We start from the raw sequence: 57671 nt of genomic DNA, 5'->3' as shown, positions 1-57671 counted from the left end.
GGCACGCCGGAGATGATGGACGGCCGCGTCAAGACGCTGAATCCAAAGATTCATGGCGGAATCCTTGCGGTGCGCAGCAATCCCAAACACATGGAAGATATGAAAAAGAACGGCATTAAACCGATTGATTTGGTGGTCTGCAACCTGTATCCTTTTGAAGCGACGATTGCTAAACCGAACGTGACAGAAGCGGAAGCCATCGAAAATATCGACATTGGCGGTCCCTGCATGGTTCGGGCTTCGGCAAAGAATTTCCACGATGTGGTGGTCATCACGAATCCGGATCGCTATGCCAGTCTCATGAAGATGCTTGACGAAAAAGGTGACGTGGACCTTAAGACGCGCCGGATGCTGGCCCATGAGGCTTTTGCCCATACGGCGCATTATGATACGGCCATCAGCGCCTATTTCGAGAAACTGCTGTCATAAAGGAGGCCTATTGGTATGAATGTACTCGTCATCGGCGGTGGCGGCCGCGAACATACAATTGTTTGGAAACTCGCCCAAAGTCCTAAGGTGAAGAAGCTCTATGCGATTCCTGGCGGCCCGGGGATGATGGGATTGGCAGAATGCGTTCCCATGGATGTGACCAATCTTGAAGGTCTGGCCCAGTGGGCCGAAACGCATGCCATCGACCTGACCGTAGTGGGGCCTGAAGCACCCCTTGTAGCGGGTCTCGTCGATGTCTTTGAAGCTCATGGGCTCAAGGCCTTTGGGCCTAAGGCCAAGGCGGCAGAGATTGAAGGATCCAAGATCTTTTCCAAGGAACTGATGGAAAAGTACCACGTGCCTACGGCATTTTTCAAGGTATGCGATTCCTTGGATGAAGCGAAGGCTTACGTTCGCGAAAAAGGGGCCCCGATCGTCATCAAGGCCGATGGACTTGCTGCCGGTAAAGGTGTCGTTGTCGCGATGACGGAAAAAGAAGCGCTGGAAGCGCTGGAAGAAATGATGGGGCAAGAGCATCGTTTTGGAAGTGCCGGGAGCCGCGTTGTCATCGAGGAATTTATGGAAGGGGAGGAATGTTCCCTTTTGTGCTTTACCGATGGCAAGACCATTGTTCCTATGATTCCAGCCCAAGACCATAAGAGGGTCTTTGATGGGGATAAGGGGCCCAATACGGGTGGCATGGGCGCTTATGCCCCAGCACCCGTGATGACAGAGGCCCTTAAGCAAAAGACTCTGGATACGATTATTCGTCCTGTCATTGATGCTTTGGAAAAGGAAGGACGGCCTTATTCTGGCTGTCTGTATGCAGGTCTCATGATCAGTGGGGATTCCATCAAGGTCGTTGAATTCAACTGCCGCTTTGGCGATCCGGAAACCCAGGCCGTCCTGCCTTTATTCGACGGGGACCTCGCAGAAGTGATGTATGCCTGCGCAACAGGAGCCCTTCGTCCTGATATGGTGAAATGGAAATCTGGTGCTGCTGTCTGTGTTGTCAAGGCAAGCGGCGGTTATCCTGGTTCCTATCCCAAGGGCATCGCCATTACGGGTCTTGAGGAAGCGTCCAAGCTCGAAGATGTCGTGGTCTTCCATGCAGGAACCAAGGAAGTGGACGGGCAGATTGTCACAAATGGCGGCCGGGTTCTCGGAGTGACGGCTGTCGATGAAACAATCGCAAAAGCAAAGGAACGCGCTTACGGTGCTGTAGAACGCATTCATTTCGAAGGGGCCCAATATCGTAAAGATATTGCCTGGAGAGCGCTGAACCGCTGATTGATCATAGGAACGGCCTTCGGGCCGTTCCTTCCCATATCTCGCCTTTTAAGACGGGAAACGGGGAATTTGTAAAATAACTGTTGCATTTGTGACAGTGTAGTGATAAAATAGGGAAAATATCTTCAAGGAGGAATGAGAATGGCATTCATTTATGATGAACCTGCGCATACTTTTAGTGAATATCTGTTGGTCCCTGGGTACTCTTCCAGCGAATGTATTCCTGCGAACGTAAGTCTCAAGACCCCTCTGGTAAAGTTTAAAAAGGGTGAAAAGCCGGCCCTTAGCCTGAACATTCCCCTTGTTTCTGCTATTATGCAGTCCGTATCCGATGATGGGATGGCGGTGGCCCTTTCCCGTGAAGGGGGCCTGTCCTTCATCTATGGATCTCAATCTGTGGAAAGCGAAGCCGCGATGGTTGCTCGCGTAAAAAGCTATAAAGCGGGATTTGTCGTAAGTGATTCCAATCTTCGCCCAGACAGCACCCTGGCCGATGTTCTTGCCTTAAAGGAAAAAACGGGACACTCTACCGTCGCAGTTACAAGCGATGGTTCCGGCCATGGTCACCTCGAAGGTATCGTAACAAGTCGTGACTATCGTGTCAGCCGCATGCATATGACGGATCTTGTCAAGGACTTTATGACGCCAGTTTCTGAAATGGTGGTTGGCGATGCGGACATAACGCTTAAAGAAGCCAATGATGTCATTTGGGATAACAAACTCAACACCCTTCCCATTATTGATAAAGACGGAAATCTGCTTTATATGGTCTTCCGGAAAGATTACCAGACTCACAAACAGTATCCGTTGGAGCTTCTTGATGGTCAGAAGCGCCATATGGTTGGTGCCGGGATCAACACCCGGGATTATGAACAGCGTGTTCCAGCCCTTGTCGAAGCTGGTGCTGATGTCCTTTGCATCGATTCTTCCGAAGGATTCAGTGAATGGCAGGCACGGACCCTCAAGTGGATTCGTGACAAGTATGGCGACAAGGTGAAGGTTGGTGCCGGCAACGTTGTTGATAAGGAAGGGTTCCGCTTCCTGGCTGAAGCGGGTGCCGATTTCATCAAGATTGGTATTGGCGGCGGCTCCATCTGCATTACCCGTGAACAAAAGGGGATTGGCCGCGGTCAGGCAACGGCTGTCATCGAAGTAGCCAAAGCCCGTGATGAATACTTTGAAGAAACAGGAATCTATGTGCCAATCTGCTCGGACGGCGGGATTGTCTATGACTATCACATGACCCTCGCCCTTGCCATGGGGGCTGATTTCATTATGCTGGGACGCTATTTTGCCCGCTTTGATGAATCCCCTACCAAGCGTGTCAATATCAACGGCACGTATATGAAGGAATATTGGGGTGAGGGTTCTGCCCGTGCCCGCAATTGGCAGCGGTATGACCTGGGCGGAGATAAGAAACTCTCCTTTGTTGAAGGCGTAGACTCTTATGTTCCTTATGCAGGGCCGCTAAAAGAAAACGTCGGTGTCACTCTTGCCAAGATTTCCTCTACCATGTGCAACTGTGGGGCGCTTACGATTCCTGAGCTGCAGAAAAAAGCAAAATTGACCCTTGTTTCTGCAACCAGCCTTGTCGAAGGTGGAGCCCATGACGTCGTTCTTAAGGACAGTACGTCCAATAATTATCCTAAATAAGTGTACAACTGGCTGTGAAGAATGCGTGTCGTCTTTCTTCACAGTTTTTTTATGGGTAGAATAACTCTCCCTTATCCTCTTTTTTTAGGGCATATTTCTGTTATAATAAGAGAAAGGAGGGAAGGCCGATGAAAAAACGCATACTGTCTGCTTTTTGCCTGTTACTGTTCGTCTTTGCCCTGCCGCTTACCGGATGGACTTCTGGTGTATCCAGGGATGGGTATTTTGGAAAGATTCGTCTCAGTGGGAAGGTACGCATTGTTGAATATAATGCCGATATCAAGGTCAAGGTCGTCAATGCTTTCCCTGACCTTAAAGTGAAAGTGGTTGACTATTTCCCGGATGAAATTGGAGAGTGGCAGTTTGTTGAATATGGTGAGGACTTTACGGTCCAATTCGTCAATAGTTTCCCTGATATTACTATTCAGTATGTATCTGCCTTTCCGGGCGTAAATTAAAAAGGGGGAGGGCGCATCCATGGGTCGATTGCTGATTACCATTGGCATCCTATTTGTCGTGATAGGTCTTTTTGTGGAGTTTGGCCCCCATTTCCTCCCATTGGGGCATTTGCCGGGGGACATTTCGATTACGGGAAAGCATGGCAGTTTCTATTTTCCTGTTGTCAGCTGTATTGTTGTTAGTATTGTGCTCAACGTGATCCTGTGTCTTTTTCATTGATAGGGGATCAATCGGGGGAAAGGGGGTAAGGGAACAGGTTTCCCTTATCCCTTTTCTTCACTGTGCTCATTTTGTTTCAGATTATTTCCTTTTTGGGACTACCTGCTATGATACAATAAAGAAAGAACCGTAAAAGGAGGTCCATGCCACTATGACACAACAAAATCCATCCTATGCCGATTGGCAGCCGACCCTGCAGCGCGTCATGACCTATCTTGTTGGAAAAATTGAAGACTATAGCCGTGTCTGCAAGGAAAGAACAGGGGAGCCAGCCTATGAGCATTTGATTTACCGTGTCAAAAGCATTGACAGCATGAACGAAAAGTGTGTGAGAAAGGGGCTTCCCGTATCGGCTCGCTCCGCTCTGCGGGAACTAAATGATGCCATTGGTATTCGGATTGTCTGTCGTTTTATCGATGATATCTATACCAACCTTGAGGCCATCCGCAGCTTTCCTTTCTGCCGGATCATCAAGGAAAAAGACTATATCAGTCACGTAAAACCGAATGGATACCGCAGTTACCACATCATTATTGAAGTGACGGCCCCTTTTGAAGACATCGATGGAAAGAATCCAGGCCGTTTTTTTGCGGAGCTGCAGCTGCGGACCATTGCCATGGATTCCTGGGCAAGTTTGGAACATGAAGTGAAATACAAACAGGATATTGAAGATCCTGCCCTTATCATCGAAGAATTGAAACGCTGTGCTGATGAGCTTGCGGCCTGTGATCTTTCCATGCAGACCATTTCCCACCTCATCCGCAAAAATCATAAAAAGGAGTCTTAAGGGATGAATATCTTGCTTGCTGAAGATGAAAAAGCCATGAGCATGGCCATTTCTGCTGTCCTTACCCATTCAGGCTATACGGTGGATACTGTGCAAAATGGGGCGGAAGCTGTCGAAGCGGCTGCGCAAAAGCCCTATGACTGTCTCATCTTTGATATTATGATGCCCATTAAAGATGGCGTAACGGCTCTTTCCGAAATCCGGCAAAGCGGCAATGAAACGCCGGCAATCTTTCTTACGGCAAAATCAGAAGTCGATGACCGTATCATGGGACTAGATGCTGGCGCTGATGATTACTTGACGAAACCCTTTGCCATGGGGGAACTGCTTGCCCGCATCCGTTCCATGACGCGGCGCCGTCAGAAGGACAGGGAAGATCTCACAACGGGTACGCTTACCCTTAAGGTCGGTGAAGGGGAACTTTCATGTACCAGCAGTGTTCGCTTATCGGCTAAGGAAACGGCCCTGATGAAACTACTCATGCTCAATGAAGGAAAAACTCTTTCAACGGAGCTGCTCCTTTCCCATGTCTGGCAGGATGAGGAAGAAAAAGGTCCTGGCGTGGTCTGGATATATATTTCTTATCTACGGGAGAAACTTCGGGCCATCGGCAGCCATTGCACCATAGAAGGTGAGGAAAATGGCAGTTTCCGCCTTGTTTCCCAGGAGGCCGCAAATGGCTGAAATCCAGCGTCTGCGGCGCAAATTCATTCTCGTAGGCACTCTTGCCGTTATCATCATTGTGGTTGGCGCGTTGGGGCTCATCAATACCATTTCCTATATGCGTATGCAGCACTCCGTTTTTTCGCTCCTCACAAGTATCTCCGAAAATGGAGGGCAGCTGCCGCGGCGGGAAGGAGAACGGCCCTCTTCCTGGATTGAGGATCCGGACTGGTACAATGATTCCCCGGAATCGATCTATCAGATCCGTTATTTTAGTATTGTTCTCGACCGCCTCGGCAATGTAGAAGATGTCAACCTTTCCCGCATTGCTTCCTTTAGTGAAAGTGAGGCGGTCCAAGTTGTCCGGAGCGTCATCGAATCACAGAGGGATCGGGGAATCTTTCGCAAGAACCGGGCAAGTTACAGCTATATGGTGACGCCCCTTGACAATCATCAATACCGTATTGTCATTATGGATTCTACAAAGGACGTGGCAGCTGTGGAAAGCTTTGTCCGGTATTCCCTGCGCTTTGGTATTGGCTGCATTCTGGTTTATGTCCTTGTCCTGACCGGGCTTTGCAACCTTATCATCCGGCCCTTCGTCGATAATATGGAAAACCAGAAGCGTTTCATTACCAATGCTGGCCATGAACTCAAGACCCCGATTGCCATCATTTCTGCCAATACGGAAGCCTTGGAACTCATTCAGGGAAAGAGTGAGTGGACGGCCAATATCCTGACGCAGGTCAAGCGCCTTTCCCGCCTCATCTCGAGCCTCATCACCCTTTCGAAGATGGGCGAAAAACGTAAGGAAGACCTGCAGAAAGAGGAGCTGGATTTGACGCCTCTTTTCAAGGATACGGTGGAGCAGTTCAGGCCTCTTGTCAAAGCGGATGATAAGACCCTATCCCTAACCGCACCGGATACCCTTCCTGTTATGACGGACCAGCGTTCCCTTGTGGAGCTGATCAATATCCTCATGGATAATGCGGTCAAATACTGTGACGCCAAAGGAACCATTGCAGCGTCGCTGACCCGAAGGGGCAAACAAGGTTTTGTCATTGCTATTTCCAATGCTTATGCCAAAGGGGAAGGAGAGGACTATTCTCATTATTTTGAGCGGTTTTATCGCGGTGACAGTTCCCATGACAGCACCATTCCTGGCTACGGGATTGGCTTATCCATGGCAAAGGAGATGGTCGCCCTCCTGGATGGACAGATTTCTGTATCCTATAAGGATCATATCATTACCTATGCGCTGACCTTTGATCGATAAAGTAACGAAAGACCCGATGCGGCCGTGTCAAACGGTTTCATTGGGCCTTTTTTGCAGGACGTCAACTAAGTATAGGCATCATCTTTTCGGTTCGTGAAGTCCTCTTGATAACGCCATGCCTGCTTCTTATCCGTTTCGGGAATATCGATGCCTACGATCCTTGAGGATCTCGGGTTTTATCCCATCATTGGGAGTAGGCAATCCTCATATGTGCCTCCTTCGTCCAGCCATGCAGTGATGGAACCGCCCTAAAGGCCATGCAAATATAACGGCTGTTGACGTCCCAGGTTTCACGGCAAAACTGACCATTCAAGAGGTGAGAGAAGTCATCCTGCCTGAGGGCCCATTTCTGGAGATATGGATCATCTTTTTTTTAGAGGGGCACGGGTTAGAAGCGGTTCCGTCACATCGTTTTGATTTCGAGAAAAACATTCGCCTCAAGGACGATCATTCAGCATTCGTGCTGCATCGAGGGCACCTCTATTACATTGGTGCTGCCAGTAGATCGGGGTATTGCCTGCATTTTATTCCCAACTATCCTAAAAGAACAAGGGCTTCAGTAAAAAAGCGGCACCCTTCTTCAATTTTTCCTACTTCTTGTCATAAAATGAGAAAGTTTCTTGAATTCTGAAAAATAGAGGACTACAATGGTTTTAGTAAAGCGTTTCTAGAAGATAGGAGGAGTGACTATGAAACGAAACTGGATGGCTTTTTGTCTCGCTGCAGCGCTCATGACGGCTGGTACGGTTTATGCAAAACCAGCACCGTCCCAGCTGGTACCGGAAAAACATGGCCAGTGCTATGTGGAAGACAACCTTTTTGTGAAGGACGTCAATGGAGCTGGCGGCGGACAAGGCGTGCTCCATGGTGATTTTGCTTTCCGCAGGGAACAGGCCCTGAAAACGGACGCCATCAAGGAAATCGGCTAGATGACGCTGAAACCTGGATCCTATATTGGCAGTCACACGCACAAGGATAATGAAGACGCATATCTCATCATTTCAGGCAAAGGCATTTTTACGGATGGCAATGGCCATGCCTGGGTGGTCGGTGCCGGCGATATGACCATTGCCCGTCCTGGTCAGACTCATGGGCTAGCCAACCTTGGCAAGGAGGATTTGGTTTTCCTTGATATCATTGCTAAAAATGACAGTGCCGATCTTTCTAAGATGGCTAAAGAGGGAACCACCCAATACTTCCCTGTTTCCGCACAGTTTGAGAAGAATGTAGAAAAAGCGGGCGCGGGTAAAGGAACGGGCATTTTGTTTGGTCGTTTTGCTTTCCGTCGGGAAGCTGCGACACAGGATCAGGCCATCAAGGAGATTGGCCGGATGACGCTGAAAAAGGGCGCTTCCATTGGCATGCACAAACATGTGGATAATGATGATACCTACATTATCCTATCTGGTGAAGGCGTATTCACGGATGGAGCGGGAAAGGAAACGGTTGTCGGTCCTCGTTCCGTCACAATTGCTGGTCCCGGTGAAAGCCACGCCCTCAGAAACGATAAAGATGAAGACCTCATTTTTATTGATCTCATTGCTAAGAATACGCCCGTTAAGGGACAGACGAAATAAGAAAGCTCAGATTACGTGTGAGGAAACGCCCATGGCAGCCATGGGCGTTTTTCTGATTTTTTTTGGGGGGGGGAAAAAGACAGTTTGCTGGTTCAAAGGTATTTACCGGCCTTCAATCATTCGTTGTGACAATATACCCCTTTTTCAAAAATTCCTAGTTGCCTATACAGTGTAAATTATTTTCTCAATGATGAATTTAATATATGTATGATTATCTGATTATATATAAAATACTCTGAATTTTGCTTGTGCTCAAAAAGTCTAATTGTTATAATAGGTTCTGTAGGAAAGGAGATGGAATGCTGGAATCCGTTTCCACAATAATTTGAGGGGGTTTTATTCATGGGTGGTCTAGCAATTAAGCTTGACATGTTCCAATCGTTGGCCCTTGCCGTCATTGCCATTTGGCTCGGTAACTGGTGCCGTCAAAAATTTCCATTCTTAAGAAAGTACTGCCTGCCGGGTGCTGTCGTCGGCGGCACAATTATTTCCCTGATTTCCCTGGTGCTTTATGAAACCGGGGTGGCAGAGCTGAGTTTCGACTACAAAGTCGCAAACAGCCTCTTTTACTGTATTTTCTTTGCTGCAAGCGGCGCCGCAGCCAGTCTTTCCCTTTTGAAAAAGGGTGGGAAACTTGTCATCATCTTTACGATTTCTGCTGCCGTCCTTGCCATTTTGCAGAATGTCCTTTCCGTGGGGATTGGTGTCGCCATGGGTGTTGATCCCTTGATTGCCCTGATGACGGGTTCCACGCCGATGACGGGCGGTCATGGCAACGCAGCCGCATTTGCCCCTCTGGCCGTTGCTCAAGGTGCTTCTGCTGCAATGGAAGTTGCAATTGCTTCCGCAACTTTCGGTTTGATTGCAGGCTGCATGATTGGCGGTCCTTTTGGCCGTTGGATCATTAGACGTCATCATCTGGAAGATCCTGCTCTTGACGGACAGGCTGAAAAAGCACAGGAAACGGGGAAAGAAGTTGGGACCCCGATGTTCAAGGGTGATATCGTAAAAGCCATGTTCCTGATGTGTTTCTGCTTGGGCTTAGGCGCTGTCTTCATGGCAATCTTGAAATCCCTGAAGATCAGCTTCCCAATCCATGTCTGCACCATGCTGGCTGGTATCCTTGTTCGTCTGTATCTGGACAGCAAGAAAGATACACCGGAATCTTTGTATGAAGGCATCGATACGGTCGGTGAATTCTCCCTGGGACTATTCGTTTCCTTGTCCATCATCTCCATGAAGCTGTGGCAGCTTGCTGGTCTTGCTGGCCCGATGGTTGTCATGCTCCTTGCCCAGGTGGTCATGATCCTTATCTACTGCTATGTTGTCGACTTCTATGCTTGCGGTAAGAACTACGATGCCGCTATCATCGCTGTTGGCCATACGGGATTTGGTACAGGGGCTGTGCCTGTATCCATGACGACCATGAAGACTGTCTGCGACAAGTACAGATATTCCAAACTGGCCTTCTTTGTTGTACCAGTTATTGGTGGGTTCCTTAGCAACATTACGAATGCCATCATCATTACCTGGTTCATCAACTTCTGTGCCGGGATTCGCTAAATTTAACATAAAAAGTACGGATCAGCTCCAGGTGGTCCGTGCTTTTTTTTATGGGCAAAAGGGCTGATTTCAGCTTGAAAGGAGAAAGCAACGAACACTTTTTCATGGCGTAAAATCCCCCTCTAGGTCATTGGAAAGATAAGCCGCCTGTGTTATAATTATTTGATACCAACATGGTTTCACGTATATTCTTTCATCTGAGGTGAAATTGATGAGCGATAACAAGGAACTTGAAATGCTGCAGGATGGAACAAAAGTTTCCCCTGAGACGGATGACATGGGTTCCATCCATGTCGATGATGAGGTCCTGTCCATTGTCGCAGGACTTGCGGCTTCCGAAGTACCCGGTGTGTACGGCATGAGTGGCGGGATCCGCGGCGGAATCAATGAAATGCTGGGAAAACAGAACTTTTCCAAAGGCATCAAGGTGTTTACAGAAGGCCGAACGGTCCGTGTTGAGGTCCATGTCATCATCACTTATGGTTATAATATTCCCGATGTGGCCATCAAACTTCAGGAAAAAGTCAAGGACGCAGTGGAAAATATGGCAGGCTATGAAGTGACGGCCGTGGATATCCATGTGGAAGGCGTCAGAAAGGACAAAATGGAAGGCCTCTCAGGAAAAGGTGATATAGATACCCTGGAAGAACGCTATAAGGAAGCAGCAAGGGAAGAAGCCTCCTTGAAGCAGGAAATGAAGGACCCTGAGGGTAAGGGTGCGGATTCCTCTGCCAAGGAACAAAATGAAGAAACAGTAAGCCAAGAGGCTTCGGGAGTAAACGCATGAGTATCATTGACCGCATCATTTTGACGCTTTATACCTGCAGCTTAGGCGTAGCCGCTGTCCTCATTATGATTGTCAGTTTGAATCTGGTGCCGCTTGATGAGTTTGTTGCCTTTGCCAGCCGGATTCCAGGCCGTTGGGAATACACGGTGGGCGGGGCTGTCCTCTTTATGATGAGCCTCCGTCTTCTTGTTGCGGGCTGGAGTCGTGGATCCAGCAGCAGTTTGACTATTGATACGGAGCACGAAGGCCAGATCCACGTGAGTCAGCGCGCCATGGAAGATTATATTGCCAGTTTCACAAATGACGTTTATGGTGTCCATGGTGCCAAGGCCAAGGTCAAGATGAATGGCCAGCAGATTGAAGTCCGCATCAACGCTTCCATTGAACCGGGCATCAATATTCCGGATACGACGGAAGAAGTTCGCCGCACGGTGAAGAAAAATATCTTGACCGTCATCGGTGTGGAAGTCAGCGATGTGGAACTTTATTTCAAACACATCAAGGCAAAAGAGTAGGGGGCCTGAACCATGTGGCAAGAAATCTTTAGAAATATCATGGAAACCAGCCGGTGGCGTGTCATTGGTGCTGGGGTAGGTCTATTTGTGGGAATCCTCTTCATTTTGCTAGGGTTCTTTAGGGCCGTATTCCTGTTGATCTGCATAGGTCTTGGCTTTTATATCGGCAACCGGATGGACGAAGGAGAGGACTTTGTCGATCTTCTTGATAATTTGCTGCCGCCTTACCGTAGATGATTGAATGGTACCGCGCCCTTTGACGCGGAAATCTAACTAGATGGAAATGAGGATATTATGAGTAGAAGAGAAGCACGTACACTTGCAATGAAGAGCTTGTTTTCCCTTGATTTCACGACGGATGTATCTCCCCTTGATACCGTGAAAGCCCTGCTTGAAGATGAGGATACGCCAGCACTTCCCAAAGATGATGAAAACTATGCGGCAGCCTTGGTTACGGGGACTCGCGAGCATCTTGAGGCCATTGACAGTGTCCTTGATACCCTTTCAGATGAATGGAAAGTCAAGCGCATGGCCGGAGTTGACCGAAATTTGCTCCGCATGGCTGCTTTTGAAATGTATTTCAGTCCTCAAAAGATTGCTCCTGCCATTGCCATCAGTGAGGCGGTGGAGATTGCCAAAATCTATGGCGGAGATGACTCTCCCCATTTCATCAATGGCCTCTTGGGGACACTAGTGAGAAATCATGGAAAAGACTGACCTTGTCCTTGGCATTGATACGAGCTGCTATACGACAAGTGCAGCCCTTATGGATGGAACGGGTGCGCTGCTTTTTGATGAGCGGCGCCTTCTTCGTGTAAAAGAGGGCCGCCGTGGGCTGTCCCAATCAGAAATGGTTTTTCAGCATATGCGGGCCCTGCCAGATCTTTTGGAACGCATCGATCTCACACAGGGACGGCTTTCTGCCATTGTCGCTTCCGAGCGGCCAAGACCACTCAAGGAATCCTATATGCCTGCCTTTTTGGTGGGCTGGGGCATGGCACGCAGTTTAAGTCACTTCATGGACGTGCCTCTTATTGCGGCTACTCATCAACATAACCATATGTTTGCTGGTCTCTGGGGACTTCGCCGCCGGCCGCCGGCGCGCTGTCTTTTGGTTCATGTTTCCGGAGGAACGACGGACCTTCTCCTTGCTGAAAGGAGCGCAAACGGTGAGATCATCCTTACGCCTTGCGGGACCAGCATCGATCTTCATGCCGGACAAATGATTGATCGCGTGGGAGTCGCTTTGGGCCTTCCTTTCCCATGTGGTCCCCAACTGGAAAAATTGGCACAGGAAGCAGTCCGTCCTTATCCTCTCAAAGTCTGGTTCGAAGAAGGATGCATGAGCCTTTCGGGTCCTGCCACAGCTGCCCTGCGAGCGATTGAAAAAGGGGAAAAGGGCAGCGAAATTGCCTTGGGTACGCTTCATGCCATTGCCAAAGGTCTTTATCATACAATCAGTCATCTTTGTGCAGTGCACAAACTTACGGAAGTGCTTTTTGTTGGCGGCGTCAGCGCCAATCTCTATATTCGAAAAGAACTGAGGACTCATCTGTCGGGAAAGGGCATTGCTCTTCTTACGGCTGACCCTATCTGCAGCACTGATGGTGCAATCGGCAATGCATGGCTTGGAGTCCTCAAGGAAAGAGGGAACGCCCATGATCTTCGGTAAGGTGTTTACTGTTTCTGAAGTTAATCTCTCCTTAAAGGAACTGATACATAAGGATCCTACCTTCGCCAATCTCCAGATCCAAGGCGAAGTTTCCAATTTCAGGCGGTATGCGTCGGGTCACTGCTATTTTAATCTCAAGGATAGTAAAGGGCTCATCAAGTGCGTTATGTTCAAAGGGGCCGCTCAACGCCTTAAGAAGCTTCCCCGCGATGGGGACCAGGTTGTGGGTATCGGCCGTATTGATGTCTATGAGCGGGATGGGGTCTATCAATTTTATGTTGATATGCTTATGCCTGTAGGGACAGGAGACCTTATGGCGGCTTATGAAGCCCTGAAGCAGAAGCTGTCTGCAGAAGGCCTTTTCGACGAAACCAGGAAGCAACCCATCCCGGTTTCACCACGCATCGTCGGCGTTGTGACAAGTGCCGATGGTGCGGCCATCCGCGATATCATCAAAGTTGCCGGTCGGCGTGATTCTTCGGTTAAGATCCGACTCTATCCTGTCAAGGTCCAGGGCAAGGAAGCACCGCCCGAAATTGCAGCAGGCATCCATTTCATGAATCGGCACAATCTTTGTGACGTCCTGATTGTCGGCCGTGGCGGTGGGTCCATGGAAGACCTCTGGGCCTTTAATGATGAAAAGGTGGTCCGGGCCATTGCGGCTTCAAGGATTCCCATCATTTCTGCCGTTGGTCATGAAATCGATTTTACTCTCTCTGATTTTGCGGCCGATAAAAGGGCTGCAACGCCGTCCCAGGCGGCTGAATTTGCCGTGCCTGACCGCAGTAAGGACATTGCGTCCTACGAAAAATTGAACCTGCGTCTCAAAAAGGCAGTTGCGGACCGCTTGGCGATGGAACGCCAGTGCCTTGACGGCGTTTTGCAGCGACCAGTCTTTCGCTATCCCGAGCGGCTTACAGAAGGACAGTCCCAGCGGCTTGATCAGTTGGGGCAGTCCCTTTCCACAAGTTTCAGCCGCCGCTTGGAACGGGAGACCATGCGCCTTATGAAACTGCGGGACCACTGGTTCTTCCGCCATCCCGAGGTTTTTGTTGCAAGGCATCAAGACCATTTGACCCGTCTTACGAAGGATCTTGACCTTCACTTCCGTTATACCCTGTCTGAAACGCAGCAGCGCCTCAAGGAAGTGAGCGTTAAGTTCCAGCTCCTTGATCCACAAAAAGTTTTAGAACGAGGCTATACTATGACGGAAGGGCCAGGGGGCAAGATCCTGTCCTCTATGGGAACCCTTAAGGAAGGGGACACCATTAAGACCTATTTCAAGGATGGGGTCCTGAGGAGTATTGTGAGTAAAAAGGAGGAATCCTGATATGGCTGCCAAAAAGGCAACGTTTGAAGACAATATGAAACGGCTGGAGGAGATTGTAGAAGCGCTTGAAAGCGGCAATCTTCCCCTTGAAGATACGGTGAAGCTCTACAAGGAAGGCATGACCCTTTCTGCTCAATGCGGGGCAGCACTCAAGAAAGTCGAACAGGAAGTGCAGAAAGTGACGGAAACGACTTCAGGAGACGTAAAACTGGAACTCTTCCCAGAGGAGGATGCATGATGGATCTTTCAACCTATCTAAAGGAACGGTCCGAACTTGTTGATGGGTTCCTTAAAATCCGGATTGGCGTGGGCGCCATCAGCCGCGTCGATGAAGCCATGGCTTACAGTGCCCTTGCCGGCGGAAAGCGGCTCCGTCCGATTCTTCTCATGGCGGCTGCCGATGCTGTCGGTGGAAAAGGCACTGATTTTCTGCCCCTTGCGTCCGCCCTTGAAATGATTCACACCTATTCCCTGATTCATGACGACCTCCCGGAAATGGACAATGATGATTACCGGCGGGGGCGCCTTACAAACCACAAGGTTTTTGGTCAGGCCATGGCTGTTCTTGCTGGTGATGGTCTTTTGACCCAGGCTTTTGAGGTTATGACAGAGCAAAAGGGTGTCGATCCGGCCCTTATGGTGGAAATCATCCACCTCATCGCACGCTGTGCCGGTCCGGAAGGCATGGTCGGCGGGCAGGCTCTTGATATTAATGCTGAGGAAAAGCACCTCGAGCCTGCTGAGATGAAACAGCTCCATGAAGCCAAAACGGGAGCGCTCTTTATTGCGGCTATCCGCAGCGGGGCCCTTTTGGGCGGCGGCAGCAAGGATGAAGTCAATGCCCTTACGAAATTTGCCACCTTTTTCGGACTTGCCTTCCAAATTACGGATGATATCCTCGACGTGGAAGGGGACAGCAAAATCATGGGGAAAATGGCTGGAATGGATGAAAAGATGCACAAATCCACTTACGTCAGTCTTTTTACCTTGGAAGGAGCCAAAGCCATGGCCCTTGATACCCTAAAGAAAGCAGAACTTACCCTGGAACCTTTTGGCGAAAGGGCGGAACCGCTCCTTGCGATTGCACGGCATCTGTACAATCGCAAGAAATAGATCCTTATAGAACTTTCGTGCCTGCGAAAGGAGGCGTTTCATGTCACTCATTTCAGAAATCCATTCGCCGGAAGATTTAAAAAAAATCGATCCTTCCATGCTTCCTCAGCTATGTGCTGAAATCCGCAGCCTCATTATTGACGTTGTTTCAAAAAACGGTGGACATCTGGCGCCTAACCTGGGTGTTGTTGAACTGACCATTGCCCTGCACCGTGTCTTTTCTGTTCCCCGTGACAAAATTGTCTGGGATGTAGGCCATCAGTCCTATATACACAAGATCCTGACGGGGCGTCTCCGGGATTTCCCTTCCCTGCGCACCTATGGCGGCCTCTGCGGTTTTCCAAAACGCAGCGAAAATCCTTGTGATGCGTTTGGAACGGGGCATGCCAGCACCTCTATTTCAGCAGCCCTTGGCATGGCCTGTGCCCGTGATCTATCTGGTGATGATTACAATGTCATTGCTGTCATCGGGGATGGGGCCCTAACGGGCGGGGAAGCCATGGAAGGGCTTAATCATGCGGGGGACCTCAAGAAAAAACTCATTGTCATATTAAATGACAATGAAATGTCCATTTCTCGCAACGTGGGAGCCTTGTCCTCCTACTTGACGGAACTGCGCACAGACCCGGCCTACTCCCGAGTCAAGGCCGATGTAGAAGGCGTGCTTAAAGCCATTCCTTCCATTGGCACCCACGTAGCCAAGACCGTTGGTCGACTCAAGGATTCCCTGAAGTACTTCTTTGTGCCAGGGATGTTTTTTGAGGACCTGGGTTTTAAATATTTGGGACCTGTGGACGGACATGATATCCCTTCTCTTGTAGAGACTTTGCAAAAAGCCAAGAATCTGACGGAACCAGTGCTCATCCATGTCCTTACAAAAAAGGGAAAGGGCTATGCCCCTGCCGAAAAAAGCCCAAATAAATTCCATGGTACAGGACCTTTTGTTGTGGCAACAGGGGAAAAAATCACGAAAAAAGACGCCCCGCCAACTTATACCAGTATTTTTAGCAAGACGCTCATCCAGCTGGCCGATAAAAACCGAAACCTTGTCGCAATCACGGCGGCCATGCCGGAAGGGACGGGACTTGACGCTTTTCAAAGAGTTCATCCTGACCGCTACTTTGATGTAGGCATCGCTGAACAGCATGCTGTTACGATGGGGGCAGGCCTTGCGGCAAATGGATACCATCCCGTGGTTGCCATATATTCGACTTTTGCGCAGCGTGCTTTTGATCAGCTTCTTCATGATGTTGCCATCCAGGAGCTTCCTTTTACGCTCTGTCTGGATCGCGCCGGTATTGTAGGGGATGATGGGGCCACGCACCATGGGAATTTTGACTGCTCCTATCTCAGGCTCATGCCTCATTTTGTTATCATGGCACCGAAAGATGAAAATGAGCTCCGCCATATGCTCTATACCGCGACTGAGTATGAAGGTCCCTGTGCTATTCGTTATCCCCGCGGCAGCGGTGTCGGCGTGCCCGTGACTGAATCCCTTCATACGCTCCCCATTGGCCGGAGTGAACGCCTTCAGGAAGGGTCCCAGATCGATCTCTGGGCTGTGGGAACCATGGTCGAAGCTGCGAAGCTGACAGCCAAACGCCTGCGTGCCAAGGGGCTCTCTGTGGGGGTCGTCAATGGACGCTTTATCAAACCGCTGGATCAAGAGGCGCTCCTGGAAGCCTCCAGAAAGGTCAAGCTTATTGTGACGCTCGAAGAAAATGCGCTCTGCGGCGGTTATGGTGAAGGCATCATTTCCTATCTGAATCAAGAAAATCGCTTAGGGGATTGCCGCGTCCTTACTCTCGGGATTCCTGACGAATTTGTTTCCCATGGGAAACGAGAGTTTCTTCTGCGGGATGTCCGGCTAGATGAGGACAACCTTGTGGAACGAATCTTAACCGCCTATCAAGAAATCGAAAGGGAGGCTCTTGAACAATGAAAAAAGAACGGCTCGATCTTTTCCTTGTGGAACAGGGCTTATTTGAATCAAGAAGTAAAGCCCAAGCGGTTATTATGGCTGGGGAAGTCCTTGTCGATGATCAAAAAATCGACAAACCGGGAACCATGGTCAAGCCGGATGCCAAAATTACCCTTTTAGGAAAGAAGTTGCCTTTTGTCAGCCGTGGGGGATATAAGCTCAACAAGGCTCTTGAAGTCTTTCCTATTTCCTTGGAAGGAAAAACCATGGCCGATCTGGGAGCCTCGACAGGGGGCTTTACGGACTGTGCATTGCAGCACGGGGCCAAAAAGGTCTTCGCTATCGATGTCGGTTATGGACAGCTGGCCTGGAAACTTAGAAACGATTCGCGCGTTGTCAATATGGAGCGCACCAATGTCCGCTTCCTGGAAGCGGATTCCTTGGGAGAACAAGTCGATGCCGTCAGTATTGACGTGGCCTTCATCTCTTTAGATAAGGTGCTTCCGGCAGCCTATAAGATCATGAAAAACGACGCGTTTCTCATTGCCCTCATCAAACCTCAGTTTGAAGCTGGTCGAGAACATGTGGGGAAGAAAGGCGTTGTGAGGGATCAAAAAGTTCATTTGGAAGTGATTCAAAAGGTACTCGGTTTTGCCCGGGAAATCGGTTTTGTTCCCAAAGGCCTTTCCTATTCTCCCATCAAGGGACCGGAAGGCAATATTGAATATCTATTATATCTAGGAAAAGAGGGCAGCGATGCTGTCTCTGATTCAGATCCCCAAAAAGTGGTGACTGAATCCCATCTTTTTCTTCTATAAGAGGGGGGATTGACGTGAGAGAATGGATGGTTGGCATTTTCCCGAACCTCAATAAAGAAAACGTTCGAAATGCCCTGCCGGCTGTAGTCAAGGCGGCAGAACATGCCAAAATCAAGGTTGCTTTTCCTTTGGAAATTGCAGAGGAGTTCGGCGTGCCAGGGTACGACCAAGAAGATCCGGCAAGTCTCAGCCGCCTTGATTTTGCTATGACACTGGGCGGGGATGGAACCATTTTACGGGCCGCCCGTTATGTGACACCCCTGCAAGTGCCGCTCATTGGGGTCAATATGGGTAAGGTTGGATTCCTGACGGAAGCCTGTTTCCCTGATCTGGAAAAGGTGCTCAAAAAATTGGCTGATGGGGCGTACACCATCGAAAAACGCAGCATGCTCCAGCTTTCCATTTGGGAAGCTGGCAAGATTATCAAAAAAGGTCATGCCCTTAATGATATGGTCCTTGAAAGTGCCGATCGTTCCCGACTGACCCGTCTTCGTATGCGCATTGCCGGTCAGCCTTCAGCGAATTTTCCTTCTGATGGTATCATCATTGCTTCGGCGACAGGGTCGACGGCGTATTCCCTTTCTGCAGGAGGACCTGTCGTCCATCCCAGTCTATCCGTCATGCTCATTACCCCCATTTGTCCTCATGCCCTTCATGCGCGTCCGCTCGTCATTCCCATGAAGGATACGATTGAAATCGAACCTTATCCACCTTTTGAGGAAATCCTTGTATCTGCCGATGGAATGACGATTGCAAGCCTTGAAAAGACCCAGAAAGTGATTGTTGAGCGCTGCCCCTTTGATGCGAAGTTTGCCCGCTTAAGTCCTCTGCGCTATTACGAAACTTGGCAGGATCGGCTCCTTCGCAATGAAGGACAGACCATTGTATAGGAAGTGAAATCATGAAATTATCCAGACAGGAAGCAATCAAACAGATTATCAAGACCCAAGTCATCGAGACCCAGAGCGATCTAGCAGAAGCCTTGAAAAAAGCGGGATTCAATGTGACGCAGGCCACTGTGTCCAGGGATATCAAGGATATGGTCTTGATTAAGGTTCCCGATGAAGATGGACGGTATAAGTATAGTTTTCCTTCGGAACATAACCAAATCATTACGACGGACCGTTTGGAAGATATGCTTCGCAGTTATATCCTGACCGTTGTTTCTTCGGAAGTCATTATTGTGGTCCATACCCTTCCCGGTACGGCACAGGCAGTTGCCTATGCCATCGACCATCTCAATTGGAGCGAGGTCCTTGGTACCGTGGGCGGTGATGATACGGTCATGCTCATTATTGATTCGCGGGACCATGTGGAAACTGTCAAAACCCGCATCATGCAGAAAAAGAGCTAAGGAGGCTCAGCGATGCTGACATTCCTTGAAGTGCAGCAATTTGCCCTGATTGATAAGGTACGGATTGGGTTTGCCCCTGGATTCAACGTTTTTACGGGAGAAACCGGTGCCGGTAAATCCATCCTGATAGATGCATTAGGCATTGTCCTTGGAGGACGTGCGCCTTCGGATGCGGTTCGAACGGGCGCCGATGCCTATCAGATCCAAGCTGTTTTTGATGTGACAGGAAATCATTCCGTGGAAGCCCTCTTGTCTGAGTTGGGGCTCAGTGCAGAAGATGGTACCCTATTTTTACGCCGCCGCGTTTCCGCACAGGGAAAAAGCCAGGCCTTTGTCAATGATACGCAAGTTCCTGTAAAGACGCTCGCTCGTTTGGGGGCCCTTCTTGTGGACATTCATGGGCAGCACGAAAATCAGACCCTGCTTCGACCCGGTGCTGTCCTTGCTATCCTTCATCACTACGATCCAGAACTGGCACCAACCCTGAAGGCCTATCAAGAGGCCTTTGACGCCGCTCAAAAAGGGCGGGAAACCTTGTCTTATTGGGAAGGCAAGAATGAACATCGGGAAGAGGAGCTGGCACGCCTCGAAGACGAGCTCAAAGAGATTGATGCCGCACAGATTAAATTGGGCGAAGATGATGAGCTACGTGAAACTGTGCGTCGACTTTCCAACCAGGATAAAGTCAGGGGAGACCTTAGCCGTGCCCACGAACTCCTCTCCGGGGTTGAAGGGACTCAGGGCGTCCTTGACGCCTTGACAGATGCGAAGACCGCGCTTTCCAGTGCAGCGGTCTATGATCCTTCGGTGGAGGATCTTGCCCAAACACTTGATTCGTCCTGGGAGACGCTTGAAGATGTAAGACAGACCCTTTCGGACCGCCTTTCCGGGGATGAAGATTACCGGGAAACCTTAGAAGAGGCCCAGACCCGATTGGACCTGCTCTATCATTTGAAGAAAAAATATGGGGGATCTTTGGAAGAAATCCTGTCCTATGCAGATAGAGGAAGGAAAGACTATGAAAAGCTCCAATCACTGCAGGATGAGATTGACCGTCTCATAAAACTTCAAAAAAAATTGGATGGGGTTCTTCAGGAAAAAGCAGATGAACTGACAAAAAAGAGAACAACGGCGGCTGAACGGTTCTGTGCGGACATCCTGCCGCATCTCCATGATCTTGCGATGCCCCATGCCGCGCTGTCCATCTGCTTCACCAAATTGGATCACTGCGGAAAAAATGGCCAAGATGAAGCCACCTTCCTTTTTTCGGCCAATGCTGGCATGAAACCGGCTCCGCTGATTAAAATTGCGTCCGGTGGTGAGCTTTCACGGTTTGCTTTGGCCGCCAAAACAGTCCTGCTTCGCAAATTTGGTGTCCCAACCATGATCTTTGATGAGATTGATACGGGAGTTGGCGGTGTCACGGCCCAGAAGATGGCTGAAAAAATGGCTCTCATTGCCAAACAGCGGCAGGTCTTATGCATTACCCACTTGGCCCAGATTGCCTGCTTTGCCGATCAGCATCTGTATATTGCCAAAAACAGTGATCAAGGAATGACTGCCAGCGAAGTGACAATCCTTTCACGGGCGGGCCGTATTGAAGAAATCATGCGCATGACGAGTGGAACCCAACAGACAGAATCTGCACGGGAAAATGCCAAGGAATTGCTTGCTATGGCGGAAAAGGAAAAGCAGCATTTTGGAAATTGATACATGCGATGATAGTGGATAGGAGCTGAATAGAATTGTCTATGGACGATGAAAAATTAAGGGAAAGTACCCTTGAAAGCGAATTCATATTTAATGGGAGATTACTGAAAGTCTATCGGGATCGGGTCCAACTCCCTAATGGACATGAATCCCAGCGGGAATTCATCCGCCACCAAGGTGCCGTAGGCATTCTTCCGATTTTGGATGATGGCAGCATGATCTTTGTTCGCCAGTTCCGTTATCCTGTCAAAAAGGTGCTTTATGAAATTCCGGCGGGAAAGATTGAAGGGGACGAAGCTCCTTTATCCTGCGCCAAACGGGAGCTTTCCGAGGAATCAGGGTATACGGCGAAGGACTTCAAGAAATTAACAAGCATCCTCACGACACCGGGTTTTACGGATGAACAGATTCATCTGTATGCGGCAACGGGTCTCACGTCGGGAAAACAGCATCCTGACGAGGATGAGTTCCTCAATGTTGTCATTCTGACCCCTGAAGAGGTCAAGGAAAGAGTACTTTCGGGGGAGATCTGCGACGCAAAGAGTCTTTGCAGTCTCTATCTCTATGATCTTATGAAGCGGGCATGAAACACCGTTTCTATCCAGTCAAGGGATGATTTTACATAAATATTTTGTTTATTTCTTAATCATTTTATAAATTTGTACACGTTTTAGGGACTTCTAAGTAAAATTTTTGCTATCCATTCAAACATTTGCACAATCTTTACTAGCCAAATTCAAAATTTGTGTTATAATACACTTAAATTGTAGTGATCGAATGTTGTTCACACAGTAATATACTCAATGGGGGGTCTCAAAATGGATGTACTAAAGGTTTCTACAAAATCCAATCCAAACTCTGTAGCAGGAGCATTAGCAGGTGTATTGAGAGAAAATGGCAAGGCGGAAATCCAAGCCATTGGTGCAGGTGCCCTGAACCAAGCCGTGAAGGCGATAGCGATTGCCCGTGGTTTTGTTGCACCGCATGGGATGGACCTCATCTGTGTTCCTGCCTTCATCGATATTACTATCGATGGGGAAGAACGCACGGCAATCAAACTGCTCATTGAGCCGCGCTGATGTAGAAGGGACGGTGGGGCCATGGAAACCGTCCTTTTAACCTTGAAAACGCCTTTTCCTAAGGGAAGAGGCGTTTTCTTTTGTTGTTTTAACAACAGAGATAAGATAACAGTCATGATAAACTGCTAGTAAAGTAGAAAAATAGTGATTGTAGGAGGTTTATTATGGACTCTCAAAAAATAAAATCCCTTCAGTCTTATTTGGTCCGTCTTCACCAAGGTGAAGACCTTGCTTCGGTTCGTCGGGAATTTGAAAAGGATTTTGCCTCGGTTTCAACTGAAGACATCATGGAAGCTGAACAAGACTTGCTTCAAGCAGGGAAACTCAGTGAGAACATGGGACATCTTTGCGATCTGCATTCCTGCCTTCTTCATGGCAAGATGGAAACCATGGGGGAACAGTTTCCGGAAGGTCATCCCCTACAGCTCTTTTTGAAAGAAAATGAGGCCATTGAAAGTCATCTTGATCGGCTTTCAGCCGTGATGAATGGTCCATTTTTAGCAGCAGATGTTCTATCAGTCCTCGAAGGGCTGCTTCCGGTCAAAGCCCATTACGACAAAAAAGACGAAGTTCTTCTGCCCATCTTGAGTCGCAAAGGCATGCCGGGACCAAGCCGCGTCATGTGGAATGCGGATGGGGAGATTCGTAACAATCTCCAGGAGCTGATTAAGATGCTAAAAAAAGAGGATCCTCATGCCGAAAAAAGTGATGACGAAACACTGCATCAGGCACTTTCTGGACTCCTCAACAGGATGCGGGAGATGATTTTCAAGGAAACGGAAATCCTTGTTCCTATGGTACAGAAACTTGTTGATCAAAATGAGTGGCCTCTTATTGCAGGAGATTTTCCTCGATTTGGATGGGCTTATTTAACCGATGTGCCGACATGGAATTCTGAGTCCCTTACTAAAAGCACGCTGAATCAAGGTCTGAAAGATCGGTGTGGGACCATTTCCCTTCCCAGTGGGGAACTGACAGTAACCCAGCTTGAGGGTATCCTTAGGACCTTGCCTTTTGAACTGACTTTTGTTGATGCAGCCGATACGAATCGTTTTTTTTCGGAATCCACACCGCTTTTTCCTCGGCCCTTGACCGCCCTAGGGCATTCTGTCTATGACTGTCATCCGCCGAAAGTTGTCCCCATGGTGAAAGGGCTCATAGAGAAGCTGCGCAGCGGGGAAAAAGATTCGCTTGGATTTGAAACCGTCAAAAAAGGGAAAAAAGCCCGTGTCCGCTATCTTGCTGTACGGGACCGCGAAGGGGCCTATTTGGGAACACTTGAAGTCGTGGAAGAACTTTCCTGATGGCACAAAAAAGACGGGTGTCCTTATGGGCACCCGCCTTTATTACGTGCAGTTATTTGACAAAAAGGTCATCAACATCGACTTTCTTATCCATAAGCTTGGAGCTGACAAGAAAATCCTGCGTCTTTTTCAGGGACTCAATGGCTTCCGGCGTAATTTCCATGCTGAAATCATAGAGACCGTACATGGAGTCAACGGCTTTTTCATCAAGTCCGGTCGCTTTGACGGCAGCTGCCAAGGCTTCTTTTTGATGATCTTTCATGTAGGTCAAGGTCTCCTTTTGGACGGATAGGAAGAGATCCACCAACTCTTTGTGTTCTTTATAGAACTTCCCGCTCGTTGCCGTGACTGTAAGACCTGAAACAAGGCCGTCACCAGTTGTAACAACATGCATGCCTTTCTGTTCTTCCTGATAAGCCAGGGGGCCGGCCAGAAGGGCACAGTCGGCACTGCCGTTTTCAAGGGCCGCACGGGCTTGCGGAAGCCCCATGGAAACGAATTTTACGTCTTCTATGCTAAGGCCGCCCTGTTTGAGATAAGCTGCAAGGAGCTCATGGAGGATGGTCCCTTTGGGACCCGCGATGGTTTTCCCTTTCAGTGACTGAGGTGAGGTGATGGCAGCATCTTTGGAAAAGAGTTTGAAGGCTTTAGGGGCTTGGGAGTACAGGCTAATGATCTTGATATCAGCCCCATTGGCTGCAGAAAGAAGGACGGAAGAGCCTCCAACACAGTTGAGGAACTGGATATCGCCAGACGCAAGGGCAGCTGTTTGGTCAGCTCCGCTCGTAATCGTGGAATAGGTCACGGGGATGTCTTTTTCCTTGAATTTTTTTTCAAAGGATTGATTGGCCTTTTCAACGATAGATGGCACATTGAGGGGCGCCTGGACGTAGGTTATACTGACTTTTTCAGGTTTTTTCGGTGTGGCTTTTTTGGTATCCTTATTGGTAGAGCAAGCGGTCAGGGTAAGCCCGAGAGCCAGCATGCCTAAAAAAACTGCTATCTGTTTGATCTTTTTGTTCATTGGTCATTGACCTTCCTTTCTTGGAGCAGGAGCAGAAAAGTGCTCCCCAAATAATTATATTTCAAGGGCTTCAAGAATCTGCCTCTTGATTGCGATATAAGGTGCTGAAAGAAGGTCCCGCGAAGCGGCTTCTTGAAAAAGCACTTTTTCATAGATGAACCTGCCGCCTTGGAGAATAAGGATCCTGTCACCTAAGCGCAGGGCCTCATCCACATTATGGGTAACAAGGAGAACACCAAAGGGACGTTTTTTTCGCATGGCAAGAAGTTCTTTTTGAATGTGTCCCCGTGTGAAATAGTCCAAGGCGGCAAAGGGCTCATCCATGAGGATAAAATCATTGTCCTGGGCTAGTGTCCTTGCTAGGCTTGCTCGCTGCTGCATGCCGCCTGAAAGTTCATGAGGATAGCGGGAGGCTGCTTCCTGTAGGTGAACCAGTTTGATCAGCTGAGACAGTTTCTCTTCTGGTAGGTTCTTCTTTCCTAAGGCGATATTATCCCGGAGGGTCAAAAAGGGCATGAGCCTTGCTTCCTGAAACATCATGCCAAGACGAAGGGTGGGGGACTTCAAGATCTTTCCTTCGGCTTTTTCAAGGCCCATGATGAGACGCAGCAGGGTGGTTTTCCCGCAACCGCTCTTTCCTAGGATCACTGAGACTTCCTTAAGCGGAAAGGAGTAGGTTAGATTGTCAAGAATGGTGTTTGGACCATAGCATTTTCTGATATGGTCCAAGGTAAGGGAGTCCATCAAGAGTTTCTCCTTTCATAAGGGAAAAGAACGTAGGAAAAGAGACTGAAAAGGCCGTCCAAGAAAAAACCTATAAGTCCAATCGCCAGAATCCCTACAATCACTTTATCGCTTCGACTCATGGTTTGGGCATCCAGGATGAAATAGCCGAGGCCGCGATCGGCCGCAATCATTTCTGCTCCGATGATGGATCTCAGGCTGTAGCCCATACCAATCCGCATCCCTGTGACAATGGTCGGAAGGGCAAGGGGCAGACGAATCTTCCATAAGGTCTCTCTTTGTGAAAATCCAAGGGTCTTTCCTACTTCCAAAAGCTTAGGGTCCGCTCTTAGTAGGCCATCTTCCATATTCAGATAAATCGGGAAAAAGGTTGCTAAGATGATGATCAGAAATTTGGGTGTTTCGCCAATGCCAAACCAGAGAACCAAGAGAGGAATGAGGCTAAGCGGCGGAATATGCTGAATGAAGACGAGGAGACCATGGTTCATTTTACGGAAAAATGGAAGGAGAAGGCTGAGGGTCACAAGGAAGGCAGCAAGGAGGAAGGCACAGGAAAATCCTATGAACACGCGCATCAGGCTGAGTGCAGCGTGTTCCACGAGCTGTCCGTTCTGAATCATGATGAGGAAGGTCTCCCATACCCGTTCAGGCGGGGGCAGGATATAGGCCGTCCAAAGTTTGGCCGAAGTGACGAATTTCCATAAAAGCCCTAAGACAATAAAGGGAATCAGGGGCGGCACATAATTATGCTTCATGGTTAGGGAGCTTTGCGTAGGCAATCTTTGCGGTCACACCGGACAGTTTCCCGATGAGTCCGCTCATCCTGCTGATTTCGTCTTGGGGAGCATCGACGACGACACTGATGATGTTGATATTACGGGCGTGATAGGGAATGCCCATACGTCCGACAATCCAGCGGCTTGATTGATGAAGGATCTGATTGACTTTTTCCACGGCATCGGGATCATCGATGAGGATGCCAATGAGGGCTACACGGGTTTCCATATAAGATTGTTCCTTTCTGAACTTTGTCTAAAAGAGAAAAAGCCGCATCCATCCGATGCGGCTTAGAAAGTGACAGGCCTCTTTCATCGCAATTAAATTTTGATGTCAGATGGGCAAATTCATTTTGTTTTTTTACTGCCCTTGTAGAGCTTGACAAATAGTGGGGATAAAAGGGACAGCAGGCTTAGTGCAATGAGCACTTGGCAGATGGTCGTTGAGAAAAGGACACTGATGTCGCCGCCAGAAAGGGAGAGGCTCCGGCGCAGCCCGCGCTCCCCCAAGGGGCCTAAGATGAGAGCCAGGACAACAGCGGCCGTATTCATATTGACCTTACGCATAATATAGCCCACAATGCCAAACAAAAACATGACAACGACATCAAAGAAGTTGTTGTTGATGGCAAAGGAACCGACAACGCAAAGGACAAAGATGCTTGGGATCAAGATGGCATCGGAGATACGGGCAATCTTGGCAAAGAGTCGAGAGCCTACAAGGCCGATGGCCAGCATAAAGAACTGAATAAAGACAAATCCACCAAAGAAAGTATACGTCATGTCTGCATACTTTGTAAAGAGCTCAGGTCCGGGCTGAAGCCCTTGAATGATGAGCCCGCCCATGAGGACAGCTGTAACGCTCTCGCCAGGGATGCCCAAAGTGAGGGTAGGGATGAGGGAACCGCCCGTAACAGCATTATTGGCCGCCTCAGAACCGGCAATCCCTTCAATGGAGCCATGACCAAACTCTTCTGGATGCTTTGAAAAACGTTTGGCTTCATTATAGCCCATGAAGCAGGCAATGGAAGCCCCGGCGCCGGGAAGGATCCCGATGATGTTGCCGATGATCCAGCTGCGCAGAACCGTTGGTGTAATCTGTTTGAGTTCACTTTTTGTCAGGATGATGGAATCATCAAAGTGAGCGGCCCTAGCCCGTTTGACAATGGCTTTTTCCGCAAGGATGAAAGCCTGGGATAGGGAGAAAAGGCCAATCAAGGCACCTGTAATATTGACGCCATTATAAAGGGCATCCTGGCCGAACATGAACCGTTCCACTCCTTCCATAGGGTCCATGCCGATGGTGGAAAGAACAAGGCCAAAGGCTCCGCTCATAAGCCCCAAGATCATGGAGTCGGAGTTGATGCCTGCAATGATGGTAAGGCCGAATAAGCTTAACCAAAAATATTCAGGACTGCCAAATTTCATGGCAAGTTCTGCTAAGATGGGAGCAAAGAAATAGAGGGAAAGACAGGACAACAGGCCGCCAAAAAAGGAAGCCGTGCAGGCTGTTCCCAAGGCCTTGCCCGCTTTTCCCTTGAGGGTCATGGCGTAACCGTCAATGGCCGTTGCAGCAGAAGCTGGGGTTCCGGGGGTGTGAATCAAAATAGCAGAAATTGAGCCGCCAAAAATGGCGCCGCAGTAAATCCCGCCCAGCATGATAAGTCCCGATGATGGCTCCATACCGAAGGTCAGGGGCAGCAGAAGGGCTACGCCCATAGCAGCTGACAGTCCCGGCATGCAGCCAATGATGATGCCCATTGTAACCGATAGGAGCATGACAATAAGGTTGGTTGGTGTCAAGGCATTGAGGAAGCCCGCCATCATTAATGCATATTGATTTTCCATTCTGTCGCGGCCTCCTTAAAGAATATCATAGAACAGTTCGCCTACTGGCAGCGGTACATTCAAGGATTCACTGAAGACTCCGTAGATAAGGGCCAAAAGGACTGCTGTGGTCAAGACGATATACTTTTTTTCAATCTTGAAATAGTGCATCATAAAGCCCATATAAAGAATAGCCGTCAGATAGAATCCAATGAAATACATTCCCACGAAAAAGAGGATGGACGCAAGGAAGAAGGTCACAAATTGACGAGGCAAGAAATCCTTCCAAACGACATCAGCATCGCTGACGAGGGAAAAGTGCCCGTGGCAGCCAATCAGCATTTTGACCAGCTGCAGCACGGACAGAACCGCCAGGAGCGAGATGACAAAGAGCGGATAATGCTGTGCTTTTTCTGGAAGCAGCAACGTTTCATGATAGAAAAATCCGCAAAATGCCAGCATAAAAAACACTATGGCAAGTTCTGATTTTTTCATAGATGAATTGACTCCTTAGGATTATTTGGTGTAGAGCTTGGAAACAACCTCCCGGCAGAATTCGAGCTGCTGGCTGATCAGTTCCCCAAGCTGTTTGTTGTCAAGATAGTCCATGGTAAGACCGGCATTTTTATGGTCACGGATGGTTTGTTCATCAGTCATGACAATCTTGAAGATATTGACATAATAGTTGATGATATTATCCGGCGTCCCTTTTGGAGCCACAAGCGCGCGGGCCGTACCATACCACTTGTTGTAATAGCCCAATTCACCCAAGGTCGGGACATCCTTCAGATTGTCCAGCCGTTTTTCCGAGTAAACGCCGAGCACGCGAAGCACTGGGGAAGCCCCGCCAATCAGAGGTTCAACGTCGCCAACCTTGGCACAGGAAAAGTCCACTTCGCCTTGGCGCAGGGCAAGGAGCTGATCGGCCGTGCCGCCGTAAGGAACGGCATTGTATTCGAATTTAGCCGATTTTGCAAGGAGCTGGGCAGCCGTGTGATTGGATGCCTGTACCCCGTTGGTGGAAGCTTTGAGTTTTCCGGGGTTTTGTTGGGCGTCTGCCACAAGATCTTTCAGCGTCTTCCACTTGCTGTCCGCACGGACGACAACAACACTCGTTTCCTTCAGATGATTGGCAATGGGCACGATACTCTTCTCATTGAAGGCGGATCCTTTTTGCAGGGCCAGGGTCGTATAGGTCGGTAGGTTGATATAGCCAATGGTGTATCCATCCGGCTTGGCTTTGGAGAGTTCTGTCCAGCCAATTTTTCCGTCTGCTCCTGGTTTATTATCAACAATTAGGGTCTTTCCAATATGTTTTTCTGCATCCTTGCAAAGAATACGGGCACCAGTATCCGTACCGGACCCTGCTTTGTAAGCAACAATGACATGGATGTCCTTTTCTGGCTTCCAAGCTCCGCCTGATTTAGCCGCTTCCTTTTTACCGCCGCAAGCCGCAAGAGCAAGGGTCATGGCACAAAGAGCGGAAGCTGCGAGCAATCTTTTCATTTTCATCGTAAAACTCCTCCTTTATGGAAAATGTAAAATCTATGTAAACTAATTGTAACATATTGTGCAGGGAAAAAAGAGAATTGCCTGATTTTTTCAGTCAACTTAGAAAAGAGACGCTTTTTTCAGTATAGCTTTTGAAGATTCTGCAAAATGACGGGAACTATGGTAAAATAGGGGGAACCTTGGATGATTTCCAGATTCCATTATAAGAAAGCACCGGTAGAATCCCATGCAGAATAAACAAGATAAACGCACTGAAAAATTCCACGAGATGCTGGAAGCACCCGTGGATCGACTCATTTTAAAACTTGCCATTCCTTCCATTTTAAGTATGCTGACCACTAGCTTTTACAACATGGCCGATACGTTTTTTGTGAGCAAGCTGGACACTAGTTCCACCGCCGCGGTGGGTGTGACCTTTGCCAGCATGTCCATCATCCAGGCTCTTGGTTTTTTCTTTGGCCAGGGATCGGGAACCTACATGGCCCGAGAACTGGGAGCTCAGCGAATCCAAAATGCACGCACCATGGCAAGTACGAGCTTCTTTTATGCTTTTATTTGCGGTCTCTTTCTTTTGCTCATTGGGCATTTCAATGCGCGGGACATTGCCCAGTTGACAGGGTCCACGCCAACCATCCTGCCTCATGCTGCTTCTTATCTAGCCATCATCATGTGCGGAGCGCCTGTCATGATGTGTTCCCTTCTTATGAATAACCATCTGCGGTTTCAAGGAAACAGTGCCTTTGGGATGGTGGGCATCATGGCCGGAGGGGTCCTTAATATGCTCCTTGATCCTCTATTTATCTTTTTCTTTGGTCTTGGGGTATCAGGGGCTGCATACGCGACGGTCATCAGCCAATGCTTTAGTTTCTTTATCCTTCTTGTCATGACCCACAAAGGCGGCAATATTCCTATAAGGTTCCGCGATTTCCATCCGTCGGCCGCCCTTTTCAAGGAAATTACGGCCGGCGGTCTGCCCTCTTTATTTAGGCAGGGGACGGCAAGTCTTGCAACGATCAGTCTTAATGTGGCAGCTGGGGCCTTTGGGGACGCCGCTATCGCGGCCATGAGCATTGTCACGCGGCTTGCTTTTATTGGTGCGTCTGCCATCATTGGTATTGGGCAAGGGTTCCAGCCTGTCTGCGGTTTTAGTTATGGCGCAAGGTCCTACCAACGGCTGCGGGACGGATTTGCCTTTTCTCTTCGCTTGAATACAGCGGTTGGACTTACGGCAAGCCTTGCAGGCTTTTTCTTTGCCGATCCCATCCTCCGTTTGTTCCGAGACGATCCCCTCGTCATTTCCATAGGGACTCAGGCGCTCCGGGCCCAATGCGTTACATTTACCACACTGGCTCTCGTAATCATTGCCAATATGCTTTTGCAGGTCACAAGACGCACAACTGGGGCTGTCCTTATTTCCATCGGACGGACAGGGCTTTTCCTGATTCCTTTTGTTCTCATTGTGCCTCGCATCTTTGGCCTTACGGGGTTGATCTGGTGCCAATCCCTATCCGATTTATGTGCTTTTTGTCTATCCTTGTACCTGACACGGAAATTTTTCCGATTCCTTCCCCATAAGGATGGACAGGCGCCCCAATAAGCCCAAAAAAACAGCTGCTCGAAAGGGCAGCTGTTTTTTGATTAAAGACGATGGGAGGAATTAAGGACGTCCCGCATTTTGTGGGAGACCATATCCTTGATGGCCTGTCGTCCAGCCCCTAAGTAGGAGCGGGGATCGAAGTCTTCTGGATGTTCTGCCAGGTACTTGCGAATGGATGCGGTCATGGCAAGACGCAGGTCCGTATCGATATTAATCTTACAGACACCGTATTTGCCTGCTTTAAGGAGCATGTCTTCCGGTACCCCTTGAGCTCCGTCAAGCTTGCCGCCATAACGGTTGCATTCTTCTACGAAGGCGGGAATGACCGTGGAGGCTCCGTGAAGGACCAAGGGGAAGTTTGGCAGCAGGTTGGAGATTTTTTCAAGACGGGCGAAGTCAAGTTCCGGCTTTCCTTTGAATTTGTAGGCACCATGGCTTGTCCCGATGGCAATGGCCAGGGAATCGACACCCGTTCTTTCCACAAATTCAACAGCTTGATCAGGATCGGTGTAGGTTGCATCCTTCGTATTGACCTTAACGGCGTCCTCCACACCGGCTAGTTTTCCCAATTCGGCTTCCACGACAACCCCTTTGCTGTGGGCATAGTCGACAACACGTTTTGTCAATTCGATATTTTCCACGAAGGGATATTTGGAACCATCAATCATGACGGACGTAAAACCGCCATCAACACAGGCTTTGCAGATTTCGAAATCAGCACCATGGTCAAGATGGAGGGCAATGGGCAGATCCGTATCTTCAAGGGCCGCCTGGACGAGGTGAAGCAAATAAGCGTGCTTGGCATATTTACGGGCACCAGCGGAAACCTGAAGAATCAGCGGGGATTCTTCTTCTTTGGCGGCATCGACAATCCCTTGGACAATTTCCATATTATTGACGTTGAAAGCCCCAACCGCATAGTGACCTTCATAAGCTTTCTTGAACATGTCTTTCGTAGTTACAAGTGGCATAATACATCCTCCTATCAATAAAAGTCGTCCTCATTATATCATATTCCCTTCATCTTTCGTCCTTTTTTTTGGAAATACAGGGGGCAAAAGCCTTATTGGCAGGTAAGAAAAAAGGAAGGGACGGGTCCGTAATCTTCACGTCCTTTCCTGATAAGGGATGGCGGAACTGGAGCCGCATCGCGTGCAGGGCATGGGCTTTTTGGGACCCCTTTGCGCCATAGAGAGTATCGCCCAGGAGAGGATGCCCCATGAATGCCGCATGTACGCGAATCTGATGGGTGCGTCCGGTATAAAGATGGAAGGCAACCACGCTTTTCGCTGCATCCTGCCACAGCACGCGGTAGCGTGTACGAGCCGGCTTGCCCTGGGGCGCGACACAGCGCTCGATAAGGGAGCCATCCTTGCGGGCTATGGGCTGAGCGATGACCCCGGAGAATTTTTCCCAAGGGCCATGCGAGAGGGCAAGGTAGAGCTTTTTCATGGGGGCCTTAGTGAGCATATGATGGAGTGCGGCGTTTTTGGCAAATAGGACAATGCCGCTTGTTTCGCGGTCGAGCCGCGAAACCGGATGAAGGGCGGCTTTAATGCCATGTTCCCTGTAATAGAAGAGAACACGGCGGGATAGGGAAGACTCTTGGGTAAGGCCGCTGTTGTGGACAAGCAGTCCTTGCTCCTTATGAACGGCAAGGAGAACCTCATCTTCATATAAAATCGTGAGGGGGCCTTCTTCCGGGACAAGGTCCGTTTCTTCTGGTAAAAAAGGAAAACTGACTCGATCATTGGCTGAAAGCGGTATATCCCATACTGTGACGAGGCCATTGACAAAAAGAGCCCGTGCTTTTTTTAGGGCTTTCCAGTAGGAAGCCGACAGCCCCCACTGCATGAGAAATGTCTTTAAATGAATCCCTGATTGGTTCTTCGGGACAAGCAGCTGGTTCATGGGAACCCTCCTTGGTATTGACTGGCACGCCTTCCGCCCTGAAGCATCCCCTTCAAGCAGTTGACTATCTTACCCACATTGAGTAAGATGAAGGGTAGGAAAATTAAAAGAAAATAAGATCCATAAGTTGTTGCTTAGAAGATGAGAAATGAGGAAAAGGTCATGAAAAAGGAGCTCTTGGTTCTGCTCGCATCAGTTTTGACATTCTATACAGGAAAAACCGTCTCCGCAAAGGAAACCTACCAGCTCCTTGGAGTCAATCCTGCTGGTGAGTACTATGTGGAGCAAGAGTCTCTTGAAAAGGCGCTTCAAAAGGAAAAAGGGGGCCTTCTTGAACAGGTTAAAACAAAAGCCGTTTTGAAGGATCAGAACTTTATCCGTCTTTTAGGGGAAACCTACGAGAAAAAACTCGAAGATAACGATCGACCTGGTTCGTGCGAACTTATTGTATCATTAAACTTAGAAAATCACACCTATAAAGTCGATCAGGTCGCCCTCCTGTCTAAGAAGGGAAAAGTCATAGAAAAGAAACATTTGAAGGAAGCCTTCATTCCCATTCCCAAGATGACATTCATTGAAGCCCTATCACGCTCTGCCCAGGCAGGTGTGGAACTAAGACATGAGAATCCGGTACTTCCCTCTGGAATCAGTGTGAAGACCCTAGAAAGCACAAAAAGAGAGGTTATAACGAAAAATGAGAAAACGTGGTTTTGAAAAGATTGCCGCTTATGCAGATCGGTCATTTCCCATGCCGACAAGACAGACAAAATATTCCGCTGGCTATGACATTTATTTACCGGAATCTGTGACAATTCCTGCCCATTCCCAGAAAATGATTTCTACGGGGATCAAGGCCTATATGCAGGATGATGAATTCTTAGGTATCCATATCCGCTCCAGTATGGCCATTAAACGTCATTTACGTCTTGTCAACAATGAAGGAATTGTTGATGCTGATTATTACAACAATCCTGATAATGAGGGCCATCTAATGATTGCACTCGCCAATGATACCGATAAAGACATTGTCCTTCAAGCTCATGAGCGGATTGCCCAGGGAATCTTTTATCATTATCTTACGACGGATGATGATGCAAGCAAGGAAAAGTCGGTTCGCAGTGGAGGGTTTGGCAGCACCACCAGCAAGGAGGCAGACAAATGAAATCAATGAATGATCTTGTAAATGCTTGTGCCACGATAGGTGATTGGGGCGGCTATAAGATCTATGAGTGGTATAAACTCTTTCCAGAAGAACGGGAAAGGGCCCTGCGGGAGTATATGTATCTTAAGACCCATATGATCCAGGACTGTGCGCACCAGGTTGGCCTTCATCCGTCCCTAGAGGTATGGAATGATTTTTTTGATCAGGTTGGCACTGCCTTTGAATTGGATCCTGCCAATCTTTGCCATGCCACCTACGATGGACTTGTGGAGGCCCTGCATGCCTATGAAGGCGAAAAGTTCAACGCCATTTTAAAAACTTTTGAGACCCGTAGCGGGATAGGGAGCACGGCTTATTCGCAGCAATTTGTGCCGGAACTGACTGATCTTGTGACGCGGACAGCTTCCAGCCTGCGCAAGCTTCTCCAAGAGTAGGCTTTTGGGAATCAAAAAAACAAAATACCTTTTCTTCTAAAAAACGATTGACATAATATACTGAAATGCCTATACTATACCCATAAACTTAACAGTTGATAGAGGCGCGGGAACGATAAGTACTTTTCAGAGGGACACCGTTGAAGGAAAGGAAAGGCCAACCGCCGAAGTGGTCCGCTGGGTACAGGGGGCTGCTGGGATGCCGGCTAACAGCGGGTATACTGTCGCCATTATTTGGTGGAGCGCTATCGGTAATAAATAAACAAGGCCTGCTGATGTGGGCTTTATTGTTACGGTTATTGGGAGCGTTCTCAATGACCGTATTTTTGTAAATAGAGAAAGGATGGAGCCAATGATTAAAGTATTGGTCAATGGAGCCCTTGGCAAGATGGGTTCCACTGTCGTTCGAACGGTTCTTCAGCAAGAGGACATGGAACTGATTTCCGCTGTCGATGTCCATGGTGCTGGTAAGACCGTAGAAGGCGTTCCCGTGGACGCGAGTTTGGAGGAAGCCCTCATAAGAAGTAAACCGGATGTTGTGGTTGACTTTACGCGTCCCGATGTTGTCATGGACAGCCTGCGGATCATTACTAGCCATGGTGTCAATGCGGTTGTCGGCACGACGGGATTTTCTCCGGAAGATCTTGAGGAAGTCAAGGGGCTTGCTGAAAAAAATGGTGTCGGCGTCCTCATTTGTCCAAACTTTGCCATTGGTGCCGTTTTGATGATGAAAGCGGCGGAAGAAATTGCCAAATACTTGCCCCAAGTGGAGATCATCGAACTTCATCATGATCAAAAACTTGATGCACCATCAGGAACCGCCATGCTTACGGCCCAGAAGCTCGCCAAGGCCCGCGGCGGTTATGTGGCGCAGGGCAGGGAAGACGAAACAGAGAAGCTGGCGCATGTACGGGGTGGCAATTATGAAGGCATGCACATCCATAGCGTACGGCTGCCTGGTTTTGTCGCCAGTCAGGAAATCATTTTCGGAAGCATGGGTGAACGCCTCGTCATCCGCAATGATTCCATCAACCGTGACTGCTACATGCCTGGTGTTATGCTGGGATGCCGGACCATGGTTAAACGCAGGGGCCTTGTGTATGGGCTGGATGCAATTTTGTAAGGAAGCGTTTCTAATTTGAAAGAGGGGGAACAATCATGAAGGAGTATAATCTAGCAATCTTAGGTGCAACGGGTGCGGTGGGGCAGGAATTCATCAATCTGCTCAATGAACGAGATTTCCCTTTTAAGAACCTGAAACTCCTGGCTTCTGCACGCAGTGCAGGAAAAGAACTGACGGTTCGGGGCAAGACCTATAAGGTCGAAGAAGCAAAGGCTGATTCCTTTAACGGAGTTGATGTTGCCCTATTTGCCGGCGGCTCGATCAGCAAGACGTTTGCACCAATTGCTGTCAAGGCAGGAGCCGTCGTCATTGATAATTCAAGTACCTATCGCATGGATCCTGAGGTTCCTCTGATTGTTCCGGAAGTCAATCCTCAGGATATTAAAAAGCATAAGGGCATCATTGCCAACCCGAATTGCTCAACCATCATCATGGTCATGGCCCTGAAGCCGATTTATGATCTTGCACGCATCAAAAGAATCATCGTATCCACTTATCAGGCGGCCTCTGGTGCCGGTAAGGACGGTCTTGATGAACTGGAACGCCAGATTAAGGAAGCTGCTGCCGGCAAGGAAATGACTGCTCATATCTTCCCCAGCGCAAGTGCTACCAAACATTTCCCGTTGGCCCTGAATCTTGTGCCGCAGATTGATGTCTTCCTTGATAACCTTTATACAAAGGAAGAAATGAAGATGGTCAATGAAACCAAGAAGATTTTCTCTGATCCGGAAATGCGTATCACGGCGACAACGGTTCGTGTTCCTGTGTACCGCAGTCACAGTGAATCTGTCAATGTGGAACTTGAACATGATGTGGAACTTGCTGACATCCGCAAGGCACTCAGCCAGTTCCCCGGTGTTGTTCTTCAAGATGATCCTTCCCAGCAAATCTATCCGATGCCGCTTTACACATCGGGCCTCAATGATGTTTATGTCGGCCGCCTGAGACGGGATGAATCGGCCGACAGAAGCTTCAATTTTTGGTGTGTTGGGGATCAAATCCGCAAAGGGGCTGCACTCAACACGCTCCAGATTGCGGAAACCATGGTCAAGAATAACTGGCTCTAAGAGGAGGCCCTACGCAGATGAAAATCATCGTACAAAAATTCGGCGGAACGAGTGTGGCTACACCCCAGACCCGTCAACTCGTTGTCAAGAAAGTAAAGGAAGCCGTCGATGGAGGCTATGCGCCCATTGTCGTTGTTTCTGCCATGGGCCGCAGGGGAGACCCTTATGCAACAGACACGCTGATAGAAATGCTCCGTTCCGTCAATCCTGACCCGGATGTGCATGAATTGGACCTTATGATGGCCTGTGGGGAAATCATTTCATCAACGGTTATGGCTTCCACCCTGCAGAAGGAAGGCTTCAAGGCCAAAGCCTTGACAGGTGGACAGGCTGGTATGGTGACAGATGGAAATTTTGGCAATGCCAAGATCAAGACAGTCCGTCCCAAGACACTGAAAACCCTTGTCGAACAAGGGATCATTCCTGTCATCTGTGGATTCCAAGGTGTCACTGATATGGATGGCAGCATTACGACCTTGGGACGCGGCGGCAGTGACACGTCAGCCGCGGCTTTTGGGGTTGCCGTAGATGCTGAAAAAGTAGAAATTTATACCGATGTCGATGGCGTCATGACGGCCGACCCCCGCATTGTTTCCGATGCCAAGATCATCAAGCAGATTTCCTATGACGAAATCCGTGAAATGGCGCATCAAGGTGCCAAGGTCATCCATCCCCGCGCCGTTGAGATTGTCATGCGATATGGGGTACCCATGGTCGTTAAAAGCACCTTTTCTGATGCACCGGGTACCCTTATCACGACGGATGACAAGATTGATACCCTGGAAAGTCAGGATGATGTTGAAAGCAATCATGCCAGTGGAGTTGCCAGCCTCAAGGATCTTTCCTTCTTCCAAGTGGACCTGTCGCAGGATACGTCCAATAATGGCAGCAGGGTCTTTAAAGATTTGGCTTCTCACGGTGTCAGCATTGGGAGTTTGAGTTTCCAGCCTCAGTCCCTTATGTTTGCGGTCTATACGGTCAATGCCCCGAAAGCGGAGGAAGTCCTCAAAGCCGAGGGATACCATTATACCCTCACTAAGGAATGTGCCAAGGTGACGGTCGTGGGTTCCCATATGGGCGGTACGCCCGGGGTCATGGCTCGCTTTGTTGGGGCCCTCACGGCAGCTGGGGTAAAAATCCTGCAGACAACCGATTCTGACAACCTCGTTTCCGCTATTATCGAAGAACGCGACGTGAAGACCGCGGTTTGCGCCCTTCACAGCGCATTTGCAACCCAGGAAGGAGAATAGTCTCATGAAGCCCTATTTTGGACGCCTTATTACTGCAATGATTACGTTTTTCCACGAAGATGGATCCCTCAATGCTGAAGAAACTGCCGAATTTGCTTCCTGGCTTGTCGATCATGGTTCTGACGCCATTCTCGTCGCTGGTACAAGTGGTGAAGCGCCAACCCTGACCTATGATGAGAAAAAGGAACTGTTTACGGCTGTTATCAAGAAGCTTGACGGAAGAGCTCCTGTCATCGTTGGGACTGGATCCAATGATACGGCCCAGACCCTCAACATGAACAAACTTGCTGAAGAAGTCGGCGCCGACGGCGTTCTTGTTGTTGGTCCTTTTTATAACAAGCCTTCCCAGGAAGGATTCTATCAGCATTTCAAGACGGTTGCTGAACATACCAAATTACCTATCTTGGTCTACAATGTTCCTGGCCGCACAGGAACCAATATCAAACCGCTTACCATGGCCCGGCTTGTCAAAAATTGTCCCAATATCGTGGGTATCAAGGAAGCTTCCGGAAACGTATCCCAAGTAGCGGAGCTTTATCGCATCATGCCGGAAGATTTCTCCATCTATAGTGGAGATGACGGTCTGACCCTGCCCTTTTTTGCGGTCGGCGCCTGCGGCCTCATTTCTGTCCGCAGCAATGTAGGCGGTGAACTTCTTCAGGATTTGATGCAAAGCTTTGAAAAAGGGGATGTAGTCCGGGCACGTGAACTCAATAAGGTCATGGTTCCTCAAGCTGATTCTATGTTCCTTGTCAGCAATCCAATTCCCATCAAGGAAGCTGTCGGATTGATGACACCTTTTACTCCGGGACCTTACCGCCTGCCGCTTTGCCCTATGACGGCAGAAGAACGCCAAAAGGTCCATCAGGCTTGGAAAGAAACAGGATTACTAAAGTGAGGAACTGGCGCTGTCGTGATTGACAGCGTCATTTTTTGTTTTATAGGGAGTTTGTGAGTCCGTTCTCCGTTTTAGCGTCAATTATGGTATAATGACCATATATAAGAATGGAGGAACGGCACTTATGTTAGCGGACCTGCATATGCATACGACCTTTTCAGATGGGGTCAATACACCAGAGGAACTTGTACGGGAAGCAGAAAAAGCTCACCTATGCGCCATGGCCATTACCGACCATGATAATACCCTTGCCTATGATGAAGCAAAAAAGGTCATCGATGCGCGCCAGGATGGCATCCATCTGATCCGGGGTGTTGAGATGGATACGGATTATAAAGGAAAGGATGTCCATGTTCTAGGGTTCCACTTTGATCCTGCCGTCCCAATTTTCCAGCAGGCCCTTGCCTGGAACCGCAGCGGAAGGGTGGAACGGGTCATGAAGATCATTGAAAAAATCCAATCCCTGGGATATGAGCTTTCCTTTCAGGAAGTAAAGAGGGAAGCAGCAGGCGCCCATAGCCTTGGGCGTCCCCATATTGCCCGCGTTCTCGTCAAAAAGGGGTATTTTCCAACCGTAAAGGACGTTTTTGATACGCTCATCGCGGCAGGAAAACCAGCTTATCTCCGTCAGGTCAAGATGAGTCCCTTCGAGGCTGCCCGGATCATCCACAAAGCCGGTGGAATTGCCGTCCTTGCTCATCCGGCAGAGATTGAAAATCTTTCCTATGTAGAGGAAATCCTTCATAGCGGGGTCATGGATGGGATGGAAGTCTTCCACCCGTCCGTTCTGCAGGAAAAAAACAAACATGATTGGCTTGCCATCGCGAAAAAGTATCATCTCATGGTCAGCGGCGGAAGCGACCTACATGGCAATCCGGGGCGGTTTCCCATGCACTTAGGGGAATTTTCGATTCCGTATGATGCAGTATCGGAGATTGTCACATACCCTCAAAACAGGGGGAATGCAAAATGAAAGTGATTGCTTTTACAGGCCCAAGTGGAACCGGCAAAAGTTTTCGTGCCATCAGTGTGGCGCACCAGCATGGCTGTGATGGCATCATCGATGATGGATTGCTTATTGAAGGCACAAAGATTTTAGCAGGAAAATCGGCCAAGACCGAACAGAATAAAGTGCAGGCGGTCAAACGGGCTATTTTTATGGAAAAGGACCACTGCGATGAGGTCAAGGAAGCTATTCAGCATAGCCGGATTAGCTGTCTGCTTGTCATTGGAACCAGTGACAAAATGGCGGTAACCATTTGCAAACGGCTTGCATTGCCGGTGCCTTCGGAATTTGTCCATATCCAGGATATTGCCACGACTCGGGAAATGAAAAAAGCTCGTGATACGCGCATAAAGGAAGGAAAACATATCGTTCCTGTTCCGACTATCGAACTGAAGCCGCATCTATCGGGTGTTCTTGTGGATTTACCCCATCGTCTTTTTGGCCGCAATAAGAAACACAAGGATCTGCCTGAAAAATCCATTGTCAGACCTGCCTTTAGTTACTATGGAAAGATTTCTGTGACCGATTATGTCGTCAGTGATATCGTTCGTATTGTGGTCCAGAAAAACAAGGATGTGGACCGGATTTCCGCCATCAAGGTCCGGCGTCCGGCAGATACCAATAAAGGGATGACCATTTACCTGGATTTGGTCCTGTTCTTTGGTGCCCAGATCTTTGAGGTCGTAAGGCAGCTTCAGGCTAAAATCAAGGTTAAGGTCGAAGGCATGACCAGTATGCCCGTTCGGGATATCAATGTTTCAATCAAAAGCTTGACTGTGCGCAGTGAAAAGAAAGAAGAAACCATTGCCGCCATACCTCACGAATCATAAGAGGGGGAGGGGAAGCCCTCCTTTTCTCTTTTCTCTAAGGAGTCTCACGTAACCATGAAGTCCAAAAAACTTCCAGAATCCGTCTTTTTGGAGCGAATCCACGCTCTTCAAAGGGACCTTTGCACTTTGGCGTCCCAGCCTGTTGAACAAAAAAATGTGAACTTTGGCGTCCAGCTCATCGTGGTCAATGGTAGGGAGCGCGCTGTTGTCACGATTTATAATGGAAAAGATGGATGGCGTCCTGTGCTTTCACAGAAAGAGGGGCCCTTCTTTGACCGAGTGAGGAATGTTGTCTTTGGCATGGACGCAGCTTCTTCAACCCCATCTGGGGAAAAAGGTGTAGGGCCTCTTTTGACCCTTTTAGGAGCGGTCAAGAAGCCTGGTGAGTTATGGGCGGGCAGCGACGAATCGGGAAAAGGTGACTATCTTGGCCCTTTGTGCGTAGCCGCCGTCATTCTTGATGAAATTGGTGCCAAAAAACTTCTTGCCCTTGGGGTTAGAGATAGTAAGACTCTCTCAGACGCGAAGATTAGGAGGCTTGCGCCGCAAGTCTATGCCATAGCCAAAGCAAGTGCCGCGGCCGCCCTTATGCCCCAGCAGTACAACGAGGAATATGAGAAGGCGCAGAACCTGAATCCGCTTTTGAGTACTTATCACATTGGGGCCATTATGACTGTCCTTAAAAAAGTTCCGGAATGTCATTTTGCCCTGGTTGACCAATTTACCCGGTCTCCTTACATCAAAAATGAGCTGGAAAGAGCGGTTCCTGGTCTTTCTGTTTATTCTCATACGAAGGGAGAAGCGGATATGGCCGTGGCGGCAGCCTCAATTCTAGCTCGTTCCCTGTTTCTCAAGAAGATGGAGGAGTTATCCCAGGAGGCTGGTTTTGAACTTCCTTTTGGAGGCGGCGCCCAGGCAACACGAGCTGCAGAAAAAATCATCCAGCAGGAAGGGCGAGAACGCCTTGGCCATTACGCCAAACTGCATTTTGCCAATACAAAGAATATCAAGGGATAGCTCCTTGTCTGTTTTCTTGTTCTCTAACCTATGATATAATAAGAGGGTTATGTAGCACTCATCACTTTCGTGAAATTTTGATGGGAAGGTCTTTCCATGAATAAACAAATTTTTCGCATGCTTCTCGTCCTCTTTTTTGTCGTTGTCTGTGTCTCCGCCGGCGTCATCTATTTTACCTTTGATCGCAGGGCCTTGGATTATCTGACGACATTTCGTCCGCAGTACGCCCTGCTGGCCCTTTTCCTTCTCGGTGTAGGTCTTTTCTTTGACGGGACACGACTTATTACGCTGACTCATCTTTCTGATGAAAAGATGGACTATAAGCACGTGTTCAATGTTGTCTTCAGCAACTATTTTCTGGCCCTTTTGACCCCGGGCCAAGGAGGCGGCGGGATTGCCCAGCTGATGTTCATGAAAAAAGCGGGCGTTTCAGTTGCTAAATCAACCTTGATCATCATTGTCAGGACCGTTATGTCCATTTTGTTTCTTTTTCTCACTGTGCCAGTTGTCTTTTATTTTGATCCGAGTCTTGTGAGCTGGATGCCGCCCAGCGTCATTGCCCTCGTTTGTGCCTTCTTTATTTTTGCACCTGGCATGCTGATTTACTGTATCGTTACAGGACGCTTTGAAAAATGGCTGGTTCGGTTCTGCCGCCGCTTTTCCCCAAAGGTTCAGGAAGCGGTCTTTCTTTGGTACCGTGATTTCCAGCAGGCCCTGCTCCTGCTTTTCAAGAATCCCAAGCAAGTTCTTCGAGCATTTATTGAATCCGGTCTCAGCCTGCTTTTTATTTATTCGGTTGTGCCCGTTTTTATTTACGCCTTTGGCATTACCAATATTCCACTTCATATCATTATGGGACGGATGTGTCTCATCAACCTTGTTTTATACTTTACGCCGACTCCCGGCGGTACTGGGGTTGCGGAAGGGGGATTTCTGGTCCTTTTCAACTCCTTGCTTCCAGCGGGTGTGGCCGGTGTAGTGGCCGTTATGTGGCGCTTTTTCTGTGAATATATTCCCTTTACGATTGGGGCCATCGTCACAATCAAAAGTTTTGGCCTTGATGTGTTGACGCAGATTCGGAGGAGGAACATCGACTGATGAAAAAAATCCTAGTGACCGGTGGGGCAGGTTTCATTGGATCCCACATCTTGGAAAAATGCAGTGAAGTTCCTGGACTTTCCGTAACTGTCCTGGATAATCTCTCTTCAGGATTCAAGGAATATGTCCCTCTTTCGATGAATTTGGTGCAAATGGACGTGCGGGATAAAGCATTGATTGATTTCCTGCTACAGGAAAAGTTTGATACAGTCATCCACCTAGCTGCCCAAACCTTGGTGCCTTTTTCCATGGAATATCCTTTGGTTGATGCGGACATCAACATCAAAGGGCTAATTAATCTATTGGAAGGCTGCCGCAAGAGCGGTGTCAAGCGAATCATCTTTTCATCGAGTGCGGCCGTCTATGGGGATAATCAGCATCTTCCCCTTACGGAAAAGGAAATCCCAGCGCCGACTTCTTTCTACGGTCTATCCAAGGTGACGGCAGAATCCTACATTCGTCTCTACTGCTTACTTTACGGGATGCATGGAATCATCCTGCGATTTGCCAATGTCTATGGCGAGCGGCAGGGAGAAACGGGTGAGGGCGGTGTCATCAGTATTTTTGCCCGTCTACTTCACGAACATAAGCCCCTTACCGTTTTTGGCGACGGTCAGCAGACCCGGGACTTTATTTATGTAGGTGATATTGCGGAAACAATGGTTCGTTCCCTTAGTTATGAAGGACTTGCCACGCTGAACGTTTCGACAGGATGCAAGGTTTCCCTCAATGCGCTTTTATCCGTTATGGAAAAGCTCACGGGACAGATTCCTTCAGTACAATATGGACCGAGGAGGAAAGGGGATATCCGTGATTCGGTTTTATCCCATGAAGCCCTTCAAAAAGAACTCGGACCTATGACATTTACTTCACTTCAGGATGGCCTTTCCCGTACGCTTGCGTATTTTTCTACCCATCCGTAAGGAGGGATTTTCTTGAAAAAGATTATCATGGTCCTATTGGCGGTCAGTCTCTTTTTGGTCAGCGCCTGTTATAAAAAAGAGACGGCGCCTCAACCGGCTGCAGCACCGATGCCTCAGCTGCGCCTGGCAGCTGATGAAGGACCAAATACCAATGCCCGTGCAGCGGTTGCCATCAGCCGCTTGTTGAGTCTTCATTTTGATGGCCTTGATACAAGTACCCTTTCTACGGCGGGCTCGCTGGCTTCTTTGGATCTTATGAAGCAAGGAAAAGCTGATTTGGCCATTGTTCAGCAGGACGTTGCCGAAGCAGTTTTTTCAGGAAAGGCACTCTACGAAGGAAAACCTTACCAGGATTTTCGTGAACTGTGTTATCTGGGGTCCCGCACACTGTATTTTCTGGTGCCTCGACTTTCCACCCTCTCTGATATAAGGGAGCTCAAGGATTGTAAAGTCGCAGTGGGCGCTCCTGGATCGGGCATGGAAGTTACAGTTCGTGCCTTGTTGCGTGCTGCCCATATGAAACGTCAGGATATGGTCTTTCAGTATCTTTCCGATCAAGAAGCTTTATCTGCTGTAGCTTCCGGTCGAGTCGACGCAGCTTTGGTCATGGGGGGCTTACCGGATAAGGAAATCAATGAAGCTCTCGCGGGCGGAGCCCTTCGCTTGATTCCTCTTGAGGGAGCCGCTTTTGAGGAGCTAGCTGAACGGACGGGACTGTATTTGCCAACAACAATCAAATTAGGGACATATCCTTATATGGAGGGCCCTGTTTCCACCCTTTCTGTTCCAGTCCTACTTGTAGGAACAAGCTCGCTCCCGAAGGAGAGGACCCTGGCGCTGCGAAGCTTACTCCAAAATGGGGTGGGGGAGATCAAAAAAAGCGATGTTTCCCTCCTTTCTTTTCCAAATCAGACACTTTTTACGCCCTCAGGAATTCCGTTTCCTGAAAGTTGGGAGAGCTCGGAGAAGAAGAATCCGGGCGAATCTTCTCAATAAAGAGGAGAATGGCTGATTTTCTGCGCCAATCCGTTGCAAATCTAGACGCTACAAGTTATAATGAAATACTAGGGATTAGGGGAAGGATGGTCCATATCCTTCCCTTATTCTTAACGTGATTCTGTGTTAGCAGAGTAAAACAGGAATTTTCCACGGACTGTCATCGTCCCGTGGTTGATGGGTTTTAGGATCTAAAACCCCATAATTCATAGATTATCGTACTTTTGGAAGCCTTTCAGTCTCTTTTTTGTGTTAAAGGTGAGCTGCGAGCTTTCGCTAAAAAATTGAGGAGGTGTCCCTTTTGGCAAAAGGACAACAGAAAAAAATAAGCATCATCCCTTTGGGTGGTCTTGGTGAAATTGGTAAAAATATGACCGCATTCCGTTACGGAGAGGAAATCATCCTGGTTGATGCCGGTCTTGCTTTCCCGGATGATGAAATGCTCGGGATCGATCTTGTCATTCCAAATTTTTCCTACCTTGTTGAAAACAAGGATAAGGTCAAGGCAATCTTCCTGACCCACGGTCATGAAGATCATATCGGTGCCATGCCCTATGTGATGAAGGAACTGAACTGCCCCGTTTATGGCTGCCCACTGACGCTAGGAATCCTGTCGGGCCGTCTTCGTGAAAATGGCGTTTCAGATCAAAAGTGCAAAGCGGTCAAGGCTGGGGCCACTGTTCGTGCTGGATCTTTTCGGGTCGAATTCATCCATGTGAACCATAGCATCCCCGATGCGGTATCTCTTGCAATCCATACGCCTGTGGGTACAATTGTCCATACGGGTGACTATAAATTCGATCAGACCCCTGTTGACGGCCAGCCTACGGACTTTGCACGGCTTGCCGAAATTGGAGATAAAGGCGTCCTGCTTCTGCTGGCTGATTCAACAAATATTGAACGGCCTGGATTTACGCCCAGTGAAAAGAATGTAGGAAAAACGCTCGATGAACAGTTCAGGGCTGCCAAGAACCGGATCATCGTGGCCACCTTTTCCTCCAACGTCCATCGCCTGCAGCAGGTCATTGACGCAGCTGTCATGACGCGCCGCAAGGTTGCCGTCATTGGACGCAGCATGGTCAATGTCGTCAATATTGCCAGCGAGATGGGATATCTCAAGATTCCTAAAGGTGTACTCATTGATATTGATGAAACACGCAACTATTCACCGCGTCAAATTGCCATCATTACGACGGGCAGTCAGGGGGAACCCATGAGCGCCCTTACCCGTATGAGCAATAGTGAGCATAAAAAAGTGTCCATCATGCCCGGCGATACGGTCATCATTTCCGCTACTCCGATTCCAGGAAATGAGCGCGGCGTGGGGCACACCATAGACAACCTCTATAAGCTCGGAGCGGAGGTCGTCTATGGACGGGAGCGGGGCATTCACGTTTCCGGTCACGCCAGTCAGGAAGAAATCAAGATGATGCATCGACTGATCCGTCCAAAATTTTTTATGCCGGTCCACGGTGAATACCGTCACCTCGTGCTTCATAAGAAGCTCGCTATGCAGCTTGGCATGAATAAGGATAATGTCGTCATTGCTGAAAATGGATCTGTTGTGGATGTAACTCCGAACTCCATTGGAATCAGCGGCCACGTAACAGCCGGCAAGACCCTCATCGACGGACTTGGCGTAGGCGATGTCGGCAATGTCGTTCTTCGCGACCGCCGCCAGCTCTCACAAGATGGGATTCTCATCGTTGTGGTAACTATTGATCACAGTAATTATTCCATTGCTGCTGGTCCTGATATTGTCTCCCGCGGATTTGTCTATGTCCGTGAATCGGAAGAACTCATGGAAGGCGCACGTGACCGGGTTCTCTCCACTCTTGATAAATGCCGGGAAAGCCATGTGACGGAATGGTCCAGCTTGAAGTCCGCCGTACGGGATTCCTTGGGGCGTTATCTCTTTGAAAAAACGAGACGCCGTCCCATGATTTTACCGTTGATCATGGAAGTTTAACTGTCTGATAAAATAAGGAAGGATTGCCGTGAAGAAAAAAACGCAGCCAAAGAATACAAAGAAGAGGACAAAGGCCGGGGAAAATGGTTTTTCCTACAAGCTTGAGGCCCTTGGGATCGTATATGCTGCTCTTGGCCTCTTCATGGCTGTAAGCCTTTGGTATCCCGAAGTCGGTTTTTTGGGAGATTCTGCCCATTATTTCCTGACCATGGGTCTGGGAAGGGGCGCTTTGCTTCTTCCTATCTATTTGGTGATTTTGGGGTTAGGCTATGTTGTGAATCATAAGCGTCTCCAGTTCTCCAAAAGATTCTTTTCCATCCTGCTTTTTTTGGTGTCCCTTCTTTCCCTCTGGCATGCCAGTGTGATCCCGGAAGGGGCTGAAATCCTGCCAGAATCATTACCTATCGGTGGCGGCCTCCTTGGAGGCGCCATCGTGTTTGTTTTCACAAAGATTGCAGGCCGTATTGGGACCTTTATTCTGCTCATTGCCCTGACCTTGATTTCCTTGGTCCTGACAAATCGCTTCTCCCTCAGCAAACCCTTGAAGGCAGCTGGGGAAGAGATGAAGAACGGAGCCATGACAGCCGCTCAGAAATGGAATGATTACCAAGATGCTCGCAGAAAGCGGAAACGGGAAATTTATGATCAGGAGCGGCAGGAAGAAGCACAAATAGATCAAGAGGCCCAAACCGAGGACCCTAAGCATCAGAGCATCAGTGAGATCATCAAGGGAGCCCTATCGAGTACAAAACCACTTGTTAAATTTGATAAGGATGAAATTGAGGGCACTTTGGCAGCCCAGTCACCGGCTGTGGAAAAGGAACCAGAATATGTGCCCTATGAACCTGTCATCCCACCGAATATTCCCGATGAGCCGGCAGGAACGGAGAAAGAAAAAACACAGACAGCCGTATCCAAAGCTCAGGCAGAGGGTACTGCCCTTAGCACAGTTGAACAAGCCGATGCGTCCAGCTATGAATTTCCTCCCTTGACGCTTCTTAACCCACCGCGACCTGTCAATCGAAACCATTCTCGCCAGGAAATGGAAACCCAGGGGCACATCATTGAAAAGACGCTGACCGATTTTGGTGTTAAGGCGGCCCTTGTCAATGTCACCAAAGGGCCTTCTGTTACGCGGTATGAACTGGAACCGGCTCCCGGTGTCAAGGTGAACAAGATCCAGAATCTAGCTGAAGATATTGCCTTGAAGCTTGCCGTGACGAGCGTCCGTATTGAGCCAATCCCAGGCAAGGCAGCCATTGGGATTGAGGTACCGAGCCGCTACAGTGAGGCTGTGACATTCCGTTCCATCGTGGACTGTGATGAAATCCGTAACGCCAAAGGAAAACTTTGCGTCGGTCTCGGCAAGGATATCTCCGGCCGTGTTATTGTGGCCGATCTCAGCAAGATGCCTCATTTGCTGATTGCCGGTTCTACCGGGTCTGGTAAATCCGTTTGCATCAATACCATCATTGCCAGTCTTCTTTATCGGGCCAAACCGAACGAGGTCAAACTTATCCTTGTTGACCCAAAGGTCGTAGAACTGACAAATTACAATGGCATTCCCCATCTTTTGACCCCCGTTGTTACAGGGCCTAAACAGGCCGCCTCGGCCCTTCATTGGGCTGTTGTTGAGATGGAACGGCGCTACAGCCTTTTTGCAAAAACGCAAGTGAGAAAGATTGACGACTATAACGCCGTTGTTCCTGCTGATGAAGCCCTGCCCTTTATTGTTGTCATCATCGACGAATTAAGTGACCTCATGATGGTTGCCGCCGTCGATGTAGAAGACGCAATCCTGCGTCTTGCCCAAAAGGCCCGTGCTGCTGGAATCCATTTAATCCTTGCGACACAGCGTCCGAGTGTCGACGTCCTTACGGGGACCATCAAGGCCAATATCCCTTCGCGGATTGCCTTTGCTGTATCCTCCAATACGGATAGCCGGACCATCCTTGATATGAGCGGGGCTGAAAACCTTTTGGGCCGTGGGGATATGCTTTATTTCCCGACAGGTGCCAATAAGCCAACCCGTGTCCAAGGCGCCTTCATCACCGACGAGGAATTGGGACGGATTGTTGACTTCATCAAATCTGAATCCATTCCGACCGCGTATGAGGAAGAAGTAACGACCCAAGCCCTATCAGAAGATAAGAAAAAGCATGCTGCTGGGGAAGGGGAGGACGAGGCTGAGGACGACTTATTTGAAGATGCCTTGCGTCTTGTTGTTTCTACCCACCAGGCATCCAGTTCCATGCTCCAGCGAAAGTTCCGTATCGGCTATACCCGTGCCGCCCGGCTTGTAGATATGATGGAAGAAAAGGGAATTGTAGGTCCCAGTGAAGGGAGCAAGCCCCGCAGTCTCATAATGAGTGAGACTGCCATTGCGGAACGTTTCTTTACCAAGAACCCAAAGAAAGAGGCTGACTTTTCATGAAGCATATTGGAGAATACCTAAAGCAGCGGAGATGCGAAAAAAATATAACTCTGGAGGAAGTGGCATCCCAGACTGGCATCCGGGAGCAATATCTTACCGCTCTCGAATCCGGTGATTTTGAGAAGATTCCTGGAGATGTGTTTATCAAAGGGTTTATCCGGAATTACGGCAACTTCCTTGAAGAAAATGGCAATGATCTTGTCGAAGCTTACACAAAGGGCCTTGCCACACCAGAAGCCCTGCATGAACCCTTGAAGGCAGCTCCTTCGGATGTAAAAGAACAGCCCGAAGTCCTGCAGGAGCCCGCTTCTTCCCCTGCTTCCACAGCAGATGCCACGCCCGAAAACGACGAAGAGCGCACCATGGTTGTGACCCCTTCCATGATGGAAGAGGCGAGACGCTCGTGGGAAGAAGAGGAAGCATTCGAAGAAGAACAAGAAAAGACTACCCCGAAAGTGCAGGCCGTCATCAAGGAAATCGATGATGAACCGGAACCCGATGAAAATCAAAAAGAGGAATCTGGTATCGTTAAGAAACTGCGCCATTTCATTGAAAGCATCCTGTATGAAGAAGTCGACGAGGATGATGACGAAGATGACGACGCTGACGATGAGGCGTTAGAAAACGGCGAGGATAGACAGGAAAGCCCGCTTTATGCCTATCAAAAAAAGGAACGTCAAGACAATCGGAAGGGTGTCAGTGCCTATCTAAATATTCGGATCTTCGGCATTGTATTTGCCATTTTCTTTGGGATCTTCTGTGTAGTCATGGCTTATTTCCTGTTTGGCGGCAAGACCATGCCGGAAATCCCTGCTACGACGAGTCTATCTGACAGTGTAAAGAGTGAAAATTCTTCAACCAGGAAGGCGGAAGAAGCAAAAAAAGAAGAGAAACAGCCGGAGACAAAGGAAGAAAAAAAGGGGGACACCAAAGCCTTTGGAAAAGAACAGAAAAATGGGGTCACGGTAACAGTTACGTATAATAAACCCGTCTGGACGGAAGCCGATATTGACGGTAAACGTGTGGAAACGGCTACGGTCAGTGCTGGGTCGACAAGAACGTACAATGGAAAATCCACTGTTAAACTGAGTTTCGGCAGTATTCGAGACGTATCCATCAAGGTCAACGGAAAAGACTATAAATTGAAGGATACAGAGTGGGGGACCATGAGCAAGACTTTCCGTGCCCAGTAAATAAAGAGAGGAGTCCAAGTTGAAAATAGGAGTTGTAAGCCTAGGATGCCCTAAGAACCTCGTTGATTCTGAGGTCATGATGGGACTTATCCGTGACCGTAAATGGGAACTGACTAATGATCCATCCCATGCCGACATCATTATCGTCAATACCTGCGGTTTCATCGAAAGTGCCAAAACCGAATCCATCAATACCATCCTGCAGATGGCAGAATATAAGAAAATAGATTCCCATCGTAAACTCATTATGACGGGCTGCTTGGGTCAGCGTTATGCCCACGAACTTTTTGAACAGATGCCCGAAGTGGATGCAATTATCGGAACAGAATGTTATGATGCCATTGGGTCGGTCATTGATCGCGTGGAAAAGGGAGAGCGTTTTGTGCTGCTTGAAGCGCCTAAGCAATACTCCCAGCCTAAGAGCCGCGTCCTTTCCACTCCGCAATATACAGCTTATGTGAAGATTGCCGAAGGCTGCAGCAATCGCTGCTCCTATTGTGCTATTCCAAAAATACGGGGACCATATCGCAGTCGACCCTATGAGGAAATTGTAGAAGAAGTAAAATCCTTGGTTCAGCAGGGTACGCGGGAAGTTATCCTTGTTGCGCAAGATACGACGCAGTACGGGATTGATTTATACCACAAACTGCGTCTTTCCGAACTTTTGCGTGACCTGAATGAGATCCCTGCCTTAACATGGATCCGCATCCTATACTGTTATCCCGAATCCTTTTCTGATGAACTCATAGAGACCATGGCCCAATGCAAGAAGGTTTGCCACTATGTTGACCTTCCGCTGCAGCACGCTAGCAATTCTCTTTTAAAGACCATGCGCCGTAGGGATACGCGGGAACAGGTTGAAATGCTCCTTGCTAAACTTCGCAACAGGATGCCTGACATCTGCCTGCGGACGACTTTTATTGTCGGCTTTCCAGGAGAAACTGAAGCGCAATTCGAGGAACTCCTTGACTTTGCTCAAAAAGAACACTTCCAATGCGCAGGTGTCTTTACCTATTCACAGGAAGAGGAAACCGAGGCAGGTGCCATGAAAAACCAGATCGATGAAGCAACCAAACAGGAACGCTATCATCGCTTGATGGCACTGCAAGCCAAGATTTCTGAGGAAATCCAACAGGAACGGGAAGGAAAGGTCCTGACAGTTCTTGTGGAGGGACATGATGAAAAAAATCCGGACCTTGCTGTGGCGCGGTCCTATGCGGAAGCTCCTGATATTGACGGTAAGATCTTTATTGAAGGTGCCAAGGGACTTCGGGTAGGGGACTTTGTCAACGTCCAGATCGATCAAGGCTTTACGTATGAGGCTGTTTCTCACCTCGTAAAGGAGTGAATGTTCTGTGGATGTAGAAATCATCAGTACGGGAACGGAACTTTTATTGGGGGATATCCTTAATACGAGTTTCCAGCTCCTGTCAAGAACCCTGAATGACGCCGGTTTCAGTGTCCTTTATCAATCAACGGTGGGAGATAATCAAAAGCGCCTTTTAGCTGCCCTTTCCATTGCGCAAACGCGTGCCCAGATCATCATCCTTACGGGCGGCTTAGGCCCCACAAGAGGCGATATTACAGCTCAGACCGTTGCCGATTTTCTTGGCCGTCCCCTTGTGCTGAGTGAGGAATGGCTGAAAAAGATGGAGGCTTATTTTGCCTCTCGCGGACTTGTCATGAGCCCCAATAACCGGAAACAGGCCTATGTACCGGAAGGGGCGGTCATTTTCAATAATGATGTGGGAACCGCACCGGGTATGGCGATTGAAACAAATGGCGGCAAGGTTTTAATCCTGCTGCCAGGACCGCCTGAAGAAACTAAGTTCGTCCTTGAAAACGAGATGATGCCTTACCTTCGCCAGAAATTCCAAAGTCAAGGGATCATCCATTCCCGCATTCTTCATCTAAAAGGGTTGACCGAATCCATGACAGCCGAAAAACTTGATGACATTATCATGGCACAGACCAATCCGACAGTGGCACTATACGCGCGCCGCGGTGAAATCCTTGTACGGATCACAGCAAAAGCTGCAAGTCTGGAAGATTGTATGGCACTCATTCACAACGAGGAGACCAAGATCCGTGCCAAAGTTGGAGAATATATTTACGGAACTGACTATGAGACTTTGGGGGAAGCACTGGGAAAGTTGCTGCGTGCTAAGGGCATGACCATCGCTTTTGCAGAATCCTGCACGGGAGGGCTTGCCTCAAGTCTGGTGACCGATGTACCGGGAAGTTCGGAATACCTCATTGGTTCCGTTGTTTCCTATACCAATCAGGTCAAACATGAGATCCTGGGCGTTCCCCAGGAAACGCTCGATACGTATACGGCGGTATCCAAGGAAACGGCGATTGCTATGGCTGAAGGGGTGCGCCGTTTAATGCGCAGCGATATTGGTGTCAGTATTACAGGGATTGCAGGTCCTACAGGCGGTTCACCGGACAAACCGGTAGGACTGGTTTATGAAGCCTGTGCAACAAAGCATGGCACGGTTGTACAGGAACTTCGCTATCGGGCTTCGCGCACGACCGTCAAACTCCGTGCAGCAATGAACGCCATGGCCCTTGCCATGGATGAAGCTAAGAAATGAATCGTGCCAAACAAGTATGTTAGGAGAACCTATGACAGAACCAACAATTACGACCTTTGAAGACCTGAACCTTGACAAAAAGATTCTCTCTGCCCTGAAAGACATGGGCTTTGAGGAACCGTCACCCATCCAGAAAGGGGCCATTCCCCTTGCACTTGAAGGGGATGATATCATCGGACAGGCTCAAACCGGTACGGGCAAGACAGCGGCTTTCGGCATTCCCATCATCCAATCCATTGATGAAAAGAATCGCCATGTCCAGGCCTTGGTCATGTCCCCAACACGGGAACTATGCATCCAGGTGGCAGAAGAAATCAGCAACATTGGCCGGCTGAAGCGTGTCCATGTCCTGCCTGTATATGGCGGACAGCCGATTGAACGCCAGATTCGGAGCCTGAAACATGGCGTCCAGGTCGTTATTGGGACCCCGGGCCGCCTTTTGGATCATTTGCGCCGCGGCACCATCAGTTTGGACCATATCCACTTCCTCGTCCTTGATGAAGCGGATGAAATGCTTGATATGGGGTTCATTGAAGATATTGAGACCATCATCAAGGAAGTTCCGCCAGAACGGCAGACCATGCTTTTTTCAGCGACGATGCCCCGTCCAATCTTGAGCATCAGTAAAAAGTACATGCGGACACCAAAGGTGGTAGCCATCCACAAGGAAATTGTGACGGCTCCGACCATTGATCAATATTATTATGAAACGCGCGATAAAGTGGATGGTCTGTGCCGAATCCTTGATACGACAGATGACTGCAAGATGATCATTTTCTGCCGCACCAAGAAAGGCGTGGATGAACTGGTCATTGCCCTTGCCACCCGTGGCTATGAGGCGGAAGGCCTCCATGGAGACCTGAGCCAGACGCAGCGTGATCGGGTAATGAAGAAATTCCGTCAAGATCAGGTTGATATCCTTGTTGCAACAGATGTAGCGGCCCGCGGTATTGATATTGACAATATCACCCACGTGGTGAATTTCGATGTTCCCCAGGATCCGGAAAGCTACGTCCACCGCATTGGCCGTACTGGTCGCGCCGGCAATACCGGCGTCGCCTTGACCTTTATCACTCCTCGTGAATTCCGTCAGTTAAAGCTCATTGAACGAAGCGTAAAGACGAAAATTATCCGCGGCCAGCTTCCGACCGATGCCAATGTCCTTGAAAAACAGCGGGAACAAATCATTTCCAAAATGCAGAGCATTCTTGAACAAAATCAATATCATGATTATCTGCCTATTGCAGAAGCCCTGGAAAATGATTATGACATTCATGATATTGCGGCGGCCGCTATCAAATTCATGCAGGAAGGAAATAAAGCTTTGGAAGAGCCCCAGACTGCGGATGCGCTGCCTGAAGCTCTTGCCAACACGGGGGCTCGCCCCGGCATGGTTAGACTATTTATCAACATCGGCCGCAGTGCCAAAGTCACGGTACGGGATATCATCCAAAGCATTGCCATCGAAGCCGAGATTCCAGCAAAATCGATTGGCCGCATCAGCATCTATGACAAATTCAGTTTTGTTGAAGTTCCTGCCGACTCAGCAGAAAAAGTCATGGCCGTGATGCATAAAAATACCATTCGCGGATTCCGCGTCAACATGGAGCCCGCTAAAGCACGGAGATAAGCACCATGGATAACATCGTCTACGGGAAGACGGAGGGAATTAAAAAACGGGTCTTGGAGCAGCTTCAATCGCTCTACAACCTGCATCTTGATCAGGGCCAGCTCATTTCGGAGGAACTGGCCCTCCTTCTGCGTGATATTTCGGAATCCATTGGACGCGAAGTCTCTGTCTATGTGGACCGCAAAGGAATAATTTCCAGTGTTTCAGTTGGCAGTGATCATGCAGTTTCCCTTCAGGATACGGGAAGCCGGCGTTCTCTGTGGCGTTTGTCAGGAATCACTGCAATCCATACTCATCCGTCCGGCACATCGCGCTTAAGTGGGGTAGATATTTCCACACTTAAAAATTTGCGTCTTGACGGCATGGCGGCTCTTGCTTGGAAAGATGCGGAAGCGATGCCCCTTCTTTCTTTAGGCCTGATTACAGACCTTACTGATGATGGAGTGCCAGTTGCCGAGGAATTTGGACCTTATTCTGCCAAAGAAGCTGCCTGTATTCCTTATGGAACGCTCTTGCAGACGATTGAACGAATTTTAGGAAAAAAGACACGCAGCGAAAAAACGGGAAAAGAAGTAGAACGAGCCATGCTGGTTTCCCTTCATTGGGGAGAGGATCGTTCTCGCTATTGTGTTGAAGATTCCGTTGAAGAATTGGCACAGCTAGCAGAAACGGCAGGGGCCATTGTCGCAGCTAAATTTATCCAGTCCCGTCCCAAACCAGATCCAGTATTTTTTATTGGAAAGGGGAAAGTTGAGGAAATGGCCCTTTTTGCTCAACAGGAAGATATTGATTTATGCCTTGTTGACGATGACCTCTCTCCGGCCCAGCAACGCAACCTGGAACAAGCGTTAGGTGTCCGGATCATTGATCGAACAGGCCTTATCCTTGACATCTTTGCCAAACGGGCCAGAACCAGTGAAGGTAAGCTTCAAGTGGAACTGGCTCAACTGCAGTATCTTCTGCCCCGCATCATGGGGCAGGGCGCCAGTTTGTCTCGCTTGGGCGGCGGCATCGGAACAAGGGGCCCTGGCGAAACTAAACTTGAAGTGGACCGCCGGCGGATCCGTGACCGTATCGGATTTTTAGAAGCCCAGATTGAAAAGATGAAGGGGGCACGCCGGACGCAGCAGAAAGCCCGGGAAAAAAGCAGGATCAAACAAGTCTGCCTTGTGGGCTATACGAACGCAGGTAAATCTTCCCTTCTGAATGCCCTTACCCATTCAGAAATCTATGCAGAAGATCAACTTTTTGCAACGCTTGATCCAACAACGCGGCAACTCAGCCTGCCCAATAAGGAAGTTTGTACCTTGACAGATACGGTCGGCTTCATTCAACGCCTGCCGCATCAATTAGTGGCCGCTTTTCGTTCGACGCTCGAAGTCGTAAAAGGGGCAGATCTCCTGCTCCATGTGATCGATGTGAGCCATGAACTTCACGAGAAACAGGAGGAAGCGGTGCTAAGCGTCTTAAAGGAACTTGGTGTAACAGATACACCAATCCTGACCGTCTACAATAAGATCGATAAGCTGCCGGATCATGAGGGGCTAAAAAAGCGGCTTGATCGAGAGGAATCCCTCGCCATTTCTGCCCGCTCTGGAGAAGGAATCCCCGCCCTTATTGAAAAGATTGCAAGCTTTCTCAATGAAGGAAAGACGGAAGTGACCCTGCTGATTCCTTATACAGAAACAAAGCTCTCGGCTCAGCTTCACGAAAAAGCAACGGTCCTATCCGAAAGTTACGGGGAAAAGGGAGCCCTTATGAAAGTCCGTTTGGATAAACATGATGTAAAGCACTATGCCCCTTATCTAAAGGAGGAAACATAAAACATGATCAATTGGGATGAAATCGAAGAGAAAGCCTTGCTTGAGGTGCAAAAGACGAGCTTTATCCATGAAAAGGCTGCCCTTCTCAACACTCGTAAGGTCCTTAAAGCATTCCGTAATCATCAAGTAGCCGATTATTACCTGAAACCAAGCACGGGCTACGCCTATTCTGATACGGGAAGGGATGAACTGGATGGAATCTATGCGGAACTCTTCGGCACGGAAGCAGCCCTTGTAAGAAGTCAATTCGTTTCTGGTACCCATGCTCTTGCCGTTGCTTTATTAGGTGTTTTAAAGCCGGGAGATGAGCTGATTGGAGCCACGGGAGAGCCCTATGACACGATGCAGACCATCATTGGTTCCCCCATCAAGACCCCGGGCTCCCTAGTCAATCAGGGTATTAGCTATCACGAAATCCCCATGATTGCCAATCATCCCAACATCGACGCCATTGTGGCCGCAATTACCGACAAGACCCGGATGGTCCACGTACAGCGTTCCTGCGGCTACAGCAGCGTCCGCAAAACACTGACTGTCGATGAAATCGGAGAAATCTTCAGTGCAGTCAAACGGGTTAAGCCTGATATCATCTGCTTTGTCGATAACTGCTATGGTGAATTTATCGAAGATAAAGAACCAACCCAAGTCGGTGCTGACCTCATGGCCGGTTCCCTCATCAAGAACCTAGGCGGCGGTATTGCTCCGACCGGCGGTTATATCGTGGGACGCAAGGATCTTGTCGAACTTGCTTCCTATCGTCTCACGGCGCCAGGATTAGGCGGAGAAATGGGAGCAACGCTTGGGGATACGGCCCGTGAATTTTATGAAGGCCTGTTTTTTGCGCCTCATGTAGTCCTTCAGGCCATCAAGACTTCGATTTTTGCGGCTTCCGTATTCCAGAATCTCGGATTCGAAGTGTCTCCGCTACCAGAAGAACGCCGCAGCGATATCATCCAAACGATTACCCTAAAAACCAAGGAAAATCTCTGCCGCTTTTGTGAGGCCATTCAGGCAAGTTCTCCCGTTGATGCCCATGTAACACCTGTACCCAGCCATTTGCCGGGCTATCAGGATGAAGTCATCATGGCTGCCGGCACCTTCGTCCAAGGGGCTTCCATAGAACTGAGTGCTGATGCCCCTGTGCGCGAACCCTTTACGGTATACCTTCAAGGGGGCCTGACTTTTGAACACGGTCACATTGCCATTATGGAAGCAGCAAGAAAAATCATGGATAAATAATCGTGCAGCGGCAATTGATTCATAGATTGTGGATAAAAGTAAAATAGGAGAGGGGAGGGATAGAAAAATCGG

The 57671-nt window shown here is 48.9% G+C and carries 57 protein-coding genes, 2 pseudogenes and 1 riboswitch (1 of these 60 running past the window's edge); of the genes and pseudogenes, 50 read left to right on the top strand and 9 right to left on the bottom strand.

Features of this window, described 5'->3' with window-relative positions:
* From HMPREF1246_RS04295 to HMPREF1246_RS04170, 28 genes and pseudogenes are all read left to right on the top strand, one after another.
* Positions 1-429, top strand: partial view of an IMP cyclohydrolase gene (locus tag HMPREF1246_RS04295; RefSeq protein WP_014128428.1) — the 3' portion only. 162 nt of this gene lie to the left of the window's left edge; 429 of the gene's 591 nt are visible here — the last part of the coding sequence; its start codon lies off the left edge, out of view; the stop codon is at positions 427-429.
* Positions 430-444: 15 nt separating this feature from the next.
* Positions 445-1719 (top strand): phosphoribosylamine--glycine ligase, encoded by a 1275-nt coding sequence (gene purD / locus HMPREF1246_RS04290; protein WP_021736792.1) that lies wholly within the window; start codon positions 445-447, stop codon positions 1717-1719.
* 141 nt (positions 1720-1860) lie between these two features.
* Positions 1861-3372, top strand: a complete 1512-nt coding sequence (locus tag HMPREF1246_RS04285; RefSeq protein ID WP_009016089.1) for an IMP dehydrogenase — start codon at positions 1861-1863, stop codon at positions 3370-3372.
* Positions 3373-3500: 128 nt separating this feature from the next.
* On the top strand, positions 3501-3830 hold the full coding sequence (locus tag HMPREF1246_RS04280) for a hypothetical protein (RefSeq protein WP_009016088.1): 330 nt from the start codon (positions 3501-3503) through the stop codon (positions 3828-3830).
* Between the two features lie 19 nt (positions 3831-3849).
* The gene (locus HMPREF1246_RS04275; RefSeq protein WP_016459533.1) at positions 3850-4050 is read left to right on the top strand and encodes a DUF2905 domain-containing protein; all 201 of its coding nucleotides are present in this window, start codon (positions 3850-3852) and stop codon (positions 4048-4050) included.
* 151 nt (positions 4051-4201) lie between these two features.
* Positions 4202-4837 (top strand): GTP pyrophosphokinase family protein, encoded by a 636-nt coding sequence (locus tag HMPREF1246_RS04270; protein ID WP_009016087.1) that lies wholly within the window; start codon positions 4202-4204, stop codon positions 4835-4837.
* A gap of 3 nt (positions 4838-4840) precedes the next feature.
* Complete coding sequence (locus HMPREF1246_RS04265) at positions 4841-5521, top strand: response regulator transcription factor (RefSeq protein WP_009016086.1); 681 nt, start codon at positions 4841-4843, stop codon at positions 5519-5521.
* A complete protein-coding gene (locus tag HMPREF1246_RS04260; RefSeq protein WP_021736779.1) occupies positions 5514-6776 on the top strand; it encodes a cell wall metabolism sensor histidine kinase WalK in 1263 nt (420 codons plus the stop codon). Before HMPREF1246_RS04265 ends, HMPREF1246_RS04260 begins: the two co-directional genes overlap by 8 nt.
* Positions 6777-7465: 689 nt before the next feature.
* The gene (locus HMPREF1246_RS10790; RefSeq protein WP_021736791.1) at positions 7466-7705 is read left to right on the top strand and encodes a hypothetical protein; all 240 of its coding nucleotides are present in this window, start codon (positions 7466-7468) and stop codon (positions 7703-7705) included.
* A pseudogene (locus HMPREF1246_RS11070) lies at positions 7706-7900 on the top strand (cupin domain-containing protein); the annotation flags it as partial.
* Positions 7901-8026: 126 nt separating this feature from the next.
* A pseudogene (locus HMPREF1246_RS11065) lies at positions 8027-8353 on the top strand (cupin domain-containing protein); the annotation flags it as partial.
* Positions 8354-8695: 342 nt separating this feature from the next.
* Positions 8696-9916 (top strand): sodium/glutamate symporter, encoded by a 1221-nt coding sequence (locus tag HMPREF1246_RS04250; protein WP_009015284.1) that lies wholly within the window; start codon positions 8696-8698, stop codon positions 9914-9916.
* Positions 9917-10127: 211 nt separating this feature from the next.
* Entirely contained in the window at positions 10128-10703 is a 576-nt protein-coding gene (locus HMPREF1246_RS04245; protein WP_014128444.1) for an Asp23/Gls24 family envelope stress response protein, read from the top strand.
* The gene (gene amaP / locus HMPREF1246_RS04240) at positions 10700-11218 is read left to right on the top strand and encodes an alkaline shock response membrane anchor protein AmaP (protein WP_009015282.1); all 519 of its coding nucleotides are present in this window, start codon (positions 10700-10702) and stop codon (positions 11216-11218) included. The genes HMPREF1246_RS04245 and amaP overlap by 4 nt, the downstream gene beginning before the upstream one ends.
* 12 nt (positions 11219-11230) lie before the next feature.
* Positions 11231-11455 carry a DUF2273 domain-containing protein gene (locus HMPREF1246_RS04235; RefSeq protein WP_014128445.1) on the top strand — a complete coding sequence of 75 codons (225 nt, stop codon included), beginning with the start codon at positions 11231-11233 and terminating at the stop codon, positions 11453-11455.
* Positions 11456-11512: 57 nt separating this feature from the next.
* Positions 11513-11935, top strand: coding sequence for a transcription antitermination factor NusB (gene nusB, locus HMPREF1246_RS04230; RefSeq protein WP_009015280.1), 423 nt, complete (start codon positions 11513-11515; stop codon positions 11933-11935).
* Positions 11922-12890, top strand: coding sequence for an O-sialoglycoprotein endopeptidase (locus tag HMPREF1246_RS04225; protein WP_009015279.1), 969 nt, complete (start codon positions 11922-11924; stop codon positions 12888-12890). Before nusB ends, HMPREF1246_RS04225 begins: the two co-directional genes overlap by 14 nt.
* The gene (gene xseA, locus HMPREF1246_RS04220) at positions 12877-14220 is read left to right on the top strand and encodes an exodeoxyribonuclease VII large subunit (protein ID WP_009015278.1); all 1344 of its coding nucleotides are present in this window, start codon (positions 12877-12879) and stop codon (positions 14218-14220) included. The genes HMPREF1246_RS04225 and xseA overlap by 14 nt, the downstream gene beginning before the upstream one ends.
* A gap of 1 nt (position 14221) precedes the next feature.
* Positions 14222-14458 carry an exodeoxyribonuclease VII small subunit gene (gene xseB / locus HMPREF1246_RS04215; RefSeq protein WP_009015277.1) on the top strand — a complete coding sequence of 79 codons (237 nt, stop codon included), beginning with the start codon at positions 14222-14224 and terminating at the stop codon, positions 14456-14458.
* Positions 14455-15333, top strand: a complete 879-nt coding sequence (locus HMPREF1246_RS04210; RefSeq protein ID WP_021736785.1) for a polyprenyl synthetase family protein — start codon at positions 14455-14457, stop codon at positions 15331-15333. The genes xseB and HMPREF1246_RS04210 overlap by 4 nt, the downstream gene beginning before the upstream one ends.
* Before the next feature lie 40 nt (positions 15334-15373).
* Complete coding sequence (gene dxs / locus HMPREF1246_RS04205; RefSeq protein WP_021736783.1) at positions 15374-17275, top strand: 1-deoxy-D-xylulose-5-phosphate synthase; 1902 nt, start codon at positions 15374-15376, stop codon at positions 17273-17275.
* The gene (locus HMPREF1246_RS04200) at positions 17272-18072 is read left to right on the top strand and encodes a TlyA family RNA methyltransferase (RefSeq protein ID WP_009015274.1); all 801 of its coding nucleotides are present in this window, start codon (positions 17272-17274) and stop codon (positions 18070-18072) included. The genes dxs and HMPREF1246_RS04200 overlap by 4 nt, the downstream gene beginning before the upstream one ends.
* Before the next feature lie 14 nt (positions 18073-18086).
* Positions 18087-18962 carry an NAD(+)/NADH kinase gene (locus HMPREF1246_RS04195; RefSeq protein ID WP_009015273.1) on the top strand — a complete coding sequence of 292 codons (876 nt, stop codon included), beginning with the start codon at positions 18087-18089 and terminating at the stop codon, positions 18960-18962.
* An 11-nt stretch (positions 18963-18973) separates the two neighbouring features.
* Complete coding sequence (gene argR / locus HMPREF1246_RS04190; protein ID WP_009015272.1) at positions 18974-19426, top strand: arginine repressor; 453 nt, start codon at positions 18974-18976, stop codon at positions 19424-19426.
* A 12-nt stretch (positions 19427-19438) separates the two neighbouring features.
* Positions 19439-21136, top strand: a complete 1698-nt coding sequence (recN, locus tag HMPREF1246_RS04185) for a DNA repair protein RecN (RefSeq protein ID WP_009015271.1) — start codon at positions 19439-19441, stop codon at positions 21134-21136.
* Positions 21137-21177: 41 nt separating this feature from the next.
* Positions 21178-21723: an NUDIX domain-containing protein gene (locus HMPREF1246_RS04180; protein ID WP_014128449.1), complete on the top strand. Its 546-nt coding sequence runs from the start codon at positions 21178-21180 to the stop codon at positions 21721-21723.
* 231 nt (positions 21724-21954) lie between these two features.
* On the top strand, positions 21955-22215 hold the full coding sequence (locus HMPREF1246_RS04175) for a stage V sporulation protein S (protein WP_016459530.1): 261 nt from the start codon (positions 21955-21957) through the stop codon (positions 22213-22215).
* Between the two features lie 164 nt (positions 22216-22379).
* Positions 22380-23519 carry a DUF438 domain-containing protein gene (locus tag HMPREF1246_RS04170; RefSeq protein ID WP_009015268.1) on the top strand — a complete coding sequence of 380 codons (1140 nt, stop codon included), beginning with the start codon at positions 22380-22382 and terminating at the stop codon, positions 23517-23519.
* A 52-nt stretch (positions 23520-23571) separates the two neighbouring features.
* Here HMPREF1246_RS04170 and HMPREF1246_RS04165 read toward each other — a convergent pair whose 3' ends face one another.
* The 7 genes from HMPREF1246_RS04165 to HMPREF1246_RS04135 form a co-directional block, all read right to left on the bottom strand.
* Positions 23572-24543 carry an ABC transporter substrate-binding protein gene (locus HMPREF1246_RS04165; protein ID WP_014128451.1) on the bottom strand — a complete coding sequence of 324 codons (972 nt, stop codon included), beginning with the start codon at positions 24541-24543 and terminating at the stop codon, positions 23572-23574.
* 54 nt (positions 24544-24597) lie between these two features.
* Positions 24598-25287, bottom strand: a complete 690-nt coding sequence (locus tag HMPREF1246_RS04160) for an ABC transporter ATP-binding protein (RefSeq protein WP_009015266.1) — start codon at positions 25285-25287, stop codon at positions 24598-24600.
* Positions 25287-26042, bottom strand: coding sequence for an ABC transporter permease (locus HMPREF1246_RS04155; protein WP_009015265.1), 756 nt, complete (start codon positions 26040-26042; stop codon positions 25287-25289). The genes HMPREF1246_RS04160 and HMPREF1246_RS04155 overlap by 1 nt, the downstream gene beginning before the upstream one ends.
* Positions 26032-26292, bottom strand: a complete 261-nt coding sequence (locus HMPREF1246_RS04150) for a TM1266 family iron-only hydrogenase system putative regulator (RefSeq protein ID WP_009015264.1) — start codon at positions 26290-26292, stop codon at positions 26032-26034. Before HMPREF1246_RS04150 ends, HMPREF1246_RS04155 begins: the two co-directional genes overlap by 11 nt.
* A 119-nt stretch (positions 26293-26411) precedes the next feature.
* Positions 26412-27911, bottom strand: a complete 1500-nt coding sequence (locus HMPREF1246_RS04145) for a tripartite tricarboxylate transporter permease (protein ID WP_014128452.1) — start codon at positions 27909-27911, stop codon at positions 26412-26414.
* A gap of 15 nt (positions 27912-27926) precedes the next feature.
* Positions 27927-28385: a tripartite tricarboxylate transporter TctB family protein gene (locus HMPREF1246_RS04140; protein ID WP_009015262.1), complete on the bottom strand. Its 459-nt coding sequence runs from the start codon at positions 28383-28385 to the stop codon at positions 27927-27929.
* Positions 28386-28406: 21 nt separating this feature from the next.
* A complete protein-coding gene (locus HMPREF1246_RS04135; protein WP_021736790.1) occupies positions 28407-29402 on the bottom strand; it encodes a tripartite tricarboxylate transporter substrate binding protein in 996 nt (331 codons plus the stop codon).
* Positions 29403-29628: 226 nt separating this feature from the next.
* Between HMPREF1246_RS04135 and HMPREF1246_RS04130 the strand changes: the two genes are divergently transcribed.
* Complete coding sequence (locus tag HMPREF1246_RS04130; RefSeq protein WP_009015260.1) at positions 29629-30999, top strand: MATE family efflux transporter; 1371 nt, start codon at positions 29629-29631, stop codon at positions 30997-30999.
* 41 nt (positions 31000-31040) lie between these two features.
* Here HMPREF1246_RS04130 and fba read toward each other — a convergent pair whose 3' ends face one another.
* Together fba and HMPREF1246_RS04120 are read right to left on the bottom strand one after the other, a co-directional pair.
* Entirely contained in the window at positions 31041-31970 is a 930-nt protein-coding gene (gene fba / locus HMPREF1246_RS04125; RefSeq protein ID WP_021736794.1) for a class II fructose-1,6-bisphosphate aldolase, read from the bottom strand.
* Positions 31971-32019: 49 nt separating this feature from the next.
* Positions 32020-32910 carry an RluA family pseudouridine synthase gene (locus HMPREF1246_RS04120; RefSeq protein ID WP_009015258.1) on the bottom strand — a complete coding sequence of 297 codons (891 nt, stop codon included), beginning with the start codon at positions 32908-32910 and terminating at the stop codon, positions 32020-32022.
* A 162-nt stretch (positions 32911-33072) separates the two neighbouring features.
* Here HMPREF1246_RS04120 and HMPREF1246_RS04115 point away from each other — a divergent pair, with 162 nt between their 5' ends.
* The 21 genes from HMPREF1246_RS04115 to HMPREF1246_RS04015 all read left to right on the top strand — a co-directional run bounded on the left by HMPREF1246_RS04115 (position 33073) and on the right by HMPREF1246_RS04015 (position 57599).
* Complete coding sequence (locus HMPREF1246_RS04115; RefSeq protein ID WP_231368222.1) at positions 33073-33624, top strand: hypothetical protein; 552 nt, start codon at positions 33073-33075, stop codon at positions 33622-33624.
* Positions 33605-34072, top strand: coding sequence for a dUTP diphosphatase (locus HMPREF1246_RS04110; RefSeq protein ID WP_021736798.1), 468 nt, complete (start codon positions 33605-33607; stop codon positions 34070-34072). The genes HMPREF1246_RS04115 and HMPREF1246_RS04110 overlap by 20 nt, the downstream gene beginning before the upstream one ends.
* Entirely contained in the window at positions 34069-34506 is a 438-nt protein-coding gene (locus HMPREF1246_RS04105; RefSeq protein ID WP_009015255.1) for a hypothetical protein, read from the top strand. Before HMPREF1246_RS04110 ends, HMPREF1246_RS04105 begins: the two co-directional genes overlap by 4 nt.
* A gap of 91 nt (positions 34507-34597) precedes the next feature.
* Positions 34598-34762, top strand: a riboswitch (Lysine riboswitch).
* Positions 34763-34858: 96 nt separating this feature from the next.
* Positions 34859-35629 (top strand): 4-hydroxy-tetrahydrodipicolinate reductase, encoded by a 771-nt coding sequence (gene dapB / locus HMPREF1246_RS04100; RefSeq protein WP_016459524.1) that lies wholly within the window; start codon positions 34859-34861, stop codon positions 35627-35629.
* Between the two features lie 35 nt (positions 35630-35664).
* Positions 35665-36696: an aspartate-semialdehyde dehydrogenase gene (locus HMPREF1246_RS04095; protein ID WP_021736796.1), complete on the top strand. Its 1032-nt coding sequence runs from the start codon at positions 35665-35667 to the stop codon at positions 36694-36696.
* 17 nt (positions 36697-36713) lie between these two features.
* On the top strand, positions 36714-37946 hold the full coding sequence (gene dapG, locus HMPREF1246_RS04090; protein WP_009015252.1) for an aspartate kinase: 1233 nt from the start codon (positions 36714-36716) through the stop codon (positions 37944-37946).
* A gap of 4 nt (positions 37947-37950) precedes the next feature.
* Entirely contained in the window at positions 37951-38844 is an 894-nt protein-coding gene (gene dapA, locus HMPREF1246_RS04085; RefSeq protein ID WP_021736784.1) for a 4-hydroxy-tetrahydrodipicolinate synthase, read from the top strand.
* 124 nt (positions 38845-38968) lie between these two features.
* Positions 38969-39817, top strand: a complete 849-nt coding sequence (locus HMPREF1246_RS04080) for a PHP domain-containing protein (RefSeq protein ID WP_009015250.1) — start codon at positions 38969-38971, stop codon at positions 39815-39817.
* Positions 39814-40680: an Asp23/Gls24 family envelope stress response protein gene (locus HMPREF1246_RS04075; protein WP_021736786.1), complete on the top strand. Its 867-nt coding sequence runs from the start codon at positions 39814-39816 to the stop codon at positions 40678-40680. Before HMPREF1246_RS04080 ends, HMPREF1246_RS04075 begins: the two co-directional genes overlap by 4 nt.
* A gap of 54 nt (positions 40681-40734) precedes the next feature.
* Positions 40735-41697 (top strand): ribonuclease HIII, encoded by a 963-nt coding sequence (gene rnhC, locus HMPREF1246_RS04070; RefSeq protein ID WP_021736787.1) that lies wholly within the window; start codon positions 40735-40737, stop codon positions 41695-41697.
* Between the two features lie 96 nt (positions 41698-41793).
* Positions 41794-42795: a lysylphosphatidylglycerol synthase transmembrane domain-containing protein gene (locus tag HMPREF1246_RS04065; RefSeq protein WP_014128458.1), complete on the top strand. Its 1002-nt coding sequence runs from the start codon at positions 41794-41796 to the stop codon at positions 42793-42795.
* Complete coding sequence (locus HMPREF1246_RS04060) at positions 42795-43718, top strand: NAD-dependent epimerase/dehydratase family protein (RefSeq protein ID WP_009016285.1); 924 nt, start codon at positions 42795-42797, stop codon at positions 43716-43718. Before HMPREF1246_RS04065 ends, HMPREF1246_RS04060 begins: the two co-directional genes overlap by 1 nt.
* Before the next feature lie 12 nt (positions 43719-43730).
* Entirely contained in the window at positions 43731-44714 is a 984-nt protein-coding gene (locus HMPREF1246_RS04055) for a TAXI family TRAP transporter solute-binding subunit (protein ID WP_021736788.1), read from the top strand.
* Between the two features lie 292 nt (positions 44715-45006).
* Positions 45007-46683 carry a ribonuclease J gene (locus HMPREF1246_RS04050; protein ID WP_009016287.1) on the top strand — a complete coding sequence of 559 codons (1677 nt, stop codon included), beginning with the start codon at positions 45007-45009 and terminating at the stop codon, positions 46681-46683.
* Positions 46684-46711: 28 nt separating this feature from the next.
* Complete coding sequence (locus HMPREF1246_RS04045) at positions 46712-49117, top strand: DNA translocase FtsK (protein WP_009016288.1); 2406 nt, start codon at positions 46712-46714, stop codon at positions 49115-49117.
* Positions 49114-50310 (top strand): helix-turn-helix domain-containing protein, encoded by a 1197-nt coding sequence (locus HMPREF1246_RS04040; RefSeq protein ID WP_009016289.1) that lies wholly within the window; start codon positions 49114-49116, stop codon positions 50308-50310. Before HMPREF1246_RS04045 ends, HMPREF1246_RS04040 begins: the two co-directional genes overlap by 4 nt.
* A 19-nt stretch (positions 50311-50329) precedes the next feature.
* Positions 50330-51658: a 30S ribosomal protein S12 methylthiotransferase RimO gene (gene rimO / locus HMPREF1246_RS04035; protein ID WP_009016290.1), complete on the top strand. Its 1329-nt coding sequence runs from the start codon at positions 50330-50332 to the stop codon at positions 51656-51658.
* A gap of 7 nt (positions 51659-51665) precedes the next feature.
* Positions 51666-52907, top strand: a complete 1242-nt coding sequence (locus tag HMPREF1246_RS04030; protein ID WP_009016291.1) for a competence/damage-inducible protein A — start codon at positions 51666-51668, stop codon at positions 52905-52907.
* 31 nt (positions 52908-52938) lie between these two features.
* Positions 52939-54537, top strand: a complete 1599-nt coding sequence (locus HMPREF1246_RS04025; RefSeq protein ID WP_021736777.1) for a DEAD/DEAH box helicase — start codon at positions 52939-52941, stop codon at positions 54535-54537.
* A 5-nt stretch (positions 54538-54542) separates the two neighbouring features.
* Positions 54543-56360 carry a GTPase HflX gene (gene hflX, locus HMPREF1246_RS04020; protein WP_021736776.1) on the top strand — a complete coding sequence of 606 codons (1818 nt, stop codon included), beginning with the start codon at positions 54543-54545 and terminating at the stop codon, positions 56358-56360.
* 3 nt (positions 56361-56363) lie between these two features.
* On the top strand, positions 56364-57599 hold the full coding sequence (locus HMPREF1246_RS04015; RefSeq protein WP_021736793.1) for a methionine gamma-lyase family protein: 1236 nt from the start codon (positions 56364-56366) through the stop codon (positions 57597-57599).
* Positions 57600-57671: the final 72 nt, after the last annotated feature.

This window comes from Acidaminococcus sp. BV3L6 (genome assembly GCF_000468835.1).
Lineage (GTDB): Bacteria > Bacillota > Negativicutes > Acidaminococcales > Acidaminococcaceae > Acidaminococcus > Acidaminococcus intestini.
The sequence above is the reverse complement of the archived record's forward strand: the minus strand, read 5'-3'. Positions and strand labels throughout refer to the sequence as shown.

Coding starts and splice junctions, on each gene's coding strand:
- purD (WP_021736792.1), top strand. CDS start 445: ATGAATGTACTCGTCATCGGCGGTGGCGGCCGCGAACATACAATTGTT.
- HMPREF1246_RS04285 (WP_009016089.1), top strand. CDS start 1,861: ATGGCATTCATTTATGATGAACCTGCGCATACTTTTAGTGAATATCTG.
- HMPREF1246_RS04280 (WP_009016088.1), top strand. CDS start 3,501: ATGAAAAAACGCATACTGTCTGCTTTTTGCCTGTTACTGTTCGTCTTT.
- HMPREF1246_RS04275 (WP_016459533.1), top strand. CDS start 3,850: ATGGGTCGATTGCTGATTACCATTGGCATCCTATTTGTCGTGATAGGT.
- HMPREF1246_RS04270 (WP_009016087.1), top strand. CDS start 4,202: ATGACACAACAAAATCCATCCTATGCCGATTGGCAGCCGACCCTGCAG.
- HMPREF1246_RS04265 (WP_009016086.1), top strand. CDS start 4,841: ATGAATATCTTGCTTGCTGAAGATGAAAAAGCCATGAGCATGGCCATT.
- HMPREF1246_RS04260 (WP_021736779.1), top strand. CDS start 5,514: ATGGCTGAAATCCAGCGTCTGCGGCGCAAATTCATTCTCGTAGGCACT.
- HMPREF1246_RS10790 (WP_021736791.1), top strand. CDS start 7,466: ATGAAACGAAACTGGATGGCTTTTTGTCTCGCTGCAGCGCTCATGACG.
- HMPREF1246_RS04250 (WP_009015284.1), top strand. CDS start 8,696: ATGGGTGGTCTAGCAATTAAGCTTGACATGTTCCAATCGTTGGCCCTT.
- HMPREF1246_RS04245 (WP_014128444.1), top strand. CDS start 10,128: ATGAGCGATAACAAGGAACTTGAAATGCTGCAGGATGGAACAAAAGTT.
- amaP (WP_009015282.1), top strand. CDS start 10,700: ATGAGTATCATTGACCGCATCATTTTGACGCTTTATACCTGCAGCTTA.
- HMPREF1246_RS04235 (WP_014128445.1), top strand. CDS start 11,231: ATGTGGCAAGAAATCTTTAGAAATATCATGGAAACCAGCCGGTGGCGT.
- nusB (WP_009015280.1), top strand. CDS start 11,513: ATGAGTAGAAGAGAAGCACGTACACTTGCAATGAAGAGCTTGTTTTCC.
- HMPREF1246_RS04225 (WP_009015279.1), top strand. CDS start 11,922: ATGGAAAAGACTGACCTTGTCCTTGGCATTGATACGAGCTGCTATACG.
- xseA (WP_009015278.1), top strand. CDS start 12,877: ATGATCTTCGGTAAGGTGTTTACTGTTTCTGAAGTTAATCTCTCCTTA.
- xseB (WP_009015277.1), top strand. CDS start 14,222: ATGGCTGCCAAAAAGGCAACGTTTGAAGACAATATGAAACGGCTGGAG.
- HMPREF1246_RS04210 (WP_021736785.1), top strand. CDS start 14,455: ATGATGGATCTTTCAACCTATCTAAAGGAACGGTCCGAACTTGTTGAT.
- dxs (WP_021736783.1), top strand. CDS start 15,374: ATGTCACTCATTTCAGAAATCCATTCGCCGGAAGATTTAAAAAAAATC.
- HMPREF1246_RS04200 (WP_009015274.1), top strand. CDS start 17,272: ATGAAAAAAGAACGGCTCGATCTTTTCCTTGTGGAACAGGGCTTATTT.
- argR (WP_009015272.1), top strand. CDS start 18,974: ATGAAATTATCCAGACAGGAAGCAATCAAACAGATTATCAAGACCCAA.
- recN (WP_009015271.1), top strand. CDS start 19,439: ATGCTGACATTCCTTGAAGTGCAGCAATTTGCCCTGATTGATAAGGTA.
- HMPREF1246_RS04180 (WP_014128449.1), top strand. CDS start 21,178: ATGGACGATGAAAAATTAAGGGAAAGTACCCTTGAAAGCGAATTCATA.
- HMPREF1246_RS04175 (WP_016459530.1), top strand. CDS start 21,955: ATGGATGTACTAAAGGTTTCTACAAAATCCAATCCAAACTCTGTAGCA.
- HMPREF1246_RS04170 (WP_009015268.1), top strand. CDS start 22,380: ATGGACTCTCAAAAAATAAAATCCCTTCAGTCTTATTTGGTCCGTCTT.
- HMPREF1246_RS04165 (WP_014128451.1), bottom strand. CDS start 24,543: ATGAACAAAAAGATCAAACAGATAGCAGTTTTTTTAGGCATGCTGGCT.
- HMPREF1246_RS04160 (WP_009015266.1), bottom strand. CDS start 25,287: ATGGACTCCCTTACCTTGGACCATATCAGAAAATGCTATGGTCCAAAC.
- HMPREF1246_RS04155 (WP_009015265.1), bottom strand. CDS start 26,042: ATGAAGCATAATTATGTGCCGCCCCTGATTCCCTTTATTGTCTTAGGG.
- HMPREF1246_RS04150 (WP_009015264.1), bottom strand. CDS start 26,292: ATGGAAACCCGTGTAGCCCTCATTGGCATCCTCATCGATGATCCCGAT.
- HMPREF1246_RS04145 (WP_014128452.1), bottom strand. CDS start 27,911: ATGGAAAATCAATATGCATTAATGATGGCGGGCTTCCTCAATGCCTTG.
- HMPREF1246_RS04140 (WP_009015262.1), bottom strand. CDS start 28,385: ATGAAAAAATCAGAACTTGCCATAGTGTTTTTTATGCTGGCATTTTGC.
- HMPREF1246_RS04135 (WP_021736790.1), bottom strand. CDS start 29,402: ATGAAAATGAAAAGATTGCTCGCAGCTTCCGCTCTTTGTGCCATGACC.
- HMPREF1246_RS04130 (WP_009015260.1), top strand. CDS start 29,629: ATGCAGAATAAACAAGATAAACGCACTGAAAAATTCCACGAGATGCTG.
- fba (WP_021736794.1), bottom strand. CDS start 31,970: ATGCCACTTGTAACTACGAAAGACATGTTCAAGAAAGCTTATGAAGGT.
- HMPREF1246_RS04120 (WP_009015258.1), bottom strand. CDS start 32,910: ATGAACCAGCTGCTTGTCCCGAAGAACCAATCAGGGATTCATTTAAAG.
- HMPREF1246_RS04115 (WP_231368222.1), top strand. CDS start 33,073: ATGAAAAAGGAGCTCTTGGTTCTGCTCGCATCAGTTTTGACATTCTAT.
- HMPREF1246_RS04110 (WP_021736798.1), top strand. CDS start 33,605: ATGAGAAAACGTGGTTTTGAAAAGATTGCCGCTTATGCAGATCGGTCA.
- HMPREF1246_RS04105 (WP_009015255.1), top strand. CDS start 34,069: ATGAAATCAATGAATGATCTTGTAAATGCTTGTGCCACGATAGGTGAT.
- dapB (WP_016459524.1), top strand. CDS start 34,859: ATGATTAAAGTATTGGTCAATGGAGCCCTTGGCAAGATGGGTTCCACT.
- HMPREF1246_RS04095 (WP_021736796.1), top strand. CDS start 35,665: ATGAAGGAGTATAATCTAGCAATCTTAGGTGCAACGGGTGCGGTGGGG.
- dapG (WP_009015252.1), top strand. CDS start 36,714: ATGAAAATCATCGTACAAAAATTCGGCGGAACGAGTGTGGCTACACCC.
- dapA (WP_021736784.1), top strand. CDS start 37,951: ATGAAGCCCTATTTTGGACGCCTTATTACTGCAATGATTACGTTTTTC.
- HMPREF1246_RS04080 (WP_009015250.1), top strand. CDS start 38,969: ATGTTAGCGGACCTGCATATGCATACGACCTTTTCAGATGGGGTCAAT.
- HMPREF1246_RS04075 (WP_021736786.1), top strand. CDS start 39,814: ATGAAAGTGATTGCTTTTACAGGCCCAAGTGGAACCGGCAAAAGTTTT.
- rnhC (WP_021736787.1), top strand. CDS start 40,735: ATGAAGTCCAAAAAACTTCCAGAATCCGTCTTTTTGGAGCGAATCCAC.
- HMPREF1246_RS04065 (WP_014128458.1), top strand. CDS start 41,794: ATGAATAAACAAATTTTTCGCATGCTTCTCGTCCTCTTTTTTGTCGTT.
- HMPREF1246_RS04060 (WP_009016285.1), top strand. CDS start 42,795: ATGAAAAAAATCCTAGTGACCGGTGGGGCAGGTTTCATTGGATCCCAC.
- HMPREF1246_RS04040 (WP_009016289.1), top strand. CDS start 49,114: ATGAAGCATATTGGAGAATACCTAAAGCAGCGGAGATGCGAAAAAAAT.
- HMPREF1246_RS04025 (WP_021736777.1), top strand. CDS start 52,939: ATGACAGAACCAACAATTACGACCTTTGAAGACCTGAACCTTGACAAA.
- hflX (WP_021736776.1), top strand. CDS start 54,543: ATGGATAACATCGTCTACGGGAAGACGGAGGGAATTAAAAAACGGGTC.
- HMPREF1246_RS04015 (WP_021736793.1), top strand. CDS start 56,364: ATGATCAATTGGGATGAAATCGAAGAGAAAGCCTTGCTTGAGGTGCAA.